The following is a 57,077-nucleotide window of genomic DNA, read 5'->3' on the forward strand; positions in this document are numbered from 1 at the left end:
CAGGATCTGGCAGCTTTCCTTCAGTTTCTGGTTGTGACCTTCATTAATGTTAATTATCAGAACTTTTAGCTCCAGTGCAGGCTCTCCTCTGACTGTTTCATATGCATCGGACAAGCGATGTTCCATACATTCTCCGATCTTACGGTTCCCGTTGTAGAATACGATAAACTGCGGTGCGGGAATTTTCTGCTGTCTGCTGGAGTATAAAGAAATTCCTTTTTCTTTTATGTACTTCTCGTATTCCTTGGCTATGTACATCAGATCACGCAGCGGGATATTAGGATTGTACGTAGATTGATGCTCCCACAGAAATAAATCCAGGTCCAGAATAAATGCCAGATCATTCTTCATACTCATATATATGGCATTCTCCAATGTTACAATCTCCAGCTTGTCACAATCGCTGTAATTTTTCCCGTTCAACGCATTATACAATGACAACAGATTTTTCTTATCCGAAAAAAAGCATTCGAAAAATAGTATCCTTGTACTTCCTGTTTGCTACCGGGAAGATGCTCTGCTCCTCCTGCAATCCATTACCAGCTTGTAGTTCCATCATAATAGGTACTCCTTTCCCGGGAGACCTGAACACGCTTATTTCGAAATCTCCTGCTCTTAAATGTTTTTGGATTAAAAGCATAGATTTCTGAAATGTGTTTAGATAATACAAGATAGTGCCAACGCACTTTGATAATTGAAAGAAATATGCTTTATGTTTATCTTAGCACAGTCTGGGCTTTTTGGAAATAAAAAATATATTAAAAATATATAAAATAAATTTTATAATTCAATATTTCTCTTTTTACCTTCTTTCAAAAAAGCATACAAAAAAATGCCTAAATAAAAAAAGCCCCGCAAGGCTATATGTTTCAAATGATAAAAACATATCGCACCTGGCGGAGCTTGTTTGGGTTGTGTTAGAGCGTGCCCCCAAAAGGCTTTCTGCAAGATGTGCGTCACAATTTGTGGGAGATTTTGTCCGGATGAGGGTGCCGTAGCGGGCTACGGCAACTGAATTCGGGCAAAATATACCGCAAAGTGGGGCGTGCAGATTGCGGGAATGATTTTTCAAACAGACTCTAGTTCAGTCTGTAGACGTCTGCGCTTTGCAGTCCGAATGCAAGAGCTTCGGAGTGGCTGCCGCAGTAGATGTCAACGTGGCCGTAAGGGGTTCCAAGATCCTCTACGGTGTATACAGTTCCGTTGATCAGAAGCTGGGTTCCGAATGGTACGCCTGCCATGGCAACGGTTCTGCCTGCTGTAGGAACGGTTCCGCTGGCGGTAAGGTTTCCGGCGGTTCCGCAGCACTGTGCACAGTTGCAGTATGCGGTCAGAGTAAAGTTGCCAAGATAGGTTCCCTGAGAGGAAGAGCTGCTTCCGCTCTCGGATATACTTTCGGAATTATCTGTACTATCGGAAGACGCTGTGTAAGAGTCGTCAGAGGAATCCTCATAATCGCTGTAGGAATCATCGGATTCTGTGTAGTCACTGTCGGATTCACTGTAATCGCTATAGCCGTTATCTGCCTCACTGTAATCTTCCTCAGAAGACTCAGACTGACTGTTATCCTCTGCACTATCGTAATTTTCCTCAGAAGCACTTTCTGCCTGTACAGCAGCCGCTGCTGCCGCTTCCTCTGCCGCACGCTCCGCCTCAGCAGCCTGCATCAGACTGTAGATGCTGCTGTCTGCACTGCTGATCTGTGCGTTCAGAGCACTAATTTCGTCCTGGCTGGCACTGATCTGATAAATGTAGGACTGGATATTGTCGTTTGTATTAGCAGTGAGTACCAGAACCTCCTGCTGCTTGGCGGATTTCTCCGCAAGAAGGTCATTGATGGACTGTGCTTCCTCCTCAGCCTGCTCTTCCTGTGCCTTAATGTCAGCCTGAAGCTTCTTATATTTGTCCAGCATATCACGGTCATACTGGGAAATCTGTGCAATATTCTCGGCACGGTTCAAAAACTGCGCCAGATCCTGAGAGGATAAAAGCAGCTCCAGCATAGATGCACTGCCATTCTCATACATGTAAACAATACGCTTCTTCATATCCTCGTACTGCTTGTCGGATGTGGCCTTGGCCTCTTCAAGCTGTGCCTGAAGAGTTTTCAGCTCGTCCTCTTTCTCTGCTGCCTGGATTCCAAGCTCGGACACGCTGTTGGTAAGCTCTGTATACTGCGCATTCAGCTCTGCCAGATAGCTCTCAAGCTCCTGCTTCTTGCTCTCCAGGGATGCCATATTGGCCTGCTCCTGTGCCAGATCTGCCTGTGCGGCTTCCTTCTGGGCCTGTACGTCTGCAAGCTGCTCTTCTGTGGAAGATGCATATACAAAAGCAGGTGCGGATACGCTCATAATTCCTGTCAACAGTAACGCAAAAACTTTCTTAAATCTCATATATGTAAACACCTCATTATCTTTTTTCTAGGTTTAGTATAACACACTTTGTAATTATTGCAACACTTTATTTAAATTTCGTAACAATTGTGTAATATTTAAGAATTTTCCAAAATGTCATAAGTGCATTTACAGCATAAAAAAATCCCCGCATCTCCTGGATTTCTCCCAGAAATGCGGGGTGTAAAAACCTCTTGTATTATACCGCTGCTTCCTCAGCAGCAGCTTCCTGATACTTCTCGAGAATGATCGTCTGAATCTTGTCACGAGTGGAAGAATTGATGGGATGTGCAATATCCCGGTATTCTCCATCGGTTGCTTTGCGGCTTGGCATTGCGATGAAAAGTCCCTTCTCGCCCTCAATCACCTTGATGTCATGTACTACAAATTCTTCATCAATGGTGATGGAAACTACGGCTTTCATCTTTCCCTCCTTCGCAACCTTTCTCACCCGTACGTCTGTAATGTTCATTTTTGCTGCCCCTTTCCTCTCAACCGCTTCTGCTGCGGTTGAAGTCTTTTTTATTATAAGGTATATCTTTCGTTTTTCTCTACGACGATCTTCACTTCTCCTTCGCCGCTGTAATAAGAGTTGGCACGGATGGTATCCCTGCTCTCTACGATACAATTCTCGATATGTGTATTATCCCCCAGATACACATCGTTCAGGATTACGGAATTCTTAATTACACAGTTGTTTCCAACAAATACATCCTTAAACAGAACGGAATTCTCAACCACTCCGTTTACAATACAGCCGCTGGAGATCAGACTGTTCTTCACCACTGCGCCAGGGTTGTATTTGGCTGGCGGAAGGTCATCGATCTTGGTCTTGATTCCAGGCTCCTGCTTGAAGAAATAGTTGCGGATCTCCGGCTTCAGGAAATCCATGTTGGTCTTATAATAGGATTCCACAGTGGAAATATTGCTCCAGTAGCTGTCGATCTTGTAGCCATAGATTCGCTTCAGATTCTTGTAGCGAATGAGAATATCTTTTACAAAATCATTGCGACCTTCCTGGGCAGCTTTCTCGATAAGCTCGATCAGCTGTCTTCTTCGGATCACATAGATACCTGTGGAAATGGTGTTGTACGGGGAAACCATAGGCTTCTCCTCGAACTCCTCAATCCTGCAGTCCTCATTCATGCGAAGAACACCGAAACGCTCTACCTCGGACGGATCCGGGCATGTGGTGCACACAACGGTAATGTCAGCGCGTTTCGCAATGTGATATTCCAGAACCTTGTTGTAGTCCATCTTGTAAACGCAGTCACCGGAAGCGATTACAACGTAAGGTTCATGGCTGTTTTTCAAAAAACTTAAGTTCTGATAAATAGCATCTGCGGTTCCCTGATACCAGAAACCGTTTTCTTTGGTGATAGTAGGTGTAAATACGAAAAGACCGCCTTGCTTTCTTCCGAAATCCCACCACTTGGAGGAGCTTAAATGCTCATTCAGGGAACGGGCATTGTACTGGGTCAGTACTGCAACCTTCTGGATGCGGGAGTTTGCCATATTGCTAAGGGCAAAATCTATACTTCTATAGCTTCCGGCAATCGGCATTGCTGCAATTGCCCTCTTATCTGATAATTCTCTCATGCGGTTGTTATTACCGCCAGCTAAAATAATACCAATCGCTCTCATGCTTTGTCACCGTCCTTTGCTGCAATTACCTGTCCGCTTTCCAGAATGCCCTCCGGATAATCCTCCGCTTTGGTCACGCCGGAAACCGCCGTGTTCTTTCCAATCTTAACATTGTCCGGAATCACGGAGCCTTCTCCTATGGTCGCAATGCCAAATGCATATACAGCAGGCTTCAGCACATTTGGTGCTTCCTCGCCGCAGCCAAGAACCACGTTATTGCCGATGGTTACATCCTCTGCTACAATAGCCTTGTCCATGTCTACATTCTCGCCGATGGTTGTATTTCGCATAATAATGGAATTCTTAATTACGCTTCCTTTACCGATTACAACGTTCGGCCCGATTACAGAATTATGTATCTCGCCATAAATTTCAGAGCCCTCGCCGATCAGACATCTGTCCAGAACAGCCTCCTCGGAAATATACTGCGGCTGGATAATATCGCCTTTGGTGTAGATTTTCCAGAATTCCTCATAAAGATTGAACTCCGGAATAATATCGATAAGCTCCATATTTGCTTCCCAGTAGGAGCCAAGAGTTCCTACGTCTTTCCAGTAGCCGTTGTACTCATAAGCAAAAAGACGCTGTCCCTTTTCCTTACAGTATGGAAGAATGTGTTTACCAAAATCACAGCTTTGCTGATCCTTCAATGCATAAAGAGCTTCTTTAAGAACCGGCCAGCTGAAAATATAAATACCCATGGAAGCAAGATTGCTGCTTGGATGCTCCGGTTTCTCTTCAAATTCCGTTACGCGGAAGGTCTCATCTGTTACCATGATACCAAAACGGCTGGCTTCCTCAATAGGTACCGGCATACAGGCGATGGTCACATCTGCCTTGTTCGCCTTATGGAAGTCGAGCATAACCTCGTAATCCATCTTATATATATGATCTCCGGAAAGGATAAGCACATAATCAGGATTGTACTGCTCCATATACGCCATATTCTGGAAAATGGCATTGGCTGTTCCTGTGTACCACTCGCTGTTTGTGCTCTTCTCGTAAGGTGGAAGTACGGTTACGCCGCCTTCATTTCTGTCCAGGTCCCACGGAACACCGATACCGATATGGGTATTCAGTCTCAGAGGCTGATACTGTGTCAGAACTCCTACTGTATCAATTCCTGAATTAATACAGTTACTTAATGGAAAATCAATGATACGGTATTTTCCTCCAAAAGCTACTGCTGGTTTGGCCACTTTTTCTGTCAGTACCCCAAGTCTGCTGCCTTGGCCGCCGGCTAAGAGCATGGCAATCATTTCTTTTTTAATCATGCTATCACCTCTTGTTGTAGTTATGATTTATCATTATACCATACTTCTCCTGTTTAGTGAACATTTATTACAATTTTTTTGGTCTCATTTTACTTTTTTTATCGTTATTGTACATGTTTTTTCGACAGCATTCGAATTTGGCTTGTTGCTTTTGGATATTTTGTACAGGAAGAAAGAAATACTTTTCATTTTTCATGGTTCGGGGTATAATAAATGAAAATAAAAACGCAGTTTTCTCATTATGGGAAGCTGTCACATTCATTTTATGAGGAGATTAATATGTATCAGATAGACTTTCATAAACCGCTTCATATTCACTTTATCGGTATTGGCGGAATCAGCATGAGCGGACTTGCTGAGATCCTTCTGGGTGAGGAGTTCAAGGTATCCGGTTCTGATGCCAAGGAGAGCCCCCTTACGGATTCTCTTACGAAGAAGGGTGCACGTATTTTTTACGGACAGCGCGCTTCCAATATTACAGACGATGTAGAGCTTGTGGTTTACACTGCAGCCATCCATCCTGACAACCCGGAATACGCCTGCGCAGTGGAAAAAGGCATTCCTATGCTTACCCGAGCCCAGCTTCTTGGACAGATCATGCGTAACTACGACACACCGATCGCTGTTTCCGGAACTCATGGCAAAACTACCACTACCTCTATGATTTCCCAGATTCTTCTGGAGGCAGACGCAGATCCTACCATCAGCGTTGGCGGAATCCTTCCGTCCATCGGGGGAAATATCCGAGTAGGACAGTCTGAGACCTTTGTCACAGAGGCTTGCGAGTATACCAACAGCTTTTTAAGCTTTTTCCCGAAGATCAGCATTATCCTGAACATTGACGCAGACCATCTGGACTTTTTCAAGGATATTGACGACATCCGTCATTCCTTCCGCAAATTTGCCCAGCTGCTGCCATCTGACGGAGCCCTGATCATCAATGCGGACACACCTCGCTATGAGGAAATTATCGAAGGACTTCCCTGCAAGGTCATTACATACGGCCTGGAGCACGACGCACAGTATCAGGCTGCTGATATCACCTATGACAAATACGGTCACGCTTCCTTCACCGTTATGAAGGATGGTAAGAAAGCCGGAAGCTTCTATCTGAAGGTTCCGGGCAGCCACAATGTTTCCAATGCACTGGCTGCGATTGCACTGGCACAGCTTCTTCAGATCCCGGACGAGGTTACCGTGAAGGGACTTGGAAGCTTCACAGGTACAGACCGCCGTTTCCAGTACAAGGGTGAAGTGGCAGGCGTTACCATTGTGGATGATTATGCACATCATCCCACAGAGATCCAGGCAACCTTAAACGCAGCACACAATTATCCCCACAAGAAGCTGTGGTGCGTTTTTCAGCCGCACACTTATACTCGTACCAAGGCACTTCTTCCAGAGTTTGCCAAGGCACTTACCCTGGCTGACCATGTAGTTCTGGCTGACATTTATGCGGCAAGAGAAACCGATACTCTTGGAATTTCTTCCGAGGATCTTCAGGCGAAGATTAAAGAGCTGGGTACTCCATGCGAATACTTCCCTACCTTTGACGAGATCGAGACTTATCTTCTGAACAACTGCGCTCCTGGAGATCTGCTGATCACAATGGGTGCCGGAGATGTTGTGAAAATCGGGGAGCAGCTGCTTGGCAAATAAGATTTGTACGGTATTTCGCCGGTTCCAGCAATAAAATATAAAAATGTTATCCACATCAAAAGAAGCTTGTATTTGCAAGCTTCTTTTTAGTTATCCACATTATCCACATGCTTATGCACATTTTCACATTGTGCTGCATGTGGATTCTTTTGTGCATAATCCACTTAACATAATATTACGACAGAGTTCGACACGAATTGCTATTTTTCTTTATTTTTCAAGAGGTTACAGGTTTCCCATAAACATTATGCGCAACTTGATTTCCACATTATCCACATTATCCACACTGTAATCCACACACATTCCGGCGGAAAAATATTCTATTCTCTTTTAAAAAAGGTTGTGCTATAATGCAGACAACAACCGCAAGGAGAATATCACATGATCACGTTACATAGTACAGAGGCAAATGATGTCACTGTTTTATCCAATGTTTTTATCGACCGTTTTATGCCAAGAGCAGGCGGCGAATTTGTAAAAGTATATATTTATCTGCTGCGCATGCTTGGCAGCCCCCAGGAAGCCTTCGGGCTTTCCCAGATGGCAGATTCTCTGCTTTGTACAGAAGGTGATATTCTCCGTGCACTGAAATACTGGGAGAATGAGAAACTGGTTTCTCTTATATATGAAGGAAATGCGCTGACGGGGATTACACTTCTGACACCGCGGAACAAGGCAGATGAAATTTCTGTAAATGCAGAGCAGGATTTCCCTGTCCAGGAAAATCCTCTGTCAAATTTAGAGAATGCGGCTGCTGTCTCATCACAGGACACTGCATTCCCGGTCCCTGACAGAACTGGATCTTCTTCCTCTTCACCCGCTCCTTCCAAGCCCCTTTCCGAGAGCAGGCATCTTACCCCGGACCGGGTGAAGGAGCTGAAGCAGAACGAAGATATTGTCCAGCTGCTTTACATTGCGGAGCAGTATCTGGGCAAGACCCTTACCCCTACGGAGACCCGCAAGATCCTGTTTTTCTATGATGAGCTGCATATGTCTGTGGATCTTATTGATTATCTGATCGAGTACTGTGTGGGACGGGATCACCGCAGCATCCGTTATATTGAGACCGTAGCCATGGCATGGAAGGAGGAGGGAATCACAACCGTAGAAATGGCCAAGGATTCCACCTCCCGCTACAGCAAAGAATATTTCACCGTTCTCAAAGCCATGGGAATTACCAACCGCAATCCTGCCGACACAGAGATTGCCCTGATCAACACCTGGACCAAAGAGTACGGCTTTACCATGGACCTGATCCAGGAGGCCTGTTCCCGCACGGTTCTTCAGACCGGACAGCCCAGCTTCCCATATGCAGACAAGATCCTGCAAAGCTGGAGTAAGAAGAAGATCCGTACCCTGGAGGATGTACGCCTTCAGGATGCCCAGCACCAGAAGCGCAAGCTGGAAAAGGCAGCCAAGACACCAGCTCCGCTGCCAAAGGCCACCAACCGCTTCAATAATTTCCACCAGCGGGATTACGATTTCGCAGAATACGAGAAGAAGCTCCTGAATAACAGCACCAACTAGAAGGAGAAATTTACATGCCTTTACAGAATTACCAGTACGATACCATTATGCGTGAATATAATCGAAGACAGGCCCAGAACCGCCGCATTCAGGAGGAACACCAGGCAGAGGCCTACGAGAAGATTCCCCGCCTTCGGGAGATTGACGAGGAGGTTGCCACCTTAAGCGCAAGGAAGGTCCGTGCCCTGATCAACCGCCAGGAGAGCGGCATCGATGATCTGCGCAATGATATCGCCCTTCTTTCCCAGGAGAGGACTGCTCTTTTGCTTTCTTCTGGCTATCCGGCGGATTATCTGGAGATGCCCTGCACCTGTCCCATCTGCCAGGATACGGGATATGTAGGCAGCCAGAAATGCTCCTGTTTCAAAAAAGCAGAGATCGAACTTCTGTATACCCAGTCAAATTTGAAAGAAATTCTTGAAAAAGAGAACTTTGACCACTTTTCATTTGCCTTTTATTCTGATACAATAACAAATGATTCAACGGGGCTCACAGAACGCGAGACCGCCCGCCGTGCTTACAATCTTGCGAAGGACTTTGTTGCTGGCTTTGACAATACCTTTGAGAATCTGTTTTTCTACGGCGATACCGGTGTGGGCAAGACCTTTCTTTCCCACTGTATTGCGCATGAGCTTCTGGAGAGTGCACACTGCGTGCTGTATTTTTCCGCATTTGATCTTTTTGATTTTCTTGCGGGCTCTGCATTTTCCAGGAAGAATGATACTCCCGATGATGAACTGATTTTTGACTGTGACCTGCTGATCATTGATGACCTTGGAACGGAGCTGACCAACAGCTTTGTATCCTCACAGCTTTTCCTGTGCATCAATGAGCGGATCATGCGCAAAAAATCCACGATTATTTCCACAAACCTGAAACTGGAAGATTTCTCAGCTACGTATTCTGAGAGAACCTTTTCCCGCATTGCCAGCAATTACCGCATGACCAAACTTGTGGGAAAGGACATCCGCATTCAGAAAATTTTTTTAGGAGGAAAGTAAAGAATGGCACAAGAAGAATTGACTACACTTCCCGTCGGAAGGCTGGGATTAGTTCCTTTGGAAAGCTGCAAGAGTTTAGGACAGAAGGTGGACGAATGGCTTGTACAGTGGCGTAAGGAACGTGAGCATTCAGAAACAGATTCTTTCGCCTTTGAAGGATACAAAAGAGATTCCTATGTGGTAAAGGTTCAGAACCCAAGATTTGGCTCCGGCGAGGGCAAATGCGTTGTTACCGAGTCTGTGCGAGGCGACGATATTTATGTTCTTGTAGATGTATGCAATTACAATATCTCTTACCCCATCGGCAAATACACCAACCTGATGTCTCCTGACGATCATTATCAGGATCTGAAGCGTGTAATTGCAGCAATCGGAGGCAAGGCCCGCCGTGTAAACGTAATCATGCCTTATCTCTATGAGGGACGCCAGAGCAAGCGTATCGGAAGAGAGTCACTTGACTGTGCTACTTCCCTCCATGAACTTATCAATATGGGTGTGGAGAACATCATCACCTTCGATGCACATGACCCGCAGATCCAGAACGCTACACCGCTTCACGGATTTGAGACTGTGCATCCGTCTTACCAGTTTATCAAAGCTCTTCTGAAGAACGAGCAGGGACTTCACATTGACAATGAGCACTTTATGATCATCAGCCCGGATGAGGGAAGCATGAACCGTGCTATTTATCTTGCCAATATCCTTGGAGTCGATATGGGTATGTACTACAAGCGCCTTGACTATTCCAAGAATGTAGACGGCAGACATCCTATCGCCGCTTATGAATTCCTTGGACCAAATGTAGCAGGCAAAGATCTGATTCTCATCGACGATATGATTTCTTCTGGCGAGACTATTCTGAAGATTGCTTCTCTTCTGAAAGAAAGAGGTGCAGGCAAAATTTATCTGTGCTCCACATTTGGACTGTTTACCGACAGCCTTAAGAAATTTGACGAGGCACATGAGGCAGGGGTATTTGACAAACTTCTTACCACTAACCTGGTTTACCAGCCGGAGGAGCTGCTTGCGAAGCCGTATTATATCTCCTGCGATATGAGCAAATATATTGCGCTGATCATTGATACCCTGAATCATGATATGTCTGTCAGCCATCTGCTGAACCCGGTTGACCGAATTAAGCGCTGCGTAAAAAATTATATGGCTCAGTATGAGAAATAAGCTGTTATGTCAGGAGCAACGGGGATTTGGTTTCTGATATCGTAAGAGATAATTAGATTTGAAATCGTTTAAGGCTGAAGTTTTATCAGATAGTGATAAAGCCTCAGCCTTATTTTTCGTGACGGAAACGGGAAAGGCTTTGTTTCCTGTCACATTTTCGTATATTCAATGTGCTCTAGAAGTTCTGTGATTTTAGCATTGTCGGTTCTTATAAATATCTGTCCTGGCTGTTTTTTCAGCCATTTAAGAGCGGACAGTATTTGTTCTTCCGGGCAGCCGCTCCAGAGATCATCCAGCATTACAGGCAGTGTGGTCTTCGCAGCAAGCAGCTCTCCTGCTGCCATACGGATGGCGAAGTAAACCAGCTTCATATCAGCCAGGCTGAATTTCCCCAGTTCTGCCTGACCCTGTTCCGTATCGAGCATAATGTGCTGCTGGTTGTCGCGGAAAACTTCTATGAATTTACCATCCGTCAGCTCTCTTAAGATTCTGGAAGCACGTATGCGGATCTTCCTGCCGCTCTCCCTGTAAATATCCCCGGACAGCGTCCCGATGGTCTCCATTGCAAGATTCAGCGCCTGGATCTCAAGATCCTCAGACCTTGGCAGTGCCGTCTCCGTCTCGTATTCCTGGTAATCCTTCTGAATATTGGTAAAAGCAGTCAGCATCTCATTATAATTTTCATCAAGATCCTCCTGACTGAATTTCAGCTTGTCCTGATGAACCTGCATGCGGGCTTTTTTCTTCTTTTGCTTTGCAAGTTCGCTGCGCAGCCTTCTCCTCACGGAAAAAGAGTAGATGATGGCAATCACAGCGGCAGCCACGCAAACATCCATTCCAACTCTGGACATTTCATCTCCCATCTGGAAGTGTCCCACAAGACCTACAATTCCAACCACAGCTGCGATTACAGCAACTGCAATCATCTCCAGATTTTTCTTTTCCGTTGTACGGATCTGCTCGCCCAGAAGAGTCTCCTCTTCCCTGCTGGCAGAAGAATAGATTTCTGTCTGCTGCTGTGCAACCTGACCTTTCCTGTCCCGGAGCTCATCTAACTGGGATTCCAGTTCTTCCAGTCTGGCGGACATTTTATCCTGCTGGCGCTGTACGTCCTTCTGCCAGCGCTCCTTCTGGCTTAAATAGCCCTTTCTCCACATCTTCAGCATCTGGTCCGCTCTGCCAAGCTGCATGCTGCTGTCCCAGGATTTCTCCAGAGCGCCCAGATAATTGTGAAGCTCTCTTGCAAAATCCGCGGCGGAAGTGCCCTTCAGGGCTTTTACATCTGCTGCATTCTCATATAATTTCTCACTGAGCTTTCCAAAAATCAAGTGGGCAGGAGTGTCTGAGCCTAGTTCCAGAACATTCTCGTTCTCCTGGCAGAAAAGCTGGCAGACGTAGGTCTCTTTTCCAAAATCACGAGTCAGGCGGTAATTTTTCCCATGGTCCTCAAACCAGAGAATTCCACCGTATTCCTGGCCTTGTTCTGGCTGATACCGGGTATAAAGATCGTTTTCACAGCCTTTTCCATACGGGTCTGAAAATCCGAAAAACATGATTTTGATAAAATCAAAAAGGATTTCTCGTTCTTCTTCAGCACAGATCAGGTTCAATCCAGGAGCAAATTCCATTGTACGGTTATAAATGGCACCAAAATTATTGATTGTTATGCGATTTAAGATCATTTATGTGTTCCTCTGTTCATACGCTTGTTTCCAGCAAAGCCTGAAGGCCGTAATACATGGCCTTCTCTTCCACTGTGTTCCTGTTTTTCCCCTGGAAATAGCTGATGTAGTCACCGATCAGGGTACCTGCATACTGCCGCTGCAAAGCTTCCAGATCATAGGCAGGAACCGTCTCATCCAGAACCTCCGTGATATTTCCAAAAGCTTTCAGACGCTCGGGGATCAGAAGAAGCTCGGGCTTTCTTTTTCCCTGAAGGATCACGCGGTAGATATTCAGACCGCCTCTTTTAAAGAGCTCTTCTTTCAGGTTATCCTCAAGGGAAAGCTGTGTGCTTTCGGTATTCACATTCAAAAGAAGCTGCTGGTAGGTCCGCATGGAAAATGGAACAAAGCTGGTCTTTATTCTGCCATTCTCAGCCCGGCCTTCTATATATCCATGCTCTCCGAAATCATTTGGCTTAAGAGGTTCCGGGGCACCGCTGTAAAGGGCTCTATCCCGTATGAGAACCCTAGGCGCATGCGTGTGTCCCAGGGCAGCATAGTCAAAGCCTGCGGCAGCAAGCTTCGCTGCATCAAGGGGACAGTGCTGACGGTCTCCGCCGTGGGCCAGAAGGATATGGATTCCTTCCTTATTTTCCGGACGGATGCCAGCATACAGATCCTCTGTGATTACGGGATGCTCGTAGCTCATGCCATATACATACACATCCAGCTTCTCATCCTTCACACAGGCAACCTTCTCTTTTGCAAAAAACACAACATTGGAAGCCCAGGAAAAGGTTCTGTAAAAAGAGTCTATTTTCATGTAATCCTGATCCCCAGCCATAAGATAAACCCTGGTTTTCGGGATGGATGCAAACAGTTCATTGACTTCCTTCAGTTCGCTTAAAAGGGGCTGGCGGTGAAACAGATCTCCGGCTATAAATAACAAATCCACCGGATTCTCACGGATACCCGTAATAACCCGGCGGAATGTTTCCCAGATTTCATTCTCCCGCTTCTCGCTCCACGGGCAGCCTCTGTCAGGGACTGCCCCAAGATTTACGTCTGCAAGATGAATAAATCTCATTCTTCTACCTCATTTTATAAATCGCAGTTGTTAACTGTTCTCGGGAACGGGATTACGTCGCGGATGTTGCCCATTCCTGTCAGATACATAACGCAACGCTCAAAGCCAAGGCCGTATCCGGAATGGCGTGTGGAACCATATTTACGAAGATCAAGATAGAAATCATAATCCTCTTCTTTCAGTCCAAGCTCATCCATACGTGCTTTCAGTTTGCCGTAGTCGTCCTCTCTCTGGCTTCCTCCGATAATCTCACCGATTCCAGGAACAAGGCAGTCCATGGCAGCTACTGTCTTTCCATCCTCGTTCATCTTCATGTAGAATGCTTTGATTTCCTTCGGATAGTCTGTAACGAAAATCGGTTTCTTAAAGATCTGCTCGGTCAGATAGCGCTCATGCTCTGTCTGCAGGTCACATCCCCAGGATACCTTGTAGTCAAACTTATCGTTGTTTTTCTCAAGAAGCTTGATTGCCTCTGTGTAGGTAACACGTCCGAACTCAGAGTTGGCAACATGGTTCAGACGGTCCAGAAGTCCCTTGTCTACGAAGGAATTGAAGAAGTTCATCTCTTCTGGAGCATTCTCAAGTACATAGCGGATCACATATTTCAGCATGGACTCTGCAAGGTTCATGTTATCCTCGAGGTCAGCGAATGCACACTCTGGCTCGATCATCCAGAACTCAGCTGCATGACGTGTGGTGTTGGAGTTCTCTGCACGGAATGTAGGTCCGAATGTGTATACATTGCGGAATGCCTGTGCAAAGGTCTCGCAGTTCAGCTGACCGCTTACTGTCAGGTTGGTCTCCTTGCCGAAGAAGTCCTTGGAATAATCGATGTTTCCCTTCTCATCGGTAGGGATGTTATTCAGATCCATAGTCGTAACCTGGAACATCTCTCCAGCACCCTCACAGTCGCTTCCTGTGATAAGCGGTGTGTGTACATAGACAAATCCTCTCTCCTGGAAGAACTTATGGATTGCATATGCACAAAGGGAACGTACACGGAACACAGCCTGGAAGGTATTTGTTCTGGAACGAAGGTGTGTGATCGTTCTTAAGTATTCAAGGCTGTGACGTTTCTTCTGAAGAGGATAATCCGGTGCGGAAGCGCCCTCTACTGAAATTTCTGTGGCCTGGATCTCGAATGGCTGCTTCGCCTGAGGTGTAGCTACCAGAGTTCCTTTTACAATAATTGCTGCGCCTACATTCAGTTTGGAAATCTCAGCAAAATTATCCATTGTATCGTGGTAAACGACCTGAAGGGTCTCAAAATATGTTCCATCATGGAGAACAACAAATCCAAAAGTCTTGGAATCACGAACGCTTCGTACCCAGCCGCCTACAGTAATCTCCTGGTCCAGGTATTTCTCCCGTTCTCTGTAAATCTCTTTTACTGTTGTAAGTTTCATAATCTGCTCCTCTTTCTCCTCATTTTTCCAAACACTCGTTTCTCTATAGTATAGACTATTCCTCTTCTTCGCGCAAGGTTATTTTCACAAAAAGAAGACCGCAGATTTCTGCCGGAACTGCTGTTTCCCGGCATGATCATCCTGGTCTTCTTTGGTTCATTGCTTCGTGTTCTCTTGAATTCGTATTCTCTTGTTAGTGCTCGCTTAGATAGTCAAGACAATACTTGAATATCCGCTTATAGGTCTTGGTGGTGTAGTGGAGACCATCATCTACGGTAACATCCACGCCGCCAGCACCGCGATTGGTGCCAAATCCTGTGTTAAGCAGGTAGGAATAGGTATCAATGTAGGTATAGGTTCCATTCAGTCCCGCACTCACAACTGTGTTGAACTTACGCACAACCTCCTCTGTTCTCAGCTTGTTAAAGCCACGTACCTGGATTACCTTGCTGTTAACCGGATTCACTGACATGAAGAACAGCTTGCAGTTCTTTTTCTGCAGCTCTCCGGCAATCTGCTTAAGATACGTTACATAATTATACATCTGCCCCGGATCGTTTACACCCAGATTGAAGATGACTGCTGTCGGTCTCTGTACGGAATAGTAGGCCTGTGCCTTAGAAAGAATACTGTTCATTCCAGTCTCTTTCAGCCAGCTAAGTCCCTGCCCTTCCTGGCACACGAAATCGATATCCTGCAGAACATTGGAATCTGTGCCGAACTGTCTCTGCAGGGTCAGCTGCATGCGCACGGTTCTGGAATCACCCACGAATATGATATGATTATATCCTCTGCTGGTGCTTCCGTTTCCCATTCTCCATCCGCTGCTTGCAAGCAGATCAGAAGAACTTAGCTCTTCTTCTGCTGACCGGTTAAATACTACTGCGTATAATTTCACGTTTCCATTTACAGTAATGGATTCTCCCGCTTCATAACGCGGGGCAACACACTTGCCAGGCTGATAATCCCAGCCCATAAATGTATATCCGGAAGCGTTGCTTACGGAAGGAAGCTTATAAGAAGTTCCGGATCTGACGCTTATGGTCTTATAAACGGCTCCATTGTTCTTGCAAAGCGTTACTGTAGCATTCTTTTTATAAACAGCATAAAGCCTCTGCGATTTCTTGATCCGTATCTTCTTGCCGACTGCATAATTTGCACGGGAAGCATTCTTGCTGGTGCTCCATCCCAGAACCTCATATCCGCTCTTAGCCGGAACGGACGGCAGTGTCAGGTAATCATTCTTGGTAACCGTCGTCTTCAGCTTGGCAAAAGCTGTACTGGAGGAACCATTGCTGTTATAAAATGCAACTGTATAAGTTCCTACTTTTTTGCGGACTGCATACAGACTTAAATTCTTCTTCAAAGTGATCGTCTGACCAGCTTTGTAGGTGATCTTCGTCGCATTCTTTCTGGTAGACCATCCAAGATTCTGATACCCCTTGACAGATGGAACGGACGGCAACTTAATTCTCTTTCCCGCTGTGGTCTTGATCCGAAGCTGATTGTAAACAGGCCTGCCGTTTGTATTCCAGAATCTGGCTACTACATTGGTGGTTGCAGCCTGTACATTATAGGTACCTCCACCGGATCTGCCGCTTCCTGTCAGGCTTCCGTACCATACCAGCGCTGCCAGCAGCAGAACCCAGAAAATCCTTTGCTTTCTTTTATGCTTATCTCTCATAGACACTCCTCTGCTCCATAAATCTGTTTCCGTCACAATGTACACAAAGTGAATCGTTGCTTTTCTATTTCCTGTTGGCTTTAGTATAACGGAAATTCCTTTTTCTTTCAACCAAAATCCAACATGTTTTGTAGTTTTGTTACATTTTTGTTACTTATATGTTGCAAAAGAGCTGTTTCCCATCAAGATTTACAGTGCCTGAACAAATCTCATGAAGGCTTCTCTGCCCTCTTCCGTGCATTTGTATACACCTGCATCTTCCAGGACATGTACAAATACATTTCCCACTTCTTTGTGCAGAATTTCTTCAATGTTATCTTTGTTCAGATGATCGTATTTTGGAAGGAAGCCTTTTACCCAGTCCGCATGCTTCTCAATCTTCTCATTGGAGGAAATATCCTTACCTTCCAGAATGTACTCTGCAAGCAGCTCCAGTTCCTCTTTCAGTCTTGCAGGAAGAACCGCAAGTCCCATAACCTCGATCAGACCGATGTTCTCCTTCTTAATATGATGATACTCTGCATGAGGATGATATACGCCCAGCGGATTCTCCTCTGTAGTGATGTTGTTTCTTAATGTAAGATCCAGCTCGAACATGTCACCTCTTTTACGTGCGATCGGAGTGATGGTGTTGTGCGGTTCTCCGTCTGTTTCTGCATAAATAAATGCAGCCTCATCGGTGTAGCCTCTCCATACCTCCAGCACATGAGTGGCAAGATCCACCAGTCTCTTCTCATCCTTGTGGCGGATACGAAGAACGGAAAGCGGCCATTTTACAATTCCAGCTTCCACATCCTCATAGCCCGGAATCGTTACCGGCTTCTCGATTTCTGCTTTTGCCATAGCAAAGGTATAATGTCCGCCCTGGAAATGATCGTGGCTTAAAATGGAGCCTCCAACAATCGGAAGATCCGCATTGGAGCCAAGGAAGTAATGAGGAAACAGCTTCACGAAATCAAATAGCTTGATAAATGTGTTTCTCTCAATCTTCATCGGAGTATGCCTGCAGTTAAATACAATACAGTGCTCATTGTAATATACATATGGAGAATACTGCATTCCCCACGAGCTGTCATTGATGGTGAGCGGAATGATTCTGTGATTCTCTCTTGCCGGATGGTTGGCGCGTCCTGCATATCCCTCATTCTCCGGGCAAAGAAGGCATTTCGGATAGCTGCTGGATTTAATCAGCTTGGCTGCTGCAATGGCTTTTGGATCCTTCTCCGGCTTAGAAAGGTTGATGGTGATATCCATGGTTCCATAAGGAGAATCTACGGTCCACTTCTGATCCTTCTTTACACGATAGCGGCGGATGTAGTCACTGTCCTGGCTTAATTTATAGAAATAATCAGTCGCTTCTTCCGGGGATTCCTTATATTTTTCCCAGAAAGTGTTCTGAACCTGAGCAGGACGAGGCATAAGACAGTTCATCAGCCTAGTATCAAACAAGTCTCTGTAAACTACGCTGTCCTGAATCAGGCCGCGTTCTACAGCTTCGTCAAGAAGTTCCTTCAGAACCTCTTCCAGATTAATATTGGAGTATTCCTCTTCCGGTTCTGTGTACTCGTCTTCCTTAAAAACATCAAGCAGAAGATTTGTTGTGTAATTTTTCTCGCAGGCAGGAGTCAGTCCTGTCTCAATTCCGTACTGTACCAGTTTTTTGATGTTTTCGCTTAACATTTTTCTGTCCTTTCCTGTTGCTTTATTTTTTATGTCAGGGGGCAAAATGAATTTGCCCCAGCTGCTTCATTGCTCCAGCTCATCAGAAATCCGGATTTTCTATATAACTGATAAAAATATTGCCTGCTGCCTCAAATAATGCAGTGCTGTCATTCATACCATAAGGATATGTCTCTCCCTTCACAGGATCGTAAAGATAGGTGTTGTATTCATCATATCCGACGATCACCACACTGGTATTATCACCGGTTTTGGCAATGACAGGTCTTTGGGCACTGATCTCATAGAGTACGCTGTCCAGGGTACATCCGGAAAGATCAATTACAGTTCCCCCATCTCCAAGGCTTTCCTGTAAAACAGCCACATCCAGGGATGCGCTCTTCATTGCTTCCGGTATGTCATCAAGATTCAGCGTCAGCTTTGTCTTCTTGTTTCCGCGCTCCCATACATACTGCTGGGCGCGGTTCAGTACTACTCCAGTCTGTTCATCTGCCCTTAAAACTGCCTGGGCAGGATCTGTGTATGTGCTGTCCAGACCGCCTTTCGCATATACATAATATACGTTGTCATCCGGCATCTGAGTGTCCAGGGCAATATATTCATCCTTCACACTCTTCATCTTTGAATAGATTACTAATGGTTCCTGGATTTCCGGTGCTTCATCCAGGGACAGTCTGATCTGTGTTCCTGCTCTGGTGCTGCTTACCAGTTCTACAGATACTGTGTTGGCAGATGCCTTTGTATTGTTCAGGATATTATCTTTATCTACTGCCTGATAGCCGCTGCCTGTCTTCTGGGAAAGCTGAAACTCCATTATGGTGCTTCCCATTGTCACATTGGTTATATAAAGTCCTTCCTGATGATATTCCTTTTTTAGGGTTCCGTCAAATGCTTCTATGCGGATTGTATGAATTCCTGTGGTTTCATGGCCATTGCTGTCTGTCACAATATCGCCATCCACCACAATTCCATAAACCATATCCTCATTCATGAATCCGGAAAGCACAAGTGACTGTCCGTCTGACGGCGCAAGGGTTCTGGTTTCCAGGGTTTCAAAATCAATTTCCTTTATGTTTCCGGCACTCTCTCCCTTCTGGATCACCCAGGCTGCATGAGCATTTGTCTCTGAAACCGCGAACTCATCTGTATGAATTCCCTCATCCAGCACCTCGCTGGTTTCCTCTGAAATATTGACTCTGTACAGCTTCTGTGCAAACAAAAGAAACAGAAAATTATCTGTGCTTACGTAAGACAATGTTCCAAGGTCTTCCTTAAGGAACTCATAAGATTCTGTTGATGGAATGAAGACTTTCTCTTCCACCACATTCTGGTCATTGCTGTAGTGGTATACACAGACACCGCAGTATCCTTCCCGGACACCCCGGTTCATATATCCATACAGCACAAAATCCACATCTCCGTTGTCTTCCACACGAATGATCTTAATATCGTGCTTGTATCTTGCATCTCTGAAATCTCCATCATTCTCCTTACGGAAGCTGAAAATTCTGGAAAACTTACCATCTGTCGGAGAATAGGACCACAAATCACCCTCCTGAACAAATGCCAGAACTCCGGCAGTTTCATTCATCATATATTCCACATTCTTATCTCTTACCCCAAGGAGAAGTCCCTTGTCCGAAATATGAATGGAATTCTCGTTGAATACCTGGGATGCACTTCGCTTGAAATCCAGAAGCATAATTCTGGTTTCTGTGTAGCGCATTCTGTAAAACTCTGTTACATCATAAATTTCCTGATTTCCATTATCATCCAGGGCGGCAATCTGATATTCCAGGGAAACACTGGCAGTTGTCTCATTGATATCCTTCACAACCGGGATTCCGCTTCTGTATATCTGCGGGCTTAAATTTCCCCAGCTGATCTGGGCAAATGTGGAATTGATGTCCACATCTGTATAATTGACTGTAGTTCTGGAATTGTCCGGTTCCAGATAACTGGTCAGATCCTCTGCCGCCGCTTTATCCATGCATTTCTCATAAAAGCTTGTGACAAACTTAATATACTGGGATGCATTCACATTGGATCTGGAAACAACGCGGGTATAGTAGTAAGCCGTTCCTTTATTTGTTTCCAGCGAGATCTGCAGGGAATACTCCTGGTTCATCAGAAGGTCACTGCTGATCTTTATAGTCGTGGCCAGATAGCTGTCCAGCTTGTCCAGACTTTTGACCTTGCGGTTTTCCAGTACCTTGCTGCCGTCGGAAGTACGGATCTCATAGGAAAGACTTGTAACCTTCGTATCATAGGGATTCACCACCAGGGACAATTCCTTCGAAGTATCCAGCGGGGTTACACTGTCTCTGGTAAAATCCGACTGCATGGGCTGCGCATAACCGTACATCCTGTTTCCATAGTTTCCGTCAAAATTAACCATTACTTCCGGGAAAACCGGATCATTCATATCAGAGCGGTCATCCGTGGTCTCGCTGTTCAGCAGAAGTGAGCTTCCTGCCACGCCAAGAACAAAAATAAACAGGAGAATCACTGCTCTGCGTAAAAATTTTATCATTTTTTCTCCCCTTAATTTTCTGAATGTACCTCCCCCTCCGGGTACAGAAGTTTTTCCAGTGTCGGCCTGATATGCAAAGCATTCATAAGCTCTGCTGCATCATCCATTTTTCTTTTATTACCAGTTTTTACTGCACGGATCAGAAGATTCTTAGGCGTATGCTCCATGTCGATAAACTCCAGGATCTGAGTCTCATACCCCATACTTTCCAGCAGATTGGCACGAATTCCATCTGTGAGTAAAGCAGACATTCTTTCCTTGAGAATCCCATACTTCAGAATCGGTTCCAGCGTGTCATTCTTAATCTGGCGGTTCACCTCATGCTGACAGCATGGAACAGAAAGGATTACTTTGGCGCCCCACTCTACAGCTTTGGCAAGTGCGTAATCCGTGGCAGTATCGCAGGCATGAAGAGTCACTACCATATCTACAGAAGATACACCCTCATAATCTGCAATATCTCCCTGATAAAAATGCAGCTTCTCATAGCCGTATTTAACAGCCAGCCCATTACATTTCTCAATGACATCTGTTTTCAGATCCAAGCCGATAATATTTACATCATAGCCTTTAAGTTCTCTTAAATAATAATACATGGCAAAAGTAAGGTAGAACTTTCCGCAGCCAAAATCCAATATCGTAACTTCCTTCTGCTGATCCAGCTTTGGAAGAATGTCCTGGATAAATTCCAGAAAGCGGTTGATCTGCCGGAATTTATCATATTTCTGCGTGATGATCCGTCCCTCTTTATTCATAACTCCAAGGTCCACAAGGAATGGAACTGGAGTATTTTCTTTGAGAATATACTGCTTCACACGGTTGTGTGCCAGTATCTGTTTCTTTTCACCAGTCTGGGCAGGCTTGTCTTTCCCAGAAGTACTCTGGTTCTGTGCATTACCGGGATGACGTCTGGTCTTAATGGTTACTTTTCCCTTCTTGCTCACCAGAACAGTACCGTCCAGCGTCATCCCACTGGACTGAAGCTGTGAAAAGTGATGCTGCAGTCCCTCTTTCAGATACTGTATCAGTTCCTCACGGTGATAATTCCTGTGAAGTACTTTCGTTCCAACAGTCTCAGAAACCTGGTAAATCACCTGTCCTTTGATTTCTACAGGACGTATCTTCGCTTTGGAAGGCCCTTCTCCTTTGCTTCCGCTTAATACGGCCTGGCATAACTGCTCATTGATCTGTTCGTCTAAATATTCGTCTATTGTTTTCATCTTTTTAATATTATAAAGCTTCCACTATATCTATTGTAAAATTCTGTTATCATATTTTGCTTCGGTCAGGGCTTCCTTCTTTTAATACCAGCCCCGGCATCTGCGTCTCCGGCACCGTCTGCGTGATATTTCGTGAAATAAAAGCACCTGAACAAGATCCTCCAGAAGACCGTCTGACATAGCTTCCATACCTGCCTGCGGGCTGACATCATCCATGATCTTCCTGCCAAGATGATACAGCATGTAGCGGTCCGGATGTTCATCGTACAGCCTGCTGCCCTCGTAATCCAGAAGATCACATTCTTCTTCCACTTTCTCCTGAATCCTTCTGGCAGTCTCCGGATAATAAGATTTCATCAGGGAAAACTCTTCTTCCTGTTCTTTCTCCCCTCTGTAAAGCATGGGATTGGCATAGCTCGCGTAAAATGGATAAAAATCTTTATATATCATATCAGCATTCTGATTCCTTTTCCATTTCACTTCCAGTATATGCAGCATTCCCGGCAGGCGTTAATTATGCAAGTCTTGCAAGCATATTCAAAGTCAGCTTCACACTGTGCTCGATTGCTTTTTTCTCAAATTCACTGTAATCCATCTGCGCACTTCCGTCTGCCTTGTCAGAAATAGCGCGGATCACAAGGAATGGAATCTCATTGAGATAAGCAGCCTGTCCAATGGCAGCGCCTTCCATCTCGGTTGCGTATGCGGCAAACTCAGATACAATACCGTCCTTCACGCCCTGGTCGCAGACAAACTGATCACCGGATGCAATTCTGCCCTCAAATACCTGGATATCCGGGTTCACCTCGCGGCATACCTCTGCTGCTAACTGGCGAAGCTTCTCATCTGCTGCAAAATAAAATACCGGCATCTGTGGAATCTGGCCTTTGCGATATCCGAATCCGGTAGCATCCATGTCGTGCTGCACAACATCTGTAGAGAGAACAATGTCCCCAATATTGATGTCCTTATTCAGGCTTCCTGCGATTCCTGTGTTGATGATTGCTTCTACTGAAAATACGTCAGCAAGAATCTGCGCGCAGATTCCAGCATTTACCTTGCCAATTCCGGAACGCACTACAACGGCTTTTCTTCCAGCCAGAGTTCCCTCATAAAAATCCATGGAAGCTTTCTTGATAATTCTCACATCTTCCATTTTTTCTTTTAAAATGGCAACTTCTTCTTCCATTGCCCCGATAATACCTATGCTTTTCATTTTGTATTCTCCTGTTGTAAATATAATTTAACATTTATTGCCGCTGTCACAAAGTAACCAGCAGCCTTTTACCTCTTGATTCTTCTTTATTATAACAAAACTTCCCCTTATATCCAACTTAAATTTAGAATGGAAACTTATATTATGTTCTGCTATAATAATAGCTGGATCAGAAACTGATCCGATCCTGTTATTTTATAAAAAACAATTGGAGGAAAAATCAATGGAATATAAGACAAAAGGTGTTTGCTCTATGGCAATCCAGTATGATCTTGATGATGAACAGAAGGTTCACAATGTGAAATTTATCGGTGGCTGCTCTGGAAACACTCAGGGTGTAGCAAAGCTTGTAGAAGGCATGCCGGCTAAGGAAGTTATCGCACGTCTGGAGGGAATCCAGTGCGGCCGCAGACCAACTTCATGTCCAGACCAGCTTGCAACAGCTTTAAAAGAGGCACTTTCTTAATTTAAGTTTTGTATTTTTTGCCCCGGGATTTCCCCGGGGCATTTTTACATTTCATAGATTCGCTGTCTGCATCGGCAGACTCAATTGGCAAATAAAAATCAGATATCCGTTCTGTCCCACTTGTCGCACAGGGATTGAACTTCTCTGGAAAATTTCTCCAGGTCTTTATTAGGGCATCCTTCGTTCTTACGGATAACAGACAACAGACGGTGTCCAAGGGCAAGAAGCTTATTGTATGCCCTTGCAGCTTTAGAAGCCTTCTGAACTGCGGAAGGCTTCTGGATGCGAATTCCCTGCGCCTCGTACAGAAATTCCCCTGTGGCCAGGTCAAATTCCGTTCCGCTAAACGGTGCGTAGGCATCGTATCCCATTTCATCCCGCAGTCTTGCGGAAAATACTTCTGTTACACTGTCTTCTCCATGGGTAACAAAGACTTTCTGTGGTTTTTCTTCGAATGCCTTGATCCAGTCAATTAAACCATTTACATCAGCATGACCGCTGATTCCAGGCATCCGGCAGATCTTCGCCGCCACATGAACCGGCTCACCGAACAGCTTGATCTCCGTTGCCCCTTCGATCAGTGCACGTCCTGCTGTTCCCTCTGCCTGATATCCTACAAACAGAATGGTGCTGTCTTCCCTCCACAGATTGTGTTTCAAATGATGCTTAATTCTGCCCGCATCACACATTCCGCTGGCGGATATAATTACCTTGCAGTCCTCATCAAAGTTGATTGCCCTGGAATCTTCACTGGTAACAGAAATTTTCAGTCCCGGAAAGCTGATGGGATTGATTCCTTTATTGATCAGTTCCATGGCTTCTTCATCGAAGCAGTCATACTTATGCATTCCAAAAATATTGGTTGCCTCATTCGCAAGGGGACTGTCAACAAACACCTTAAAGTTTCCATGACCGTGAACCAGGTTCTCTGCTTTGATCTGTCGGATGAAATACAGCATTTCCTGGGTTCTTCCCACTGCGAAGGACGGAATCACAACATTTCCGCCTCTGTCAAAAGTCTCCTGGATAATGTCGGCAAGAAGCCTTACATAATCAGGCCGCTCTCCGTGGCTTCTGTCCCCATATGTGGACTCCATCACCACATAATCCGCTTTTTTGAAATAAACCGGATCTTTTATCAAAGGCTGATTTTTATTTCCAATGTCTCCGGAAAATACAATGGTCTTTTCCACTCCATCTTCCTGAATATTCACTTCGATGCTGCTGGAACCAAGAAGATGACCTGCGTCAATAAATTTTACCCGCAGTCCCTCTCCAAGAATGATTCCCTTGTCATAAGGACAGCCTACAAAGTTTCGGATCACGCCCATGGCGTCTTCCATGGTATAAGCCGGAACAAACTCCGGTTTCCCCTGGCGCTTCGCCTTACGGTTGCGCCATTCAGCCTCAAACATCTGGATATGGGCACTGTCACGGAGCATAATGTCGCAAAGATTGCAGGTTGCTTCAGTGGCATAGATTGGTCCCTTAAATCCTTTTGCGTAAATTGCAGGAAGATTGCCGGAATGGTCCATATGCGCATGCGTCAGAAGAACAAAATCCAAATCTCCCGGCGGCACAGGAATATCCTTATTCTCGTAGTAATTAGGCCCCTGTTCCATTCCGCAGTCTACCAGAAACTTTTTTCCGGCTGCTTCCAGATAATAGCAGCTTCCGGTAACCTCATGTGTTGCTCCAATAAAAGTGATCTTCATGCAGATTCCCCCTTTTACCCAGAACTTTATTTATTTTTCAGCCAGCCTTCACGGCATAGTGTTATGATCTATAATATGCTCAATGGTACTGACAAATTTCGCATTATCCGCCTGGCTCGCCATACTTCCTGCAAGAAGACCGATTGCTGCAAGAAGGATAAAGCCAGACGCTTTTGCAAGCTTGTACCATGACTTCGGTTTCTCAATTTCAATGGGATGTATCATATTCGAAAGCTCATTGACAAAATTGTTCTCTTCCTGAACAGGATCCTGATCATCCCAGGAATCATCCACAGTTCTGCCAATCTCCTCTAATTCTCTTTCCCATTTATCCATTCCCCGGGATCCGGGAAATTTCACAATTTCTGCTGTCTGTGTATCCTGGCTGTTTTCTTTTTGCAGGCCTTCTTTTTTTACGCGCTGCATAAACCTTTCATAAGCCTTATCAATTTCTTCATCAGAGACTGAAGGCTCATCTGCATGGTCTCCCAGAAGGCTTTTCTCTATCATCTTAGCCTCTCGGAACAGCTCATCTTCCAACAGCTTGTCTACTTCCTCATCCTTTATTTCTTTACTCATTATTTTCTCCCAGATTTTTTTCTTTTCTTGACAATTCCACTGCAAGGGTTCATATTTATTAAATAAAAAATGCTATTCAGGAGGATCCTATGAAACATATTATCCTTACCGGCGGTGGTACTGCCGGACATGTCACCCCGAATATTGCCCTGATTCCTGCTTTAAAGGAAAAAGGTTATGAAATCTCTTACATCGGCTCCTACGATGGTATCGAAAAGAAACTGATCGAGGAGCTTGGAATTCCTTATTACGGAATTGCTTCCGGTAAATTAAGACGCTACTTTGACTGGAAAAACTTTTCAGACCCATTCCGTGTTCTGAAAGGTTATTTTCAGGCAAAAAAACTTATGAAAAAACTGAAACCTGATGTGGTTTTCTCAAAGGGCGGATTCGTTACCGTCCCAGTAGTAATCGCAGCCGGAAAGCGTCACATTCCAGCGATTATTCATGAATCCGACATGACCCCGGGTCTTGCAAACAAGCTGTGTCTTTCTTCAGCTTCAAAAATCTGCTGCAACTTCCCGGAAACAGTAAACAGTCTTCCCAAAGATAAGGCAGTCCTTACCGGAACGCCTATCCGCCAGGAGCTTCTTCACGGAGACAAGGAACGCGCCCGCGCATACTGCGGCTTCACTTCCGAGAAGCCGGTTCTGCTTGTAATCGGCGGCAGTCTCGGTGCTGCTTCTGTAAATGAAAATGTACGGAAAATTCTTCCTGAACTTCTGAAAGAATTCCAGGTTATTCATATTTGTGGTAAGGGAAAAATGGATGAAAGTATCCAAATGACAGGTTATGTGCAGTACGAATATGTACAGGAACAGCTTCCTGACATGTTTGCACTGGCAGATGTAGTGATCTCCCGTGCAGGAGCTAACGCAATCTGTGAACTTGCCGCACTTTCAAAACCAAATCTCCTGATTCCGTTATCTGCAAAGGCAAGCCGCGGTGACCAGATTCTCAATGCCCGTTCCTTCGAACGCCAGGGCTACAGCATGGTTCTTGAAGAAGAGGAAATTACGGAATCCACTCTGATGGAAGCAATCCACAGGCTCTATCTGGATCGTGACAAATATATTTCGGCTATGTCCGCAGGTAAAAATCTGAATTCCATTCAGCATATTGTTGAGTTAATTGAAGAATGTACCCGTTCCTGATTGTTACTGCATACCTCTGCGATCCTGCAGAGGTATGCTTTTTCAGTCAAATTATTCTTTGTCCAGTCTTGCAAGCTCTTCCAAAAGCCATTTCTTGGCTCTGAGGACTCTGTTGTTAACATTGTTTCTTGTATATCCAAACTCCCGTGCAACTTCATCAGTGGAAATGTCAAGCATGACCACCCTCATAAAAATTTCATAATTCACTGGATTCTTCTGATGGAGATTCTCAAATGCCATGGTGATATACTGTGCCTTCTCCATACCGAGCAATGCTGCTTCTGCGCTTTCCACACTTTTATATTGCAGTTCAGACACTTCATTATCAAACATTACTTCCCGCTTCACATAAGATTTTCTGAGATAATCTCTGCCTTTATTGGTTGTTTCCGTGACTACCAGCGAATACAGCTTTCTTTCGCTGGACATATCAAGTCTGTCTTTGATTCTGTAAAAATATAAAAATACTTCCTGTGTAACATCCTCCGCTGTAAAATGACTCTGTACAATTCTGCTTGCAAGTTTAACTGAGACATCATAGTAACGCCTATAAAAAGCTCTGAATTCTTCACTATTCATCTCTCGTACCTTGTCCTGATCAGCAGTTCATTTTTTCCAGAATCTCATTCTTCATTTCGTCAGTTAATGTTCCTGGCTCCCAGGCAATTCCAACCTTGTCGCCCTTATATCTTGGAATCAGATGCATGTGAAAATGAAAGACAGTCTGTCCTGCCTGCTCACCATTGTTCTGAACAATGTTAAAGCCGTCGCAGCCCAGTGCATCTGTCATCTTCGTAGCCATTTTCTTTGCCAGAACCATTGCCTTGGCAGCCATTTCATCTGAAATTTCATAGATGTTGGCAGCATGTGCCTTGGGCAGGATCAGTGCATGTCCCTTGCTTGCCGGGCCCAGATCCAGAATTACTCTGAAATCTTCATCCTCGTATAAGGTTGCTGCTGGAATTTCTCCGTTTGCGATTTTACAAAAAATACAATTTTCCATAGTCTTTTCCTCCCAAAAAAGATATATAAATAATACGTTTGTGAATAGCTAAAATCACATTTTTTATTAAAAAATTTTATAGTTTTTCGTTGTCGAGTATTGTCGATTTTTTCAGTACGATTTTGTTTGTCATTTTTTCACACTGATGTTACACTTCCCATGAGGTGATCTTATGCAGAACAATACATTAAAGGAACCAGATGAATCCCGTCTGCTTCTTTCCAGATTTTCTCATGAAATCCGCAATCCCATTTCCCTGATCAACAGTGAGCTTCAGATGATCGAGGAAACACATCCAGAGGTTGCATCCTACCGTTACTGGAATGATATTATGGATAATCTGGAATACACAAAAATACTTTTAAACAATCTTTCTGAGTATAATAATGCTGACAGGCTTATGCCCCGCAAAACAGATTTCCACAGGTATCTTTCCTCGCTTATTTCCAGCATCCGTCCCACATGTGAGTATCTGGGAATTGCACTGGATGTTCAGATTCCGGATACACTGCCTGCCATTTTCATTGATCAGGTAAAATTGAAGCAGGCCCTTCTGAATCTGCTGCGAAATGCTTCCGAAGCCGTTTCACTTCCTGGTGGAAAAATATCCTTCCATGTGGTCTTGCAGGAAGGCTATATTCACATTTCCATAAAGGACAATGGATGCGGCATAGCAGGAAATCAGCTAGACCAGATCTTCCAGCCGTTTGTAACCTTTAAGGAAAATGGAACCGGGCTTGGTCTGGCAATCACCAGGCAGATCATACAGGCACATGGCGGAAGCATTCAGGTAGAAAGCACTCCCGGCCAGGGAAGTGAATTTCATATTCTTCTGCCGGAAACTTTTCCCGGATGATATAGAAGAGCTGCCAGTATAAATCCGCAGACCAGTCCGCCTACATGTGCTGCATTATCCACGCCCGTACTTGTAAAGCCAAAATACAGGGAAAATCCTGCCATAATCATCATCTGACGTACAGAAATGTCCTGAATGCGTCCGCGGCTTCGGATCACTACATAGAGCATTGCTCCCATCACCGCAAACACTGCGCCGGATGCGCCGGCTGATACTGCGTATTCAGCCTTTTTGGTCTCCATCAGGAGAGAGAAAATATTGCCGCCAAGACCGCCCAGCAGGTAAACCAGGATAAATTTCACTTTTCCCAACACCGGCTCCAGGCGCTGGCCAAGTACAAACAGAACCAGCATATTATTGGCAATGTGATAGATTCCAAAGTGAAGAAACATGCAGGTAAATAATCTGTATGTCTCGCCCTCTTCCAGAATCAGCGGCGGATATGCCGCTCCGCATGCGATCATATGTACAGTATTCTCACTGCCTCCTGTAAAATCTACAATCACAAATATCAGTATATTCAGAAGTATAAAAAGAACCGTCACAGGTTCTTTTTTTATTTCCTCCAAGCAATCACCCCGATGAAAATTTTTCAGTTTATCATAGCATAAGAACTTGCATTATTACTTTCTGATAATAACGTAAGTATAGCACAATTTCTCTGATACCTCAATATTTTTATGGCAGGTTATCCTGGACAAAATGCAGGAAATGTAAGGTTTCTTCATTTATTTCAGAAATACATATCTTGCCTGGGCAAAGTCTACCTCGTCCTGATCCTGAAGGCAGTATTCTTCGGAACTCTTTATCATTTTTCCGTTTACAGAGGTTCCGTTCCGTGAATTCAGATCCGTAAGATAATATTCTCCATCCCGTTTTCGGATTTTTGCATGAATTCGGCTTACTGTGGGAAGGTCTATGACTGCATCTGCTGCCGTTTCCATCTTTCCGATCACAGTCAGCTCTTCCTGCAGATAAATAGTTGCAAGCTCCCCTGGTTCCCGGCTGACTAAAGTTGCCGGGCCAGTGACAATGTTCGCGGACAAAACTACAGTTTCTCCAAAATTGGTTTTCTGGCTTTTGGAAGTACAGCTGCTGTTTTCTGTGTAGATTTCTTCCTGTTTCTTTCCAGTTTTTTCCTCAGTCCTTTCAGTTCCATATGTTTCATCTTCAGATATTTCCATATGCTTCAGGGACTGTTTTCCACACTTTCTGCTTTCCTTTGGCATTGGGGTTTCCTGATTTTCGGATATTTTTTGACCTTTTTTCTTCAACAGCGACAAAATCCAGACATACAGCATACCAATGCCCATAGCCACTATCACACATCCAAGCACGGCTGTCACAGAAATTCTGGGCAGATATCCCAGTGTTTCCGCAATAATCACCAGCAATGCCACGGCCGCAACCGAAAGACACCAGATAAAGATTCCTTTCTCCTGGGATTTTCCGGACTTTCTGCTTTCTTTGGCAGGTTCCTCCTGCCACATAACCTCTTCCGGATTTATATTTATTTCTTCTTGCTCCGTCTTCCCGTTTGGTCTGGCTGAAAAGTCAGTACCGGGGTGCGCAGCAGCAACATCCATAAAGCCCGTGTCTGTTCCCTCTTTGTCCGTCTTTTGCCGGGAAGCTGCATTTATGGCCGAGTCTGTTTTGGCAGTCTCAGAACGTTCCTGGTATAATTCCTGTTTAATGTGTTCCAGATGAAAGCTGTCCTCCAGCGCTCTTCTGTATATTCCGTATCCCAGCATTACAGCCCTGGAATCCTCATGATCAAGCAGCGGAAGAATATATTCTGTCAGCTCCTGAAATTCCTGCCGCACATCCTGGTCGTAACCCGGCAAATAACAGAAATACAGCTGTCTTTTCTCCACATCCACATACATATATTCCGGCTTTAGCAACAGCCTGGACGGATTCAGCAAATACTCCGCCATCTCCTCCATGACCTGCACAAAACCGCCAAGGATCATCTGAAGGTCCTCATATCCAATCTTCTTTTCCTCATATAACGAAAGTACAGACTGTTTCGAAGTAATGTCGAAGCAGACCATAAACTGTCCGTCCACGCCCTGCACCCTGCACTTTAAAACGGACGGAATGGTATTTCCCACCAGCATTCTCATCTGATAGGAGGAAGTGTCTGGCTCTTCTTCCTCGTACAGCACCAGATAATTCCCACTCAGGTCTCTTTTATATTCCGCTTTCATTTTTGCTTATTCCCCCTTTATACTTTCTGATGCACTTTTCACTTTGCGAATCCAGGACACAGGATCTATCACTTTCACAGCTTCCTGAACCTTCAGATGACTGCGAAATCCTCCATAAACGGAAAACGTATCCAAATCATACGTGACCTGTACCTTTTTGCCCTCCTCCGCCTGCACCTTCAGATTTTCACTCCCAAAAAAGCCTGTATTCCCAAGCTCATTTCCTTTTTTCAGCGCCGCTTCCCGGCTGTTTCCGTCTGGAACTGCTGCTTCCATACTTCCTGAAAGAGCAGCCTCGTATGCAGCAGCTGTAAGCCACGCCCTGTTATGTACATAAAAAAACAAATATAGCACCGTCATAATTACCAGCAGGATCACAGGCATTAAAAGTGCCGTTTCTATTGCCATGCTTCCCTTTCTCAACTGCTTTTTCAATAAATCAGTCCTCCTATATATCCAAGCAAAAGAAACGGAACAAAGGGAATCTCGGTCTTTCTTCCAGTGCGCGGCAATATGAGCAGAATGATTCCCCACACACTGCAGCACAAAAGCCCCATCATAAATACACCCAGCAGTTCTCCAAAGGTGAGCACGGTTCCAAGAGCTGCCAGAACCAGTCCGTCTCCCATTCCCACTGCTCCTTTTGAAACTACACTCAGCGCGATCAGTGCAGTGCCAAATCCTACGGCCCCAATCCACTCCCAGAATATAGTTCCGTGCCAGAGCGCATTTATGATTCCAATCACAGCAAATATTCCGGTTGCAAGCAGAGAAACCTCCCTTTTTCGGATATCCTTCCAGCTGTTTATTCCCAGAAACGCAAGCACAAAAATCTGTTCCACTTTCATCCCCTCCATGTTTTTCGTTTCTTTCACAAACATGCAGCACAGTACCTTATCCGCATCTTTTGCAGACAGACAGGTTCGCTGCTTTTGACTCTTTTACCAGACGCACCGTTCTTTTCAGTCCGCTGCAGGTTCTGTCATTGTGAAAACGGTTCCCGGATTTGGTAATGTAAACATAGCTTCCCGGCTTCTGGCCTTTGCTGCAGCTTTCGCAGGCATAATATTTCTCTCCGGAATCATTTCTCTTAGAGGAAACCTCTGACCCTGAAATCCGGGAAACCGACAGCTTCAAATGACTGCAGTCCAGGCTCTTGTGGTATACCGTTCCGGAAGCTGTCACATAGACCATTTTCTCCGGGCTTTCGTTTGGATCACTGGTCTCCTCCCAGCTGGCTCCTGTCCACGCATGGACTTTTACGGAATTGTAATTCCATTTGGCTGGGAGCGGTATGATTCCTGCCACAGGCTTATAGGAATAGACATCCGGAAGCGTAATCTCTTCTGTTCCTCCGCTTACTGCATAGGCGTACATTCCTGCATCCTTGGCATTCTGGCACAGCTTGCTCAGATGCTCTGTCTGAAGCTTGTATAAATCCATAAAAGAAATCATAGTTACCATTGTCAGGAAAAACAGAGGCAGTACCATTGCCGCCTCTACAGTAAGACTGGCTTTCTTTAGCTTTGTACTTAAGTTTTTCAAAAAGGCGCACAAAGACGCTTTGCCGAAAGGGTTCCGCACCAAAGCCGGGGATGCTTTTGCGAAATGGTTTCCCAGAGAACTATTCCTTCTTGTTCTTCGCTCTTTCAGAGTCTGTATATCTTTTTGCATAATCTCATCCAATATTCCCATCTCCTTTTCGGAAAAGCATCTCTCTGCGCCTTTTTCTTTATTTTTAAATATAGTGGTATGCTCTCGTAACCGTAAACGTTTTCCGCTTATTTGCTTTTACATCAGCAGACACTTCCATTGCTGTAATGCAGTGATCCAGCTGAAACCAGTTCCAGTTCTTCGCTTCCTGAACAGAAGTTTCCACCATATCCATGCCGCCATCTATTTTCTTTGCCTTGGAACAGGAAAACAGAAAAACCTGCAGGTAATCTTCGTACGATACTCCTGTCTCATCCGTCCTTCTTATGGTGTCCAGGCTGTCGAACAATGCAGGAAGATTCTGCAGGGACAGCTGCCAGTTTACAGCATTTTTTACAAGAGGGACTTTTCCTCCGTCAAAAAGCTCCCGGACATCCAATATACTTTCCGCAAAAGCCCAGCATAAGATCAGTGCACTTTTGATCACGCCAGCTGCCGGAGGAATAAGAAAACTGGCTGCTATAGCCGCTGCGACAGATGTCACCTGTGCCACTTTCACAGGGTCCGCCATAAGGCCTGCCACATTGATTCCTTCTCTCACACGCAAAAGCTTGTTCGCAACTGCTTTTAAATTGGCTTCATCATTGTCCTTTCCGGCAATTATATATTCGATCTGATAATCCAGGTCACCATTTCCCGGATTTATAAAATTCCCCAGCTTTTCCATCAGGTATTGCTGGTACAGCGCCTGGGACGTAATCGAGCAGTCTGCTTTGACTGAGTCTTCCATAGCAAATCCAGCTTCCAGGTTTCGCCCGGAAACCAGCTTCTCCTTGTCTGCCTTCTTATCTGAAATTGCCTTCCATGGAGATATTACCAGATCAAGGATCCCCATTTTCCGAATGCGGCGGATTGCAGGAATTGGATTATCAACCGGCTCAGGCTCATATCTTTCACCAGTACCAGAGGACGAAGTTCCATCCGAAAAGCCGCTTGAATCCACTGTACCCTGTTCATTATTCGTCATTTCGTCAAGCTTCGCCTGGCTTTTCTCCTGGGCCGAATTCATTTCAGATTCATAGCTTTCAATTGTCCCTTTGTCTTCCAGTTCATTTCCTTTCTTCTCCGCTTCGGTTGTTTTTCTTTCCGTATTCCGGATCTTGTTTAAAAGAAGAGCTGCCCCGTGGCTTCCGAGAGTTTCTTTCATATACTGAACCGCTTGCTGGTAAAAGACCTCACCATCTGCATCTGTCATCAGAAGATAACCGGATATACCGCCCTGCTGCACTGACAATTTCTGACTATTCTGATCCATCACAGGCTCCATATAAGATTCCAGATTATCATACACAGCTGCCAGATTCATTTCCTTTCCCCCGTAAGCCCCATCAACAGCAAACAGGTCATAGTCCTTTAAAAGGTACTTGTTGTATTGTCCAAACAAAGAATATAGTCCAACATCCATACCGTTTAATATTTGTGTTCTTGCCGCTGCCATTCTTACTGACTCGAGTCCTGAGCTCAGTAAAGACAAAATAAGGCCAAGCGTTAGTGCCAGAAAAACTGTAATACTTCCTCTCTTTACCATGGAGCACCTCTCCTTTTTTACTTCATTTTGTTACTGCGGGTTGCTTTAAATCGAGTTGCTTTGTTTGGTGATCTTTGACAGAATATTTTCTACAAGACTGGTAAGCTGGTCTTTAAAGATCATGACCAGACCAATAAGAACTACAAGAATCAGAATAATCTCAACCACACCTACAGCATCTTCCTCCTGCAAAAAATCTTTCGCAAATTCCCGAAGCTTTCTCATCCCTTCACCTCCCTCTGCCTGTAAAATTTCTTTGGGACTGCTTCGGATAAAGTCCGGTGCTTAAGTCCCTCAGATCGGATTTATCCATAAAAGGACAGACAGGCCGGAAGCATGATAATTGCCATTACCACACCAAGCATCAGAACCATGGGGAGCAGAAGCTTTGTTGTCGCTGCTTCTCCAAGAACTTTCGCCTTTCTTTTCCTGTCATCCCAGGCTTCCACAGATTCCTTTTCCAGCATTTCTCCCATCTGGCGGCTGCCTTTCTGGAGATTCTGGATCAGAAGCGTTGCAAAGGTTTTATACTTTACGTGTCCGCAGCGTTCTCCAAAGCGTCTGTAGGCTTCCATTTCGGAAATCCCGCTTTCCATTTCATTGCATGCGGTCACAAGCTCCTCGTACGCTGCTCTTTTTTCATTTTTGCGTTTATAATCTACCGTCATTTTGCGGAATGCATTTCTGACTGTCATACCTGCCTGTACCAGCAGGGTAAATTTCATGATCAGTCCTGGATAATCCATCATCAGTTCCTCATATCTTTTTGCCCTTGCACTCTGCTCTTCCCTGGCAGTCATGACAATGATAGCAAAAGCTGCCGCCATAGTCATAGCTGCAAGAAGATTTCCGGTATTATCGTAAGGAGTTTTCCATTCCAGATTTTTGCCATTCCAGCTGGACGGCAGGTAATAGTAATCTGGATCTGACTTCTGGCTGTTGTATTTCGCAATAAAATCCAGAAGCTTTTTTTCCAGTTTTTCTTCCTCTGTCAGCACTTCCTGCTGCTGGGAATCTTCCTCTTCCATTTCTTTTTCTGGGATTTGAACGTAGATACTGCCTGTTTCTTCTCCTTCCATGGATACCATGAATTTCTCTTCATAAGAATTTTCCTCCTTTTTCAGTTCATAACCATCCTGATAAATTTCTCCGCCGCCTTTGGTACAGGTCATGGCAAGTCCCATTATATTTCCAGTCAATGCAACTGCCAAAAACAGCTTTCTTCCCTTTTGTGTTCCGATTTGTTCCACATGCAGCCATCCAAGCCTGCTTCCTGCCGCAAGGAGAAATAATATAACAAAAATGACAATATGGAGCCACATCCGCTACACCTCGATTTCCACAATTCTCTTGCCCATCCAATACGCAGTTCCATATACAGCCAGGCAAACAGACATGGCGCCAATGCCAAAGGGATTGCCGTAAAGCATATCCAGAAATCCCGGAGATGCCAGCTGAAGATAAAGAATAATTCCTGCCGGCATAAGGCTCATGATCATCTGCTCGGATTTTTTTGCTGCCAGAGTGGATTCGATTTCTTTTTTCACATCAATCTTATCTCCCAGCATACGGGCTACCTTTTGAATGACATTTCCAAGATCACCGCCGCTTCTTTTGGCTGTGTACAAAATAGAAGCAAAATTCTCAATGTCCTCTACCCTGCATCTTTTTCCAAGGTCCAGGAACAGGTCTTCCACCGGAACGCTTACCTTCTGCTGATTTTCTATGTATCGGAATTCGCGCACAATGTCCGCATTTTTCTCATATAACTGCTCCAGATCCCGAACACATGCAGAAACCGCATTTTCTACCGAATAGCCTGCCTGCACTGCCACGCTCATAGAATTTAAGGCATCCCGGAACTGGTAATTCAACCGGCGCTTTCTCTCCCGGATCAGCTGTTTCTTTTTCCATTTCAGATAAAGGACTGGAAGAGGAACTGCCAGAAGCAGCATCCATATATTTTTATAAAACAGATAATCCACCACTAGGCAAAGAATAACACACTCAGACACATATCTGATGATTTCCTTTACCGAATACTGATACTTTTCATAATCCGTGTTTTTACCGTTCATAGTTTCACCCCCGCACGTTCCAGTTTTTCCCGGTGCATCAAAGGCTCCATCTTTACAAGACCTTTTTCTTCCTGCCACTGATATAAGGGCTGGATCTTGATCTCGCCATCTTCATAGCCGCACACCTCCGAGATTTCCAGAAGCTTTCGGGAGCGGTCCCGCATACGTCCCAAATGAATCAAAATGTCCACCCCTGATGCAATCTGCCTGCGCACTGCCTGTAAGGGAAGATCCAGTTCCGCCATCAAAGTCATGATTTCCAGTCTTGCCAGCATATCCCTGCTGCTGTTTGCATGAGCCGTTCCAAGGCTTCCCTCATGTCCGGTGTTTAGCGCCTGCAGCATGTCCATAGCTTCTCCGCCTCTGACCTCTCCAACAATGATCCGGTCCGGACGCATTCGCAGTGCAGAGCGGATCAGATCCCGGATGCTGACAGCCGGTGCACCGTTGACGGTGGCTGCTCTTGCCTCAAGGCGGACCAGATTTGCAATTCCCTGGATTTTCAGTTCTGCATTGTCCTCAATGGTGATAATCCGTTCATCCCTGGGAATATATTCAGACAGTGCACCGAGGAAGGTGGTCTTGCCGCTTCCGGTACCGCCGCCAATCACAATCGAGTAACGGGCCTTTACCAGCTTCTCCAGAAATTCGGCGCATTCAGGTGTCACGCTTCCCAACTCGATCAGCTTCTCCATGGTGATGGGCTTGTCTGGAAAACGACGTATGGTGAGTATAGGACCGTTTAATGCTACCGGATAAATAACCACATTGACACGCGCTCCGGTCTCCAGCCTTGCATCCACAATGGGACTGGATTCATTGACAATACGGTTGCATTTGCCTACGATCTGCTGGATCACATCCTCCAGTTTTTCCTGGTCCGTAAAAGACTTCGGCCATTTGGTAAGCCTGCCTTTTCGCTCCACAAAAATGGAATCCGGACCATTAACCATGATTTCCGTCACAGTCTCATCCTCGATCAGTTCCTGCAGTACATCTAGCTTCCGCACAGAATAGAAAAGTTCCTGGCGAAGCTGAACCTTCTCCTTCAGGCTTACGCCCGATTCCCGCAGACTGTCCAGAATCAGTTCGTCAATGGTCTCCAGGATTTCCTGATCGGTAAGTTCCTGGCAAACATCCAGTTTTTCCATCAGCATCTGTCTCAGTTTTCGAAATGTTTCCTGACTCATTCTCTTTCCTTTCTCAGAATCTCCCTGACATAATCTCCAAGTTCACTCCACAGAAGTCCCTCAATATAATTCTCCGGAGCTGCATTACCCCCGTGAAAGGGCAGATGCATCTTTGTAGTTCTGGCGAGAATCTGAGGATAATCCCAGATTCTCACCAGGTTCTCAAACTGGGAAATCTTGGATACGGATACCGGATCAGTCAGAACCGGCATATAAATTCTTTTACACATATCCAGCATTTGAAAAATACCGTCAATGGCTCCGCCTATATCCAGAATCACCACCTCATAGCTGCTGTGGCTGACAATTTCCTTTATCAGATTTTCCCAGTCTTCCCACTCCGTTCCCCGTATGTCCTCCGGCGTGCGCACAGGCGGTATGTAATCCAGATTATTCACTGTCTGTATCATTCCGTTCATTTTATAGATCAGATTGCCGTTCTCCTGCCGCACGAAATAAAGAAGATCGCTCAGGTTCTGGGAAAAGCCTTTTCCCATCAGCTCCTCAAAGCCTGCGTATTCTTCAAGGTTCAGGTACAAAACCGCCTTCTCCTTCGCCAGGATCTGTCCCAGTGTCAGCGCAAATGAAGTCTTGAGACAGCGCCCCACCGGGGAATAGATCCCATATATCACCGTAGTCTTCTTCAATACCGGAAAAGCAACTGGCGTCACTGCTTTCTCTGCTCCGTAGCATGCCATTACTTCCCTTACCACATCTGATGATGCCTGATACTTGTATACACTTGGATATCGGTCCAGTTCTGGCGGGTGCACTCCCTCCGAAAGTATAACAATCTTACCAATTTCCAACTCCTGCACCTGACGGCACATTGCCTTCTGGGAAATCAGCAGCAACTCAATATGAATGTTTTTCCCGTAGGCGATCAGACTCTCCACTGTGGTAAATGCCTGAATCTCAAATGGTATGTTTTTCTTCTGATTGAGATAATCCATAAAGTTCAGGGCATAGTCTACTTCAAGGTCACAGACTGCAAAAATGTTCTTTTTCAATAGACACCTCCTGCATAAAGCAATGCACTTAGAAATATGGGAACTGTAAAGTGAAAATTCTCCAGCGGCATGCCGCTTTTACCATAGGGTTTTCTTTTTCCTGTTTTGAAAAAATCGCTGACATAGCAGAATAAATATTGGATTCTCTGGCAAAGGATGCCGCCAGAGATCATAAGAGCCGCTGAAATTACAGCGCCGATCAGAAAGGAATACGCAATGCATCTAAGAATTGTCCCCGGTCCCAGTACGCTTCCCATAACACAGAAAAGCTTGATGTCGCCAGCGCCCAGCATTCTGAATAGAAACAGCCAGCCAAGTACCAGAAAGGGGGTGCATGCTCCGAAGCTCCAGGCTATGAACCCGCCCGTTCCTCTCTCCATAAGCTGCACGGTCAGGCTGATAACCAGACAGAACAAAAGCCACGCATTATCTACTTTCGCCCGCTGGATATCCATCACCACCGCACCTCCTGCGGCAATGGCAGGAAAAATCATATAAAAAAGCATAGATGGATTTCTCCCTTCTTTCCTGTCAGTTTTCTTCTCAACTACAGAAGGGTCCTCTTTGGTATTTCCGGTTCGTAATTGTAATCTTTCATCTTCAGTAGAATAGGGAATAGTCGGTCTGATCAGACGACTTTCGATACCAGATGACTTCTGGTGAGTCTTATTATAGGGGCTGGTTTTGTATTTGTCCAGTCCTTTTTTCCAAAATTTTATAAAAAAACTATAAATTCATTTTTAAAAGGAGTATACTGGTTTCGGGAGGTATTATTATGACAATAATGACATGTTTTGGGGATAGTATTACAGACTGCGGTCATTGCTTTTCCCCCGATTTTCTTGGAGATGGATATGTAAAGATGCTGGCAGGACGTTTTCACCGGGAGGGCTATGAGATCCAGATGCGCAACTGCGGAACAGATGGATTTACTGTGCAGAGACTGCTTCAGCGGGTAAAAACAGACAGTACAATTATTGGCAATCTTGCAGCCGTTTTGATTGGAATAAATGATATTGGAATGATGATGAACACAGACCGCACGCCTGCCCAGCAGGAAGAAATGATGGGTTCTTTTCAGGAACATTATCTTGAACTTTTAACAATATTGACAAAATCCAGTTGCAGCGTCATTCTTATGGAACCTTTTGTTTTTTCCTGTCCTGCTTTTTATGAGAACTGGAAGCCTCTTCTTCAGAAAATGAGCCAGATCATCCGAACGCTTTCCATACAGTTCCGCCTTCCGTTTCTTTCTCTGCAAAAGGAGCTGGACGAAGAAGTGCGCAGATATGGATATTCCGCCATCACCACAGACGGAGTTCATCTTACCCGCCAGGGCCAGCAGTTCCTTGCTGACCGTCTTTACAGTTGCATTGCAGAGCACAATTATGTATAATTACCATCATAAATAAAACAAAGAAGGTTTTTTAAATGGATAAAATAATTAAAGAAATCGAAGATATGTCGCTGAATGCATGGCCCTCTCATAAAATGGAACTTTATGACGGATGGATTCTTCGTTTTTCTTATTTTTATACGCATCGTACCAACAGTGTGGAACAGTTCGGCACCTCCACGCTTTCCTGGAGAGAAAAGGTATCTTTCTGTGAGCAGGAATATGCCCGTCTTGGAAGCCCTGCTATTTTCAAGATCAGTCCGCTGGTTTCCCCGGATTTTGATTATGTTCTGGAAAACCGCGGCTATGAGATTCAGCATACCACCAATGTTATGGCAGCTGATCTGGAGCATGCGGATTTGTCCGCTTCCTATGATCTGGTAACGCTTACGGATGACATTCCGGATATCTGGATTGAGAGTCTTTTCGATTTAAAGGGAACCATAAATCCGGTTCACCGGGCAGTGGTTCCTTCTATGTATCATGCAATTGTGAAGGATACTATCTGTGCTTCTATCTGGAATAATGGAAAAATCATTGCCACAGGGCTTGGCATTCTGGACCGTGATTACATTGGCTTATACGCCATTCATGTACGGGAGGATTTCCGCCACAAGGGATATGCACGCCAGATCTGCACTGCACTGCTCAAAGAAGGAAAGAAAAAAGGTGCCACACGTGCCTATCTTCAGGTCGTAGAGGGAAACACTCCTGCGCGCAGCCTTTATGAATCCCTTGGGCTGAATTTTGTCTATACATACTGGTTCCGCGTTCAGACCCAGACTGACCGTGTCTAAACAATCAAGTAATTATGTGATTTTGTTTCAATTTTTTTCAAATACTTAAATCGTAAAAGACTGTGAACCGTGCCGTCAACAGGGCACATCTTCACAGTCTTTTTTGGGGGAATCGTATTTTTATAAAATACTATATTTGATTTTTATTGGGTAATGCTGTTAAGTTATGTATTTATAAATGAATTACTCAGTCTTATACTGTCTTTTTCTGCAGATTGGCTGATCTTACATTTCCTACAACCATGCTGGTCAGCGGGCTGAAATAAAGAAGACTGGTCAGCACGCAGTAAATTGGAGTCATAATTGCAAACTGCACAAGACGTCCCGGCATGATCGCATAAAAATTAGAACCGATCATGACAAGACCTGCAGTGGTAAATCCAAGGGTTCCTACCACACCGGAAATTACGATTCCAGCGCACATGATCACAGTTTTCACCTTGCGGCTCTTCTCAGCCATCAGCTTGCCTGCTGCTCCGGCAACTACGCCCCAGGTGATTGCAGATAAAGTGATCAGAGGATTCACGCCATAGCCTTTCATGAAACATCCGATGATGTCTGCCACGCCGCCTTCTACACCGCCTGCAACAGGCCCCATCCAAAGACCGGCAAGTACAGTTGCGATAGTTCCAAGTGTAATACGGTATACACCAAGGTCAATTACCAGCACACGGGATAAAACCAGCTGGATTGCAACCAGCAGTGCCAGAAATACAAGCGTCTTAACGCTCCATGTCTGTTTGTTTTTACGCATAATAAAAACACCTCCATAATGATTAAAATAACAGAGTAGTTACCATAAATAATAATCCCTCCACATTATGAGATGTTCTCATATGTAGCAACGGGTGCGGAAAATATATCGTAAGCAGCCTACTGCTTTTCGTTTCACGGCGACTCCCCAGCCAGTGAACACTTGACGCATAAATTCCTACTTCGCTATTATTTATTTAAGCCGATTATAGCACAAAATATGGAAATTTCAATACGTTTTTGTTATAATATTCACACTGAATGACGGATTATAGTTTCGCAATTGACAGTGTATTTTGTGTATACTCCTTCGCTTTTGGCATATTCTAAAAGTAATCTCTGTTAAGAGTAAATTTCCAGAAAAAGGAGTCTTTATATGAGCACAAAATATTCTGTCCAATTACAAGAAAGCCAGCAGCCTTCCTGCCATAATCCGTACAATGTTTTTTATGATAATTACCTGAATACCAATGCCACTACAGAATGCACAGGACTGGGCTACCGTATGCCGCACACCCGCGAAGAATGGGATGCCTGCCGACAGGTTTTTGATTTTCTTCCTGTGCCATTTCTGGATTCGGAGGATATGAAACACTAATGAAAAAATTTACCCAGCTACTTGTTTGTTCCTGTGCACTGCTCTCACTATCCGGATGCGTAGTCCGCGATGCCATTACCGACTATGTAGACACTTCACAAAATACGGTCCAGGAAACTTCAGAAGCCCCAGGACAGCGTGTCTATATGGATGAAGTCAAAGGCATCCTTCAGGACTTTACCGGTGCTGCCCTGACTATGAGCAGCCAGGAACAGACCTATATCTTTGATTTATCTGAGGCCACGCTTGAGTGTGAAGACGGCATGATCACCGGAGATGAGATCAGCGTGATCTATGAGGGACAGCTTTCCAGCGAAGATACCAGCACAGTGAAAGCCCTAAAGGTCGTCGATGACTTCCACAAGAAAAATCAGCTGGAAGTACGCAAGGCTTATGGAGAAGTACAGGGACTGACACCGAATACCATCACCATAAAAGATGAACAAGGAAAGACAGCCACCTATCCAATAACCGGAACTGAACAGTATTATCAGGGCGGTATTCGGCAAGGTGCGTGGGTCTATATCAATTTTAAAGGAGAATTTTCATCCGGGTCTGATGGGGATGCGTCCCTGAATGCCAGCCATCTGAAGGTATTAAGTGTCTCCGACATTGACCCTCTGACTTTGCCGGATCCTACACCAACCCTGGAGCCAACTCAGGAGGCTTCCACAGATGTTCCCCAGGAGCAGCAGCTTCATGCAACTGTCCAGAATATTTCTTCCAATATCCTGACTGTATCTCCTCCTGGTTCTGACAGTTCCCTAAATATAGATTTGTCGCAGATCCCCTCTTACTTCAAAGGAGGTACTGCACCTGGCTCCTACGTGTCCATCACGTACCAGGGACAATATCAGGAAAATACCCTGGATGGCGTCACCGTCACTGCTGTCACAGGAGATGATCCGGATTCTTTCAGAAGCCGAGGTCTTACCTATACAGTCAACGGTACCATTATAGGGCATACCTCCAATACCGTAACCATTCAGACCGGGGACGGTGCAACGATCACCTGCTTTACAGAAGGAGCATCGGACACATCTACCAGCGGTCTTGCTGCCGGCGCCAACATCCTCATTACCTTTGATCCAACGAAATCAAAACAATCCAATATCTACACATCCATCAAGATTCAGGACGCTTAAAGGTGTCCTGAATTCTTTTTTCTCCGTCTCGCAGCCAGTCTTTCATTTGTTCCGTCTCTCCCAGAATTTCGCAAAACGCACGGTATTCTTCAAGAAGTCCGGTTCCATGAGGCACCATATAAGCGCCGGCATCACTTCCAAGTGCTGTTTTTACTTTATATTGATATGCCAGCTGCAGATTCTCTTCCGCAAGACTCACAATGGGCTGCAGGACCTGATCTTCATATCGTCCGCAGTTTCGAAGATTGCGTATAGTTACAAGGGTTGGTACCCATACTGTATTACTGTCTGCAAGCATTCGTATAGTTTCTTCGTCAATATAATTGCCATGCTCCACAGAATCCACACCTGCCTCTACAGCAGCCTGTACTCCATAAACTCCATTGGTATGACTCATTACTGCCATGCCTTCCCCATGCGCAATGTGTACCATCTCATGCACTTCTTCCCTGGAAAGAGGCGTTCCAGTCACCTTTCCATGGTTGTGAAAATCCAGAAGTCCGGTGGTCATGATTTTAATAAAATCAGCCCCCTGTTCTTTCGCTTCCCGGACCAGAGCTGCATATTCTTTCATATTATCAAAGCCTTTTCCTACAATGGAACCATAGTGCCCGTTTTTGTGGATGGCAAAAACAGGGGTGCGGTAATCGATTCCGTATTCTTCCGCCAGCATTTTGGCTCTTCTGGAAACACCAACGGCGTCTCCGCCGTCCCGCACAAAGGTGATTCCCTGTTCCTGATAAGCCTTAAAATTTCTTCGGATTGCTTCCTCGTTTACCGCTTCTTTGTGGAGTGAGATTGCTTCCTTGTAGTTTATTCCATCCATAATAATATGAGCATGACATTCTCCAAACATTGTATTCCCCTTTTTTGTCACTTATCATTCTTCGAAAAAAGCACGGATTTCTTTCTCCGATGCCTGGACAGAACCCTGAACGAAAAATGGCTTGCCGCCTCCGCGGCCATTCAGTGCAGCGTTCATATCTTTGGTAAACTGGCGAAGGTCTCCATCTTTCTCACCCATGGCATACTTGTAGCTGCCATCTGCATTTCTGGAAAATACTGCACAGCGGCCCTTGCAAACCTGCAGAACAGCATCCGCAAGCTTCTGGACGCTTCCAGCTTCCATTCCGTTCTCAAACAGCAGCGGATTCTCGCAGTCATTCCATTTAGCAGCTTCATTCACAATAAAATTCTCTTCCAGACTGTGCACTCTTCCCTTCAGGGCAAAATTCTCATCCTGAAGTCTTGCAACTGCCTGCGCAGTCTTATCCATCTTGGCAGAAAGCTTCACGGAAATCTGACGGTTCTGTTCGTTTACCATGTTCAGATAGTCAAGCACCCTTCTGCCGGATATCATTTCCATACGCACACCCTCGCGGAACTTGACCACAGAAAGGAGCTTCACCATTCCAATCTCACCGGTACGAGTTACATGGGTTCCACAGCAGGCGCAGGTATCTGCTCCCGGAAATCTGACAATACGCACCCAGCCGGAAAGCTCTTTCTTGCTTCTGTATTCCAGTTCCTTAAGCTCTTCCTCTGATGGGTAGAAAATTTCTACTTCCTGGTTCTCCCAGATGATCTGGTTGGCTTTGGCTTCAATCTCTGCCATCTGTGCTTCGTCCAGCATTCCGCTGAAATCAATGGTAATCACATCGCTTCCCATATGGAAGCCCACATTATCATATCCAAAAGCTTCGTGTACCAGGCCGCTTACAATGTGCTCACCGGAATGCTGCTGCATAAGGTCAAATCTTCTGGCCCAGTTAATCTGGCCCTGAACTTCCGTTCCTGGTTCCAGAGCACGGTCTGTGTAGTGGATCAGCTCTCCGTTCTTCTCGTGAACGTCTGTGACTGCTGCCTCTCCTAAGGAACCTGTATCGCCTGGCTGTCCGCCGCCTTCCGGATAAAAGGCTGTCTGATCCAGAATTACCTCATATCCTTTCTTGCCCTGGCGGCATTCCAGTACTTTAGCTGTAAATTCTTTTTTGTATACATCTTCATAATATAATTTCTTTGTCTCGTACATGGCGGGTCCTTCTTTCTGTATTTCTAAACAGACTTATTGTCTGTGACGATTATAGTCTATTTCACCATTCCTCGCAATTCTGAAATTTTTATAAATTTTTTCTGAAAAGCTGAAGTACTTTTCTTTTCTGGCGCGTTATAATAAGAGAACGGACAGGAAGGGGGCTGATAGCATTTTACAGGAACAATATCTGGAATATCTGATTGAGCAATATCAGAATTTAATTTATTCCATTTGTCTGAAATCAGTAGGCAACCCCTTTGATGCAGAAGACCTCAGTCAGGAGGTATTCCTGTCCGCCTACAAAAATCTGATTCATTTCGATGGTCAGTATGAAAAAGCATGGCTCAGCAAAATTGCAGTACATAAATGTCTGGATTTCCTGAAAGCTGCCGGACGGCGGCAGGTTCCAACGGAAGACATTTATTTCTCACAGCTTCCGGATTCAGCACCCCAGGCATCACCGGAAGAAGAATGTCTGCTGTCTGATTCGGAACAACAGGTATTCAGAATGTGTGATAGTCTGAAAAGCCCTTACCGTGAAATTGCGATCTCGCATTTCTGCAAACAAATGTCCGTAGCAGAAATTTCGCAAAAGGAAGGAAAGAATCCGAAGACAGTTCAGACACAGCTTTACCGTGCCAAAAGTATGTTAAAAAAATTGTTAGCAGAAAGGAGCGATTAGATGCATATCAATAATAATGACCTTGAAAAATTTCAAAACGATGTTATGAATACAGACGAAATGATCTCATTTCTGGAGCATCTGGATCAATGCGATTACTGCCTTGAGCAGTTGATCGAACATTCTGAACAGGACACTCAGACAGTCGCTCCCGCTTATATGAAAGAAACGATCATGAAACGTGCCACAGCCCCTGATACCCGTGCCAGGAAGGCCGCTGTAGACACCACCCATAAAATGCGGATTTTCTATGAAGGACTTCGAACTGTAGTAGGGGTAGCACTGGCACTGGTTATGCTTCTTAGCCTGGGACAGGCAAATTTCTTCACGCCCCAGGTACCCAAATCGGCAACCGAAGCCACTGCCGCCAGACAGGAAGCCCGAAGTTCTCTGCGCAGCTTCTCCAACAGTCTCACAGACGGACTATGCAGCGGTTCGCAAAAGCTTGCTGAGTATATTAATAATCTTTCTAATACAATCACAAACGGAGGTAACTAACATGCCAAAACAAAAACGCGGATTCTTACTTTTTATCTGCTCCCTGATTCCAGGTGCCGGAGAAATGTACCTGGGCTTCTTCAAACAGGGAATCAGCATTATGACGCTTTTCTGGGCAATCGTTGCAATTGCAGGAGGATTCAGTGCAGAATTTCTGGTTATCTTTCTTCCTGTAATCTGGTTTTACAGCTACTTCCATGTACATAATCTGAAAGAACTTCCGGAAGAAGAATTCTACGCCATCGAAGACAGCTATATCTTCCATCTGGATCAGATCTTCTCCGGCTTCCATAATACTTCTTCAAGACAGCTGAAAGCAGCCTCTGTTCTTCTGATTGTCTTCGGAGCCGCGATCGTCTGGAACGGTGTCAGCGATCTGCTTTACTGGATTCTTCCAGACTTCCTTGGAGGCCTTGTACAAAGTATTATGTATCAGATTCCATCTATTGTCATCGGACTTCTGATCATACTCGCCGGCTATCAGATTCTTACCGGAAAAGTAAGATCTTTCCAGAAGCAGCCAGAGGATACCGCCAATGTCCCTACTGAGAATATTTCCGAAAAGCCAGTTCTTCCACATATAGAAAATACAGAAGATGCAGACAAAGAGTAAAGTTTACCGCCGATGATTTCTAGTTCATCGGCGGTAATTTTATGGAAATTTCTCCAAAAGAAAGCTTATTTCTGGTGCCGTCTGCTTCTTCTACAAGAAGCCTGCCATCCTCACAGATAGACAGCGCTCTGGCACTTCTCCTGTTCTTGTTATCTATAATTGTAATATCGTGTCCCGGAACAATATTATGTGCTGCGTATTCCTGAGACAGCTTCAGATCCTTAGTTTCACTGAGAAGGTGGTTCACAATCTGCGCCACCAGGCGGTTGCGGTCTGCACTTCGGGCGGCCTGCTGATCCGGATAAATACCTCCTGCCACTCCCCGGAGCTCTTCGGAAAGGGTTTCCTGGTTTACATAAAGATTCAGTCCAATTCCCACAATAGCAAACTCAATGCTGCCGCTCTCAAAATCTGTCACGGCCTCTGTGAGGATTCCGCAAACCTTGCGATCATCCTTATAAAGGTCATTCACCCACTTAATTCCAAGTTCAATGCCGCACACTTCCTTCACAGCCTTGTATACGGCTGTCGCTGCCGCAGTGGTGATCAGAAGGCTTCCCTCCAGGGTCTCATCTGGTTCCAGAATCACACTGAGATAAATCCCGCTTCCCTTCGGTGAGTAAAAACCTCTGCCTCTGCGTCCTCTTCCAGCAGTCTGCTCCATAGCTACCACAAAGGAACCATGTCCTGCCAATCCGCTTACTGCAGCCTGTCTGGCTTCCAGATTCGTAGAACTGATCTCATCAAATATTTTAATCTCTACCTTAGGCTGATCAAGAAAAAGACGAATACCCTCCGCTGAGATCAGATTGCTCTCCTTGGCAAGAACATAGCCTTTATTCGGTCCTGCCTCTATGGGGTATCCCTCCTGACGCAGGCTCTTCACAGCCTTCCACACAGCTGCTCTCGTACAGGAAAGCTCTCGTCCAATATCCTCTCCGGACAATGTCTCACCTTTGTGCTGCTCTAATAATTCCAAAAGTCTGGATTTCACCGTCATGCTTTTATCCTTCATAATTCTCCAGGGCTTTCTTCAGAAAGTCCCGGTATTCTTTACGCACATTCTCCGGTGAAAGTAATCTGACGCTGCTGCCAAGTGCTGCAAGCCATCCATAAAACTGGGTGCTCACATTTACCTGCACTCTGGTAACGGAGTACTCGTTGTCCTTGGCCATAACCATAATGTCCTGGCCAAATCTGTCGATCATGACTCCAACAAGATGATTCTCAAATTCCAGGCTGATATTCTCTTCCCGGCCGCCAAACATCCCGAAAGTACCGGCAGCAAATCTGGCGCTGTCAAACCTCTCGAAAAGCTCCTCCCCATTCCTGCTGTCCTTCTCCATGACGATCTTCAGCATTTTGTCAACACGATAATGCTTGACGATTCCGCTCTTCTCATCAATTCCAATGAGGTAGTAATTCTCGTCCTGCCAGATCATCTGCCACGGACTGATCTGATAGCGCGCTCCGCCCTTCTTCAGCTGACGCTCCTTGGATACGGTCCATTCTGTATACTGGAAGCTGATCTGCCTGTTCTGAGAGATGGCTCTGTGGATCTCATCTATGTTGTAGTAGATATTCTCATTTGTATTCTTCACACGGTTCTGTACGATCACCTGCCGCTGCAGATCCTTGGCCTGGTAAATACTGGTAAGACTCTCAAGCTTCTGGATAAGCTGACGGGATTTGCCTGTGGTAAGAAATCTGGAGGACTGGACTGCATCAACAAGCAGTTTCAGCTCTGCAACCTCAAACTCACGGCTGGCAAGATAAAACCCCGACGGTCTTTCCCTGCGATTCATAATATCCATACCGAACACGCGCAGAGTCTCAATATCATCGTATATGGTCTTGCGTTCTGCATGAATTCCGAAATTCTCCAGATAAGCAATCAGGTCCTTCACACTCATGGGATGGGCTTCGTCTGTCTTCTCCGCAAACACCCGCATGAGATATAAAATTTTCAGTTTCTGCTGGAAAGATTTCGGCATGATCCTTACTCCTATTTATCCGTCAATACTGCTACGACTCCAGAATATAATACCATAAAAGCAAAGAGCAGAGCAATAATATCTGCCCCATGAAAATCATAATTAAATATCATGGCACCTCCTATCATGATCTCCAGAGTAATAAAGATGCCGAGCACCATCGCTGTGCTTCCTGAGAACTTCTTCGTACTGTCCTTCTCCTGCACAACATCCATATAGCCTTCTGCAAGTGCCGCCTTCCTGTGACTGGTTCTTCTCCCTAAATTCCACATAATCTCTTCCTCCTCTGATTCATGCAGTGTCTGTCCGCAAGCAACATGTATCGAACATATTTTCCGAACATGTTTTCTTTTATGTACTTAGTCTACCACAATATTAGTCCTATAAAACGGCACGAAATCATTTTATTCGAATATCTGTTCGTTTTTTTTGTAAACATGGAGGAAATTCTGCAAAAAAATATCACCGCATACTGCTCTATGCCTTAAAACAGCAAACGGTGATATCCCGCATATTAAAATATCCGAATCCTAAATGTTAGAATCCTGTTTTTACATAAATCCGGCAAAAACAGACGCTGTGATAACCGTCAGAAGACCGGCAACCGCAATTGCAAGACTGCTCATGGCACCTTCTACCGGTCCCATTTCCATAGCCTTGGCAGTACCGATAGCGTGAGCGGATGTACCAAGCGCAAGCCCTTTCGCGATAGGCTCCTCGATTTTTGCGATCTTGCAGACTGCCTCTGCGATCACATTTCCAAGTACTCCGGTGATAATAATAACTGCAACGGTAATGGTCACAAGACCGCCCAGTTCCTCAGATACGCCCATTCCAATGGCTGTTGTAATGGACTTGGGAAGCAAAGTTACATACTGTGAATGGGAAAGTCCGAACAGCTTTGCAAAAACCAGAACGCTTACCATGCTTGCCAGCACACCGGAAACGATCCCGATAATAACCGCCTTCAGATTCTTGCGAAGAAGAGTAAGCTGTCTGTACAGGGGCACTGCAAGGCACACAGTAGCAGGAGTGAGCAGATAACTGATATACTGCCCGCCTGCATTGTAGGTCTTATAGTCCACCTGCATCAGCTGCAGCACGCCCATAACGCACAAAATCGCAATCAGAAGAGGATTAAACAATGCCATCTTGAACTTTTTCTTCAGCAAAAGTCCAATCTCATATCCTACCAGACTTACTGCTGCCCCGAAAAACAGGGAATTCTCAATAAAAGATATCATTTCTTCTCTTTCCTCCTGTCTTTTTTGATTACAAACTGGGTACTGCGTCCCGTAACTACCATTACGATCACAGTTGTCAGAATTGTAATGATCACAACAGGAAGCCAGATGGGCTGCAGGTCTCCCCATGCTTCCAGAAGGCCTACCCCTGCCGGTACAAACATAACCGGCATAATTTCAACCAGAAAATCTGCTGCGTCTTCCACCTGTTCCAGCTTCAAAATTCCGCTTGTCAGTGCACCCAGCATCAGTACAAGCCCATAAACGCTGGCTGGTACCGGAAGGGGCAGAAGGATATGTAATCCCTCCCCTAACGCTGAAATCAGCAGAATAATACAAAATTGCCTGAGATATTTCACTTTTTGTCTTCCTCCTCGCTGTCTCCACAAAGAAGTCCATTTGCAATTTCCAGATACGGCTGCAGTTCCTCCAGTGTAGCCCGTCCATTCCGCTTCATCTTCGTCACGCCCGGGTAGCTTGCCGGTATGGATTTGGTCATATTCCCATCGCCGTAGACCTTAACCATATCTCCGTTTTCCAGAGTGTCTCCGGCAATCAGCTTGTCATTTCTGTTATAAATTCCTTCCTTGGGAATATCTGCCTTGAAAACCGTCTTTTTGTCCATATCCACGAATACCATTTCTTTCAGTACATCTCCGGCTTCTACGTAGATCGCGCGGATGGCTTCCTGCTCAAGGCGGGCTTCCTCCTGCTTATCCTTCTCAGCCTGCTTCGCAACAAGATTCCAGAAGGATCCTCCTACTACGCCAAAGATTACCAGAAGAATGATTATTCCCACAATGAATTTCACATCGTTTTCTTTTTTCTCCACTGCAAATCCTCATTTCTTTCATGGCATTTTTTTGTCTGCCCCATTATACCTTTTCTACAGTTAAAATTTCAATGTCATCTTTCGACAATTATCAGGCTGCTTTTGGGCTTTTTTTCTACAGCCGTTCCTTTTGAAGCACGATTTTTTCTACTTCCCAGGAACCATTTTCCACAGTCATCACTGCCATTGTCACCTCGCCGCCAAATCGGTTTCTCCCGCAGCTTCCCGGATTCAGCCAAAGCCGTCCGTCAATTTCCTGACAGAAATATTTATGGCTGTGCCCAAAAATTACCACCTGAGTATCCCCAAGCTCCCATGCCGCATCCTTTCTGTCATGGACCATGAAAAACTTTACATTTCCAACGGAAAAGTTCAGGCTTCTCCTTAAATTCTGCGCCCAGTATCCGTCATTGTTGCCGCGCACCACATACAAGAATCCCATAGTACGCAGCTCATCCAGTATTTCCGGCCTGTCCACATCTCCTGCATGGAAAATATAAGTGCAGTCCTTCAATCGCTCTTTCACTTCTTCCCGAAGAAGCCCATGGGTATCTGAAATAATCCCCATTTTTATTTTTTCTGACATATCCGGTTCCTCCCGTTATGGTTTATTATCATTCCTCGAACAGACGGATTTTTCCATATTCTCCGTCAAATCCAGGTGTGCAGATTACCTTTCCATCTCTTAATCTTTGAATTCCGGACGCGATTCTGGTGCCGTTTTCCCGCTCTATATCTGCTATAGGAACTTTTCGCAAAATTGCAAATTCCGAGCCAAATTTCTGAAGCATTTTCTCGTATTCTCCGGTTACGGTTTTGGCTGCAGGAGACTTTCCCACACAGGCGGAAATCACCTCCGGAAGGGGTACAATACTCTCAAAAGGTCTGGCATTTTCTTTCACAAATCCGGCATCCCTGTCTGCCAGTTCCATGATTCTATGGTCTACCCCTATGGTTAGTTTCTTCCCGCATACCGGACATTTTCCGTGGTATTTTTCTGCCTCCTCGGGGCTTAAACAGATGTGGCATTTCCGGTGTCCGTCGTAATGATATTTCCCCTCTTCCGGGAAAAATTCCAGGGTTCCTTCCAGGCCTTTTCCATACTGAATGGCACCGTGAAGCCCCTCATAGGAAAGATCAATGTCCAAAAGATTGGCCTCTCTTCCCAGCTTGGAAGGGGAGTGGGCATCTGAATTTGAGATAAGCTGAAGTCCGTCAAGAGCAGATAAGCGCCAGTTCATCGGCGGGTCGGAAGACAGTCCGGTTTCCACAGCATGCACATAAGGAGTCAGATCCTCAAAGCACTCTTCCATGGTATCAAAGCCGGAAAAAGCTCCGAATAATGCGAAATGCGGAGTCCAGATATGAGCTGGAACCAGCATTCCCCGGGGACAGTTTTCCAGAAGCATCTCAAGAAGATCATGGCAGTCCAGGCCGAGAATGGGCCTGCCGTCTGAATGGATATTTCCGATTTTTTCCAGGCTTTCTGCCATTTGATCTGCCGCTTCAAGGCCTGGCAAAAGCAGTACATTGTGAACCTTCCGGCACTTTCCATTCTTTTTATAAATAGAACTGATCTCACCTGTTACTACAAAGCGGGGTGCCTGTCCGGGAAGGTTTCGTGCCTCTTCCAGCACATATTCGTCCTTCAGGCGATATAAGCCTTCCTCTGCAGGGATCAGTTTTTCTTTTAGTTCTTCCCTCCATGCAGGGTGGGTAAAATCCCCTGTTCCAATAAGGGTAATCCCCTTTTTCCTTGCCCAAAGATCCAGATATTCCGGGGTTCCAAGCTTGCTGGTAGCCATGGAATATCTGGAATGAATGTGAAGATCTGCAATTACTTTCACTGTATTTTGCTCCATTTCTTATCTAAAATTGGTTACTTAGACTCCTGCATGCCAAGCTCCATCAGCTTCCAGCCGTTGTCCTTCAGCCATTTTTTCTGCTCCTTATAACCGGGCAAAACTGCGCTGACTTCGTTCCAGAATGCCTGGGAATGGTTCATCTGTCTGCGGTGGCAGAGCTCATGGACAACCACATAATCGAGCACCTCTGGCGGTGCCAGAATCAGCAGCCAGTTAAAGTTCAGATTTCCATTTGCACTGCAGCTGCCCCATCTTGTTTTCTGCTGGCGCAGGGTAATTCTTCCGTAGCTTACCCCTATTTTTTCTGCAAAATAGGCTGTGCGCTCTGGAATTTTCCGGCAGGCTTCCTGCTGCAGACGGGTTCGTTCTTCCTTTGAAAGTCCCGGAACTGTTTCTCTTTGCACTTCCCTTTTCTGGATTTTCTCCAGATTTTTCAAAATCCATTCCTGCTTCTGCTCAACAAATCTGCGGATTCTCACCTGGGATAATCGAAGAGGTGCACGGACGATGATCTGACCATCCGGTTTGATTTCCAGACTCATGGTTTTTCGCTGGCTTCGGATGATCTGATAGGAAATCTTCTCATTTAGCATAAGATATTCTCCATATAATCATTCATCTGCTGATCCAGGATTTTCATCTTTTCCAGAGTATCTTTTTCTTTATAATCCAGCCGCCATATGATCCTGGAAATGTAATCCTCTTCCTTCATGATCTGCCAGGTTTCTTTGAAATTCAGGTCATAATACTGCGCCACATAGGACACCCAGTAGTCCACAGATGTCACACGGTCCGGAGACAAAACAGCTTCTTTTTTCAGACAGGATTCCCATACCTTTGGAGAGATCAGCCCCTCTCCGGCTTTCTCCTGGGGAACCCCGATCATTGCCTCAACGGACTCCTGCAGCTTAACCCGGCAGTTGTCCAGCTTATCTGCATCGCGGATCATTTTTGCATGGAAAAGGATTCTTTCATCTGTAATTCCTTCCAACTTAAAATCGCTGTGTCTGGCGATTGCTGTATGGATAATCTCATCGAATTCCGGGTCTGGAAGGAATCTGCGGATCATAGGGTTTTCCCCTTCAAAAAGAAGCTGTGCGCCAAACGCTGCATGATCCATCGTGTCCGGGGAAAAGCTGTTATACAGGCGCAGCTGCTCGAATCTTCCAATGTCATGAAGCAGCGCGATCAGCTCTGCCAGCTGCTGGTCTTCTTCATTTAAATGCATTCTTTTGCCAATTTCACGGGCACTTTTTACCACGCCATAAGTGTGAACAATCTTTAATTTTATTTTCTCATCTTCTCTGTCATACTCATCTAAATACGCTTCAAATGCGTCTCTTGCCTGTTTAAAATCCAGTTTCACGGTCATGTTCCTCTCTATCTTTTAGGCTTATTACAGTGTCATTATAAACTACCACAGTTGCTTTTCCAATACTATCCGCAGTTTTTCAAAATTATTTTCCCGGACACTTTACAGGGTGTATCAGGCTTGCACCTTCTTCACCTGTAACGTATAATGGGAGCAACGGCACATACTATAAGGAGGTCATGATGGCAGAGAAGAAAACAGAAATCTCCCCAAATGTTGACGAGACCATGAAGGAACTGGAGACTCATGGTTCTTTTGAGCTGCCTGTGGAAACCTATACAGATAACTGCGTGATTTTCCGCTCCCTTTACAACCACTGGCATAAGGAAATGGAGATCATCTGCATCGACCAGGGAAGCGGCCTTGCAAGGCTGAACCGGGAGACCCTGCGCCTGAAGGAGGGAGATCTTCTTATTGTAAACAGCGGGGTTCTTCATGGAATTAAATCCGATTCCCGGCATATTTTATATTACAGAAGCGTTGTGTTTGACCTTAGTTTTCTGGCCGGACCTGCAGGAGATCTCTGCCAGGAAAAGGTGATTTCCCTTCTTATGGAAAACCGGGCGGAATTCACTCACCTGATCACCCGTTCCCATGAAAACTACGGCAACATTTTCCATCTCTTCTGTGAAATCCATCAGTGCCATAAGGACAAGCCGCCTTTCTATTATATGAAATTAAAGGGGCTTTTTTACGGACTTTTTTATGAAATGCTTGCAGGAAATTATATTATTACCACGGATGCAGAGCAGAACAGAAATCTTTTATCCATAAAAAAGGTGTTGGACTACATCAGTGCCCACTACCGGGAGCCTTTGTCTGTTAAAGAATTATCAGGGCTTTCCAATTACAGTGAATTTTATTTTATGAAGCTTTTTAAGCAGTATACTGGAAAAACGGCAGCCGCTTATCTGAATGATTACAGGCTTGAGAAGGCAAAATCCCTTCTTCTGCATACAGATGCTTCGGTCACGGACATTGCTCTTGACGTGGGCTTTAACAATACCAGCTATTTTATAAAAAAATTTCAGGAGGCCAACCAGCTTTCCCCTCACAAATTTCGCAAAAAAATGTCATAACAGAACAGTTTTGTTGTATTTTTCTTTCATCTGCATATGCTAATATAACACCATCAAACACAGGTAATCGCTCTTGAAAGGAGAAAATTATGGAAGCTTTAAAAACTATGATTCAGGACATGTTTGGCAAAGACTGCAGCGCATGTACCAACCAGGAAGTATACGAAGCCCTTCTCACATACACCAAAAAACAGCTTGCTGCAAAGGGCTATCATGAGGGAAAGAAAAAAATCTATTATATCTCTGCAGAGTTCCTTATTGGAAAGCTTCTTTCCAACAATCTGATCAACCTTGGCATCTATGATGAGGTTGCAGAATTCTTAAAAGAGAGCGGCAAATCCCTTGCTGAGATTGAGTCCGTTGAGCCGGAACCATCTCTTGGAAACGGCGGACTTGGACGTCTGGCTGCCTGCTTTTTGGATTCTATCGCAACACTTGGACTTCCTGGAGAAGGTATCGGACTGAACTATCATCTGGGACTTTTCAAACAGGTTTTTGAGAACAACCTTCAGCATGAGGTTCCGAACCCATGGATCACTCCTGAGTCCTGGCTGACTGCTACAGATGTGACTTACATGGTTCCGTTCAGAGGCTTTTCCCTGAAATCTACTATGTATAATATTGATGTTGCAGGCTATGAAAACAAAGCAATCCATCTTCGTCTTTTCGATATTGACCTGGCAGATGAGTCCATGGTTCATGACGGAATTGCTTTCAACAAGAAAGACATTCTGCACAACCTGACACTGTTCCTGTACCCGGATGACAGCGATGAGGACGGACGCAAGCTTCGTGTTTACCAGCAGTATTTCATGGTAAGCAACGCTGCACAGCTGATTCTGGATGAGGCAGTTTCCAAGGGAAGCAATCTTCACGACCTTGCTGATTATGCAGTTGTTCAGATCAACGATACTCACCCGAGCATGATCATTCCGGAGTTTATCCGTCTCCTTGGAGAGAAGGGAATCGGCTTTGATGAGGCTGCTGATATCGTTTCCCATGTATGCGCATATACCAACCATACTATCCTGGCTGAGGCTCTTGAGAAATGGCCGATCCACTATCTGGAGGATATTGTTCCGCAGCTTGTTCCGATCATCCGCAAGTTAGATGAGAAGGTTAAAGCAAAATATCTGGCTGAGAATCTTGCTATTATTGACAGCAATAATCTGGTTCACATGGCTCATATGGATATTCATTACGGATTCTCTATCAACGGTGTTGCTGCTCTTCATACCGAAATTCTGAAGAACTCTGAGCTGCATCAGTTCTATGAGATTTATCCGGAAAAATTCAATAATAAGACCAATGGCATTACATTCCGCAGATGGCTGATGTACTGCAACCAGCCTCTTGCAAAATATATCTCTTCTCTGATCGGAGATGGATACAAGAAAAATGCAGATGAGCTGAAAAAGCTGCTTGCTTTCAAGGATGACCAGAAGGTTCTGGATCAGCTGCTTGCAATTAAGGCGGATGCGAAGAAAATCTGCAAGGATTTTGTT

Annotated in this window: 58 protein-coding genes, 2 pseudogenes and 1 riboswitch (1 of these 61 only partly in view); of the genes and pseudogenes, 16 read left to right on the plus strand and 44 right to left on the minus strand. The window is 45.1% G+C overall.

What is annotated here, in order from left to right:
• The 6 genes and pseudogenes from DWZ38_RS23665 to DWZ38_RS18715 form a co-directional block, all read right to left on the minus strand.
• Positions 1-357: pseudogene (locus DWZ38_RS23665) on the minus strand (hypothetical protein); the annotation flags it as partial.
• Positions 358-802: 445 nt separating this feature from the next.
• Positions 803-1,012: pseudogene (locus tag DWZ38_RS23670) on the minus strand (DUF6783 domain-containing protein); the annotation flags it as partial.
• 67 nt (positions 1,013-1,079) lie between these two features.
• Positions 1,080-2,393 (minus strand): hypothetical protein, encoded by a 1,314-nt coding sequence (locus DWZ38_RS18700; RefSeq protein ID WP_117854570.1) that lies wholly within the window; start codon positions 2,391-2,393, stop codon positions 1,080-1,082.
• Between the two features lie 199 nt (positions 2,394-2,592).
• Positions 2,593-2,865 carry a septation regulator SpoVG gene (spoVG, locus tag DWZ38_RS18705; RefSeq protein ID WP_021925982.1) on the minus strand — a complete coding sequence of 91 codons (273 nt, stop codon included), beginning with the start codon at positions 2,863-2,865 and terminating at the stop codon, positions 2,593-2,595.
• 53 nt (positions 2,866-2,918) lie between these two features.
• Positions 2,919-4,037 (minus strand): glucose-1-phosphate adenylyltransferase subunit GlgD, encoded by a 1,119-nt coding sequence (gene glgD, locus DWZ38_RS18710; protein WP_021925981.1) that lies wholly within the window; start codon positions 4,035-4,037, stop codon positions 2,919-2,921.
• Positions 4,034-5,311, minus strand: coding sequence for a glucose-1-phosphate adenylyltransferase (locus tag DWZ38_RS18715; protein WP_117854572.1), 1,278 nt, complete (start codon positions 5,309-5,311; stop codon positions 4,034-4,036). Before DWZ38_RS18715 ends, glgD begins: the two co-directional genes overlap by 4 nt.
• A gap of 279 nt (positions 5,312-5,590) precedes the next feature.
• On the opposite strand from DWZ38_RS18715, the gene murC reads away from it, so the two are divergent.
• The 4 genes from murC (at position 5,591) to DWZ38_RS18735 (ending at position 10,677) form a co-directional block, all read left to right on the plus strand.
• Positions 5,591-6,970: a UDP-N-acetylmuramate--L-alanine ligase gene (gene murC / locus DWZ38_RS18720; protein WP_117854575.1), complete on the plus strand. Its 1,380-nt coding sequence runs from the start codon at positions 5,591-5,593 to the stop codon at positions 6,968-6,970.
• 381 nt (positions 6,971-7,351) lie between these two features.
• Positions 7,352-8,497 carry a DnaD domain protein gene (locus tag DWZ38_RS18725; RefSeq protein WP_021925978.1) on the plus strand — a complete coding sequence of 382 codons (1,146 nt, stop codon included), beginning with the start codon at positions 7,352-7,354 and terminating at the stop codon, positions 8,495-8,497.
• A gap of 14 nt (positions 8,498-8,511) precedes the next feature.
• The gene (locus DWZ38_RS18730; protein WP_021925977.1) at positions 8,512-9,498 is read left to right on the plus strand and encodes an ATP-binding protein; all 987 of its coding nucleotides are present in this window, start codon (positions 8,512-8,514) and stop codon (positions 9,496-9,498) included.
• 3 nt (positions 9,499-9,501) lie between these two features.
• Positions 9,502-10,677: a ribose-phosphate pyrophosphokinase gene (locus tag DWZ38_RS18735; protein WP_021925976.1), complete on the plus strand. Its 1,176-nt coding sequence runs from the start codon at positions 9,502-9,504 to the stop codon at positions 10,675-10,677.
• Positions 10,678-10,826: 149 nt separating this feature from the next.
• On the opposite strand, the gene DWZ38_RS18740 is transcribed toward DWZ38_RS18735, so the two are convergent.
• The 9 genes from DWZ38_RS18740 to DWZ38_RS18780 all read right to left on the minus strand — a co-directional run bounded on the left by DWZ38_RS18740 (position 10,827) and on the right by DWZ38_RS18780 (position 23,167).
• The gene (locus tag DWZ38_RS18740) at positions 10,827-12,359 is read right to left on the minus strand and encodes a hypothetical protein (protein ID WP_021925975.1); all 1,533 of its coding nucleotides are present in this window, start codon (positions 12,357-12,359) and stop codon (positions 10,827-10,829) included.
• Positions 12,360-12,375: 16 nt separating this feature from the next.
• Positions 12,376-13,428 (minus strand): DNA repair exonuclease, encoded by a 1,053-nt coding sequence (locus tag DWZ38_RS18745; RefSeq protein ID WP_021925974.1) that lies wholly within the window; start codon positions 13,426-13,428, stop codon positions 12,376-12,378.
• A gap of 14 nt (positions 13,429-13,442) precedes the next feature.
• The gene (gene asnS / locus DWZ38_RS18750; protein ID WP_021925973.1) at positions 13,443-14,834 is read right to left on the minus strand and encodes an asparagine--tRNA ligase; all 1,392 of its coding nucleotides are present in this window, start codon (positions 14,832-14,834) and stop codon (positions 13,443-13,445) included.
• Between the two features lie 193 nt (positions 14,835-15,027).
• Positions 15,028-16,518 (minus strand): InlB B-repeat-containing protein, encoded by a 1,491-nt coding sequence (locus DWZ38_RS18755; protein WP_021925972.1) that lies wholly within the window; start codon positions 16,516-16,518, stop codon positions 15,028-15,030.
• A gap of 189 nt (positions 16,519-16,707) precedes the next feature.
• Positions 16,708-18,198 (minus strand): UDP-glucose--hexose-1-phosphate uridylyltransferase, encoded by a 1,491-nt coding sequence (gene galT, locus DWZ38_RS18760; RefSeq protein ID WP_021925971.1) that lies wholly within the window; start codon positions 18,196-18,198, stop codon positions 16,708-16,710.
• An 82-nt stretch (positions 18,199-18,280) separates the two neighbouring features.
• Complete coding sequence (locus DWZ38_RS18765) at positions 18,281-20,731, minus strand: hypothetical protein (RefSeq protein WP_021925970.1); 2,451 nt, start codon at positions 20,729-20,731, stop codon at positions 18,281-18,283.
• 11 nt (positions 20,732-20,742) lie between these two features.
• Positions 20,743-21,951, minus strand: a complete 1,209-nt coding sequence (locus DWZ38_RS18770) for an SAM-dependent methyltransferase (RefSeq protein ID WP_117854577.1) — start codon at positions 21,949-21,951, stop codon at positions 20,743-20,745.
• A gap of 81 nt (positions 21,952-22,032) precedes the next feature.
• Positions 22,033-22,401, minus strand: coding sequence for a hypothetical protein (locus DWZ38_RS18775; protein ID WP_021925968.1), 369 nt, complete (start codon positions 22,399-22,401; stop codon positions 22,033-22,035).
• 64 nt (positions 22,402-22,465) lie between these two features.
• Complete coding sequence (locus tag DWZ38_RS18780; RefSeq protein WP_021925967.1) at positions 22,466-23,167, minus strand: 5'-methylthioadenosine/adenosylhomocysteine nucleosidase; 702 nt, start codon at positions 23,165-23,167, stop codon at positions 22,466-22,468.
• A gap of 223 nt (positions 23,168-23,390) precedes the next feature.
• Here DWZ38_RS18780 and DWZ38_RS18785 point away from each other — a divergent pair, with 223 nt between their 5' ends.
• Entirely contained in the window at positions 23,391-23,633 is a 243-nt protein-coding gene (locus DWZ38_RS18785; protein WP_021925966.1) for a TIGR03905 family TSCPD domain-containing protein, read from the plus strand.
• Positions 23,634-23,731: 98 nt separating this feature from the next.
• On the opposite strand, the gene DWZ38_RS18790 is transcribed toward DWZ38_RS18785, so the two are convergent.
• Both DWZ38_RS18790 and DWZ38_RS18795 read right to left on the minus strand, forming a co-directional pair.
• The gene (locus DWZ38_RS18790; RefSeq protein ID WP_021925965.1) at positions 23,732-25,348 is read right to left on the minus strand and encodes an MBL fold metallo-hydrolase; all 1,617 of its coding nucleotides are present in this window, start codon (positions 25,346-25,348) and stop codon (positions 23,732-23,734) included.
• 48 nt (positions 25,349-25,396) lie between these two features.
• Positions 25,397-25,927: a hypothetical protein gene (locus DWZ38_RS18795; RefSeq protein WP_021925964.1), complete on the minus strand. Its 531-nt coding sequence runs from the start codon at positions 25,925-25,927 to the stop codon at positions 25,397-25,399.
• 89 nt (positions 25,928-26,016) lie between these two features.
• Here DWZ38_RS18795 and DWZ38_RS18800 point away from each other — a divergent pair, with 89 nt between their 5' ends.
• Positions 26,017-27,081: an undecaprenyldiphospho-muramoylpentapeptide beta-N-acetylglucosaminyltransferase gene (locus tag DWZ38_RS18800; protein ID WP_021925963.1), complete on the plus strand. Its 1,065-nt coding sequence runs from the start codon at positions 26,017-26,019 to the stop codon at positions 27,079-27,081.
• 51 nt (positions 27,082-27,132) lie between these two features.
• Here the strand turns inward: DWZ38_RS18800 and DWZ38_RS18805 are convergent, their stop codons facing one another.
• Positions 27,133-27,660 (minus strand): sigma-70 family RNA polymerase sigma factor, encoded by a 528-nt coding sequence (locus tag DWZ38_RS18805; RefSeq protein ID WP_021925962.1) that lies wholly within the window; start codon positions 27,658-27,660, stop codon positions 27,133-27,135.
• Positions 27,661-27,679: 19 nt separating this feature from the next.
• On the minus strand, positions 27,680-28,084 hold the full coding sequence (locus DWZ38_RS18810) for an HIT family protein (protein WP_021925961.1): 405 nt from the start codon (positions 28,082-28,084) through the stop codon (positions 27,680-27,682).
• Positions 28,085-28,256: 172 nt separating this feature from the next.
• On the opposite strand from DWZ38_RS18810, the gene DWZ38_RS18815 reads away from it, so the two are divergent.
• On the plus strand, positions 28,257-28,940 hold the full coding sequence (locus DWZ38_RS18815; protein ID WP_021925960.1) for a HAMP domain-containing sensor histidine kinase: 684 nt from the start codon (positions 28,257-28,259) through the stop codon (positions 28,938-28,940).
• On the opposite strand, the gene DWZ38_RS18820 is transcribed toward DWZ38_RS18815, so the two are convergent.
• The 12 genes from DWZ38_RS18820 to DWZ38_RS18875 all read right to left on the minus strand — a co-directional run bounded on the left by DWZ38_RS18820 (position 28,907) and on the right by DWZ38_RS18875 (position 39,175).
• Positions 28,907-29,509, minus strand: a complete 603-nt coding sequence (locus DWZ38_RS18820; protein WP_021925959.1) for a rhomboid family intramembrane serine protease — start codon at positions 29,507-29,509, stop codon at positions 28,907-28,909. The two genes, DWZ38_RS18815 and DWZ38_RS18820, sit on opposite strands and share 34 nt — an antisense overlap.
• Before the next feature lie 159 nt (positions 29,510-29,668).
• The gene (locus DWZ38_RS18825) at positions 29,669-31,150 is read right to left on the minus strand and encodes a DUF6382 domain-containing protein (protein WP_117854580.1); all 1,482 of its coding nucleotides are present in this window, start codon (positions 31,148-31,150) and stop codon (positions 29,669-29,671) included.
• 6 nt (positions 31,151-31,156) lie between these two features.
• Positions 31,157-31,585: a TadE family protein gene (locus tag DWZ38_RS18830; protein WP_021925956.1), complete on the minus strand. Its 429-nt coding sequence runs from the start codon at positions 31,583-31,585 to the stop codon at positions 31,157-31,159.
• Positions 31,582-31,992: a prepilin peptidase gene (locus tag DWZ38_RS18835; RefSeq protein ID WP_173766523.1), complete on the minus strand. Its 411-nt coding sequence runs from the start codon at positions 31,990-31,992 to the stop codon at positions 31,582-31,584. The genes DWZ38_RS18830 and DWZ38_RS18835 overlap by 4 nt, the downstream gene beginning before the upstream one ends.
• 52 nt (positions 31,993-32,044) lie before the next feature.
• The gene (locus tag DWZ38_RS18840) at positions 32,045-32,836 is read right to left on the minus strand and encodes a hypothetical protein (protein WP_021925954.1); all 792 of its coding nucleotides are present in this window, start codon (positions 32,834-32,836) and stop codon (positions 32,045-32,047) included.
• A gap of 52 nt (positions 32,837-32,888) precedes the next feature.
• Positions 32,889-34,391 (minus strand): DUF5702 domain-containing protein, encoded by a 1,503-nt coding sequence (locus DWZ38_RS18845; protein ID WP_021925953.1) that lies wholly within the window; start codon positions 34,389-34,391, stop codon positions 32,889-32,891.
• 45 nt (positions 34,392-34,436) lie between these two features.
• Entirely contained in the window at positions 34,437-34,616 is a 180-nt protein-coding gene (locus DWZ38_RS18850; RefSeq protein ID WP_021925952.1) for a Flp1 family type IVb pilin, read from the minus strand.
• A gap of 80 nt (positions 34,617-34,696) precedes the next feature.
• Positions 34,697-35,641: a type II secretion system F family protein gene (locus DWZ38_RS18855; RefSeq protein ID WP_243000381.1), complete on the minus strand. Its 945-nt coding sequence runs from the start codon at positions 35,639-35,641 to the stop codon at positions 34,697-34,699.
• Positions 35,642-35,716: 75 nt separating this feature from the next.
• A complete protein-coding gene (locus DWZ38_RS18860) occupies positions 35,717-36,469 on the minus strand; it encodes a type II secretion system F family protein (RefSeq protein ID WP_021925950.1) in 753 nt (250 codons plus the stop codon).
• Positions 36,466-37,659, minus strand: coding sequence for an ATPase, T2SS/T4P/T4SS family (locus DWZ38_RS18865; RefSeq protein WP_021925949.1), 1,194 nt, complete (start codon positions 37,657-37,659; stop codon positions 36,466-36,468). The genes DWZ38_RS18860 and DWZ38_RS18865 overlap by 4 nt, the downstream gene beginning before the upstream one ends.
• Positions 37,656-38,669, minus strand: coding sequence for a hypothetical protein (locus DWZ38_RS18870; protein WP_021925948.1), 1,014 nt, complete (start codon positions 38,667-38,669; stop codon positions 37,656-37,658). Before DWZ38_RS18870 ends, DWZ38_RS18865 begins: the two co-directional genes overlap by 4 nt.
• The gene (locus tag DWZ38_RS18875; protein WP_021925947.1) at positions 38,666-39,175 is read right to left on the minus strand and encodes a prepilin peptidase; all 510 of its coding nucleotides are present in this window, start codon (positions 39,173-39,175) and stop codon (positions 38,666-38,668) included. The genes DWZ38_RS18870 and DWZ38_RS18875 overlap by 4 nt, the downstream gene beginning before the upstream one ends.
• Positions 39,176-39,444: 269 nt before the next feature.
• Between DWZ38_RS18875 and DWZ38_RS18880 the strand changes: the two genes are divergently transcribed.
• Complete coding sequence (locus DWZ38_RS18880; protein WP_117854585.1) at positions 39,445-40,065, plus strand: GDSL-type esterase/lipase family protein; 621 nt, start codon at positions 39,445-39,447, stop codon at positions 40,063-40,065.
• A 35-nt stretch (positions 40,066-40,100) separates the two neighbouring features.
• The gene (locus tag DWZ38_RS18885) at positions 40,101-40,862 is read left to right on the plus strand and encodes a GNAT family N-acetyltransferase (protein WP_117854588.1); all 762 of its coding nucleotides are present in this window, start codon (positions 40,101-40,103) and stop codon (positions 40,860-40,862) included.
• Between the two features lie 193 nt (positions 40,863-41,055).
• On the opposite strand, the gene DWZ38_RS18890 is transcribed toward DWZ38_RS18885, so the two are convergent.
• Positions 41,056-41,616, minus strand: coding sequence for a folate family ECF transporter S component (locus tag DWZ38_RS18890; protein WP_021925944.1), 561 nt, complete (start codon positions 41,614-41,616; stop codon positions 41,056-41,058).
• Positions 41,617-41,702: 86 nt separating this feature from the next.
• A riboswitch (THF riboswitch) is annotated at positions 41,703-41,803 on the minus strand.
• A 188-nt stretch (positions 41,804-41,991) separates the two neighbouring features.
• On the opposite strand from DWZ38_RS18890, the gene DWZ38_RS18895 reads away from it, so the two are divergent.
• Positions 41,992-42,213: a hypothetical protein gene (locus tag DWZ38_RS18895; protein WP_021925943.1), complete on the plus strand. Its 222-nt coding sequence runs from the start codon at positions 41,992-41,994 to the stop codon at positions 42,211-42,213.
• Entirely contained in the window at positions 42,213-43,358 is a 1,146-nt protein-coding gene (locus tag DWZ38_RS18900) for a hypothetical protein (protein WP_021925942.1), read from the plus strand. Before DWZ38_RS18895 ends, DWZ38_RS18900 begins: the two co-directional genes overlap by 1 nt.
• On the opposite strand, the gene DWZ38_RS18905 is transcribed toward DWZ38_RS18900, so the two are convergent.
• Both DWZ38_RS18905 and DWZ38_RS18910 read right to left on the minus strand, forming a co-directional pair.
• Entirely contained in the window at positions 43,339-44,214 is an 876-nt protein-coding gene (locus tag DWZ38_RS18905) for an amidohydrolase family protein (protein ID WP_021925941.1), read from the minus strand. The two genes, DWZ38_RS18900 and DWZ38_RS18905, sit on opposite strands and share 20 nt — an antisense overlap.
• 24 nt (positions 44,215-44,238) lie before the next feature.
• Positions 44,239-45,390, minus strand: a complete 1,152-nt coding sequence (locus DWZ38_RS18910; protein WP_021925940.1) for an alanyl-tRNA editing protein — start codon at positions 45,388-45,390, stop codon at positions 44,239-44,241.
• Between the two features lie 238 nt (positions 45,391-45,628).
• Here DWZ38_RS18910 and DWZ38_RS18915 point away from each other — a divergent pair, with 238 nt between their 5' ends.
• From DWZ38_RS18915 to DWZ38_RS18925, 3 genes are read left to right on the plus strand one after another with little or no spacing between them, the layout of a single operon-like run.
• Positions 45,629-46,075: a sigma-70 family RNA polymerase sigma factor gene (locus DWZ38_RS18915; protein ID WP_243000388.1), complete on the plus strand. Its 447-nt coding sequence runs from the start codon at positions 45,629-45,631 to the stop codon at positions 46,073-46,075.
• Positions 46,076-46,573, plus strand: coding sequence for an anti-sigma factor (locus DWZ38_RS18920; protein ID WP_021925939.1), 498 nt, complete (start codon positions 46,076-46,078; stop codon positions 46,571-46,573).
• 1 nt (position 46,574) lies between these two features.
• Positions 46,575-47,186, plus strand: coding sequence for a hypothetical protein (locus DWZ38_RS18925; protein ID WP_021925938.1), 612 nt, complete (start codon positions 46,575-46,577; stop codon positions 47,184-47,186).
• Between the two features lie 19 nt (positions 47,187-47,205).
• Here DWZ38_RS18925 and DWZ38_RS18930 read toward each other — a convergent pair whose 3' ends face one another.
• The 10 genes from DWZ38_RS18930 to DWZ38_RS18975 form a co-directional block, all read right to left on the minus strand.
• Positions 47,206-48,201: a biotin--[acetyl-CoA-carboxylase] ligase gene (locus DWZ38_RS18930; RefSeq protein WP_243000382.1), complete on the minus strand. Its 996-nt coding sequence runs from the start codon at positions 48,199-48,201 to the stop codon at positions 47,206-47,208.
• A complete protein-coding gene (locus tag DWZ38_RS18935) occupies positions 48,191-49,180 on the minus strand; it encodes a WYL domain-containing protein (protein ID WP_117854593.1) in 990 nt (329 codons plus the stop codon). The genes DWZ38_RS18930 and DWZ38_RS18935 overlap by 11 nt, the downstream gene beginning before the upstream one ends.
• Positions 49,181-49,191: 11 nt before the next feature.
• Entirely contained in the window at positions 49,192-49,452 is a 261-nt protein-coding gene (locus DWZ38_RS18940; RefSeq protein WP_021925934.1) for a hypothetical protein, read from the minus strand.
• Positions 49,453-49,731: 279 nt separating this feature from the next.
• Positions 49,732-50,424, minus strand: a complete 693-nt coding sequence (locus tag DWZ38_RS18945; protein WP_021925933.1) for an LrgB family protein — start codon at positions 50,422-50,424, stop codon at positions 49,732-49,734.
• Complete coding sequence (locus tag DWZ38_RS18950; RefSeq protein WP_021925932.1) at positions 50,421-50,783, minus strand: CidA/LrgA family protein; 363 nt, start codon at positions 50,781-50,783, stop codon at positions 50,421-50,423. Before DWZ38_RS18950 ends, DWZ38_RS18945 begins: the two co-directional genes overlap by 4 nt.
• On the minus strand, positions 50,780-51,256 hold the full coding sequence (locus tag DWZ38_RS18955; RefSeq protein WP_021925931.1) for a hypothetical protein: 477 nt from the start codon (positions 51,254-51,256) through the stop codon (positions 50,780-50,782). Before DWZ38_RS18955 ends, DWZ38_RS18950 begins: the two co-directional genes overlap by 4 nt.
• A 115-nt stretch (positions 51,257-51,371) precedes the next feature.
• Complete coding sequence (locus tag DWZ38_RS18960) at positions 51,372-51,842, minus strand: metallophosphoesterase family protein (protein ID WP_021925930.1); 471 nt, start codon at positions 51,840-51,842, stop codon at positions 51,372-51,374.
• A 28-nt stretch (positions 51,843-51,870) separates the two neighbouring features.
• Entirely contained in the window at positions 51,871-53,118 is a 1,248-nt protein-coding gene (locus DWZ38_RS18965) for an endonuclease Q family protein (RefSeq protein ID WP_117854595.1), read from the minus strand.
• 17 nt (positions 53,119-53,135) lie between these two features.
• Entirely contained in the window at positions 53,136-53,714 is a 579-nt protein-coding gene (locus tag DWZ38_RS18970; protein WP_021925928.1) for a SprT family zinc-dependent metalloprotease, read from the minus strand.
• Positions 53,708-54,493 (minus strand): HD domain-containing protein, encoded by a 786-nt coding sequence (locus tag DWZ38_RS18975; protein ID WP_021925927.1) that lies wholly within the window; start codon positions 54,491-54,493, stop codon positions 53,708-53,710. Before DWZ38_RS18975 ends, DWZ38_RS18970 begins: the two co-directional genes overlap by 7 nt.
• Positions 54,494-54,675: 182 nt before the next feature.
• Here DWZ38_RS18975 and DWZ38_RS18980 point away from each other — a divergent pair, with 182 nt between their 5' ends.
• Both DWZ38_RS18980 and DWZ38_RS18985 read left to right on the plus strand, forming a co-directional pair.
• Positions 54,676-55,572 carry an AraC family transcriptional regulator gene (locus DWZ38_RS18980; protein WP_021925926.1) on the plus strand — a complete coding sequence of 299 codons (897 nt, stop codon included), beginning with the start codon at positions 54,676-54,678 and terminating at the stop codon, positions 55,570-55,572.
• Positions 55,573-55,661: 89 nt separating this feature from the next.
• Positions 55,662-57,077, plus strand: partial view of a glycogen/starch/alpha-glucan phosphorylase gene (locus DWZ38_RS18985; RefSeq protein ID WP_117854597.1) — the 5' portion only. It continues 843 nt past the right edge of the window; only the first 1,416 of its 2,259 coding nucleotides appear in the window; its start codon is at positions 55,662-55,664; the stop codon falls past the right edge of the window.

Origin of the sequence: Ruminococcus sp. AF31-8BH (genome assembly GCF_003460605.1) — a bacterium.
GTDB classification, from domain to species: Bacteria; Bacillota; Clostridia; order Lachnospirales; family Lachnospiraceae; genus Blautia_A; species Blautia_A acetigignens.

What these genes read in the sequence shown, in the direction of transcription:
- DWZ38_RS18700 (WP_117854570.1), bottom strand. Translation starts at nt 2,393, where the DNA reads ATGAGATTTAAGAAAGTTTTTGCGTTACTGTTGACAGGAATTATGAGC.
- spoVG (WP_021925982.1), bottom strand. Translation starts at nt 2,865, where the DNA reads ATGAACATTACAGACGTACGGGTGAGAAAGGTTGCGAAGGAGGGAAAG.
- glgD (WP_021925981.1), bottom strand. Translation starts at nt 4,037, where the DNA reads ATGAGAGCGATTGGTATTATTTTAGCTGGCGGTAATAACAACCGCATG.
- DWZ38_RS18715 (WP_117854572.1), bottom strand. Translation starts at nt 5,311, where the DNA reads ATGATTAAAAAAGAAATGATTGCCATGCTCTTAGCCGGCGGCCAAGGC.
- murC (WP_117854575.1), top strand. Translation starts at nt 5,591, where the DNA reads ATGTATCAGATAGACTTTCATAAACCGCTTCATATTCACTTTATCGGT.
- DWZ38_RS18725 (WP_021925978.1), top strand. Translation starts at nt 7,352, where the DNA reads ATGATCACGTTACATAGTACAGAGGCAAATGATGTCACTGTTTTATCC.
- DWZ38_RS18730 (WP_021925977.1), top strand. Translation starts at nt 8,512, where the DNA reads ATGCCTTTACAGAATTACCAGTACGATACCATTATGCGTGAATATAAT.
- DWZ38_RS18735 (WP_021925976.1), top strand. Translation starts at nt 9,502, where the DNA reads ATGGCACAAGAAGAATTGACTACACTTCCCGTCGGAAGGCTGGGATTA.
- DWZ38_RS18740 (WP_021925975.1), bottom strand. Translation starts at nt 12,359, where the DNA reads ATGATCTTAAATCGCATAACAATCAATAATTTTGGTGCCATTTATAAC.
- DWZ38_RS18745 (WP_021925974.1), bottom strand. Translation starts at nt 13,428, where the DNA reads ATGAGATTTATTCATCTTGCAGACGTAAATCTTGGGGCAGTCCCTGAC.
- asnS (WP_021925973.1), bottom strand. Translation starts at nt 14,834, where the DNA reads ATGAAACTTACAACAGTAAAAGAGATTTACAGAGAACGGGAGAAATAC.
- DWZ38_RS18755 (WP_021925972.1), bottom strand. Translation starts at nt 16,518, where the DNA reads ATGAGAGATAAGCATAAAAGAAAGCAAAGGATTTTCTGGGTTCTGCTG.
- galT (WP_021925971.1), bottom strand. Translation starts at nt 18,198, where the DNA reads ATGTTAAGCGAAAACATCAAAAAACTGGTACAGTACGGAATTGAGACA.
- DWZ38_RS18765 (WP_021925970.1), bottom strand. Translation starts at nt 20,731, where the DNA reads ATGATAAAATTTTTACGCAGAGCAGTGATTCTCCTGTTTATTTTTGTT.
- DWZ38_RS18770 (WP_117854577.1), bottom strand. Translation starts at nt 21,951, where the DNA reads ATGAAAACAATAGACGAATATTTAGACGAACAGATCAATGAGCAGTTA.
- DWZ38_RS18775 (WP_021925968.1), bottom strand. Translation starts at nt 22,401, where the DNA reads ATGATATATAAAGATTTTTATCCATTTTACGCGAGCTATGCCAATCCC.
- DWZ38_RS18780 (WP_021925967.1), bottom strand. Translation starts at nt 23,167, where the DNA reads ATGAAAAGCATAGGTATTATCGGGGCAATGGAAGAAGAAGTTGCCATT.
- DWZ38_RS18785 (WP_021925966.1), top strand. Translation starts at nt 23,391, where the DNA reads ATGGAATATAAGACAAAAGGTGTTTGCTCTATGGCAATCCAGTATGAT.
- DWZ38_RS18790 (WP_021925965.1), bottom strand. Translation starts at nt 25,348, where the DNA reads ATGAAGATCACTTTTATTGGAGCAACACATGAGGTTACCGGAAGCTGC.
- DWZ38_RS18795 (WP_021925964.1), bottom strand. Translation starts at nt 25,927, where the DNA reads ATGAGTAAAGAAATAAAGGATGAGGAAGTAGACAAGCTGTTGGAAGAT.
- DWZ38_RS18800 (WP_021925963.1), top strand. Translation starts at nt 26,017, where the DNA reads ATGAAACATATTATCCTTACCGGCGGTGGTACTGCCGGACATGTCACC.
- DWZ38_RS18805 (WP_021925962.1), bottom strand. Translation starts at nt 27,660, where the DNA reads ATGAATAGTGAAGAATTCAGAGCTTTTTATAGGCGTTACTATGATGTC.
- DWZ38_RS18810 (WP_021925961.1), bottom strand. Translation starts at nt 28,084, where the DNA reads ATGGAAAATTGTATTTTTTGTAAAATCGCAAACGGAGAAATTCCAGCA.
- DWZ38_RS18815 (WP_021925960.1), top strand. Translation starts at nt 28,257, where the DNA reads ATGCAGAACAATACATTAAAGGAACCAGATGAATCCCGTCTGCTTCTT.
- DWZ38_RS18825 (WP_117854580.1), bottom strand. Translation starts at nt 31,150, where the DNA reads ATGAAAGCGGAATATAAAAGAGACCTGAGTGGGAATTATCTGGTGCTG.
- DWZ38_RS18845 (WP_021925953.1), bottom strand. Translation starts at nt 34,391, where the DNA reads ATGGTAAAGAGAGGAAGTATTACAGTTTTTCTGGCACTAACGCTTGGC.
- DWZ38_RS18850 (WP_021925952.1), bottom strand. Translation starts at nt 34,616, where the DNA reads ATGAGAAAGCTTCGGGAATTTGCGAAAGATTTTTTGCAGGAGGAAGAT.
- DWZ38_RS18860 (WP_021925950.1), bottom strand. Translation starts at nt 36,469, where the DNA reads ATGAACGGTAAAAACACGGATTATGAAAAGTATCAGTATTCGGTAAAG.
- DWZ38_RS18865 (WP_021925949.1), bottom strand. Translation starts at nt 37,659, where the DNA reads ATGAGTCAGGAAACATTTCGAAAACTGAGACAGATGCTGATGGAAAAA.
- DWZ38_RS18875 (WP_021925947.1), bottom strand. Translation starts at nt 39,175, where the DNA reads ATGCTTTTTTATATGATTTTTCCTGCCATTGCCGCAGGAGGTGCGGTG.
- DWZ38_RS18880 (WP_117854585.1), top strand. Translation starts at nt 39,445, where the DNA reads ATGACAATAATGACATGTTTTGGGGATAGTATTACAGACTGCGGTCAT.
- DWZ38_RS18885 (WP_117854588.1), top strand. Translation starts at nt 40,101, where the DNA reads ATGGATAAAATAATTAAAGAAATCGAAGATATGTCGCTGAATGCATGG.
- DWZ38_RS18890 (WP_021925944.1), bottom strand. Translation starts at nt 41,616, where the DNA reads ATGCGTAAAAACAAACAGACATGGAGCGTTAAGACGCTTGTATTTCTG.
- DWZ38_RS18895 (WP_021925943.1), top strand. Translation starts at nt 41,992, where the DNA reads ATGAGCACAAAATATTCTGTCCAATTACAAGAAAGCCAGCAGCCTTCC.
- DWZ38_RS18900 (WP_021925942.1), top strand. Translation starts at nt 42,213, where the DNA reads ATGAAAAAATTTACCCAGCTACTTGTTTGTTCCTGTGCACTGCTCTCA.
- DWZ38_RS18905 (WP_021925941.1), bottom strand. Translation starts at nt 44,214, where the DNA reads ATGTTTGGAGAATGTCATGCTCATATTATTATGGATGGAATAAACTAC.
- DWZ38_RS18910 (WP_021925940.1), bottom strand. Translation starts at nt 45,390, where the DNA reads ATGTACGAGACAAAGAAATTATATTATGAAGATGTATACAAAAAAGAA.
- DWZ38_RS18920 (WP_021925939.1), top strand. Translation starts at nt 46,076, where the DNA reads ATGCATATCAATAATAATGACCTTGAAAAATTTCAAAACGATGTTATG.
- DWZ38_RS18925 (WP_021925938.1), top strand. Translation starts at nt 46,575, where the DNA reads ATGCCAAAACAAAAACGCGGATTCTTACTTTTTATCTGCTCCCTGATT.
- DWZ38_RS18930 (WP_243000382.1), bottom strand. Translation starts at nt 48,201, where the DNA reads ATGAAGGATAAAAGCATGACGGTGAAATCCAGACTTTTGGAATTATTA.
- DWZ38_RS18935 (WP_117854593.1), bottom strand. Translation starts at nt 49,180, where the DNA reads ATGCCGAAATCTTTCCAGCAGAAACTGAAAATTTTATATCTCATGCGG.
- DWZ38_RS18940 (WP_021925934.1), bottom strand. Translation starts at nt 49,452, where the DNA reads ATGTGGAATTTAGGGAGAAGAACCAGTCACAGGAAGGCGGCACTTGCA.
- DWZ38_RS18945 (WP_021925933.1), bottom strand. Translation starts at nt 50,424, where the DNA reads ATGATATCTTTTATTGAGAATTCCCTGTTTTTCGGGGCAGCAGTAAGT.
- DWZ38_RS18960 (WP_021925930.1), bottom strand. Translation starts at nt 51,842, where the DNA reads ATGTCAGAAAAAATAAAAATGGGGATTATTTCAGATACCCATGGGCTT.
- DWZ38_RS18965 (WP_117854595.1), bottom strand. Translation starts at nt 53,118, where the DNA reads ATGGAGCAAAATACAGTGAAAGTAATTGCAGATCTTCACATTCATTCC.
- DWZ38_RS18970 (WP_021925928.1), bottom strand. Translation starts at nt 53,714, where the DNA reads ATGCTAAATGAGAAGATTTCCTATCAGATCATCCGAAGCCAGCGAAAA.
- DWZ38_RS18975 (WP_021925927.1), bottom strand. Translation starts at nt 54,493, where the DNA reads ATGACCGTGAAACTGGATTTTAAACAGGCAAGAGACGCATTTGAAGCG.
- DWZ38_RS18980 (WP_021925926.1), top strand. Translation starts at nt 54,676, where the DNA reads ATGGCAGAGAAGAAAACAGAAATCTCCCCAAATGTTGACGAGACCATG.